This window comes from Nocardiopsis sp. NPDC006938 (assembly GCF_042869555.1).
In the GTDB taxonomy this organism is placed as follows: domain Bacteria; phylum Actinomycetota; class Actinomycetes; order Streptosporangiales; family Streptosporangiaceae; genus Nocardiopsis.
This window is the reverse complement of record NZ_JBIAGA010000015.1, coordinates 1-56,880: the sequence shown is the minus strand read 5'-3', so window position 1 is coordinate 56,880 and position 56,880 is coordinate 1. Positions and strand designations below refer to the sequence as shown.

Here is a 56,880-nt window from a genome sequence, read left to right as displayed (position 1 = left end):
GCTGGACGTACGACCGGTCGGAGCACCCGAACGGGGCCGGGGCACCGCCTGGCTGACCACGGACGTGGCGCTGGTCGAGGGCGAGCGGGCGGGACCGGTGGCGTCCTACCTCGCCCTGGTGGACACGGCCAACGGCGTCGCCGTGCGCCAGTCCCCCACCGAGTGGATGTTCCCGAACGTGGATCTCACGGTGCACCTGCACCGGCGTCCGCGGGGCCCGTGGGTGGGCCTGGACACCCGGGTGGTGTTCGGGCCCACGGGCCTGGGGCTGACCAGCACGGTGCTGCACGACCGGCTGGGCGAGGTCGGGACGGCCGAGCAGTGCCTCACGGTGCGGCCGTTGGGGTGAGTCCCCGGGTCGGGTGGCCTGACCTGGTCGGGAGCGCGGCTCAGGCGGGGGCGGGCAGGCGGCGCAGGCGCAGGGCGATCAGCCCCGCGAGCACGGTCAGGGTGAGGGCCAGGGCCACGGTGCCGTTCCACCCGACCGCGTCGTAGACGACGCCGCCGAGCCAGCCGAAGAGGCTGGCTCCCAGGTAGTAGGCGAGGGTGTAGACGGCGGCGGCCTGGGCCCGGCCGCCGACCGCGTGCGAGCCCACCCAGGCGGAGGCCGTGGCGTGGGCGCAGAAGAACGCGAAGGTCAGCAGGAGCAGCGCCACCAGCAGGAGCAGGACCGAGGTGGTGAACAGCCCGCCCAGGCCGACGAGGAGGAGCAGTGTGGCGGTGGTGAGGACCCCGTACCGCCCCCAGCGCTGGGTGGCCGACCCCGCCAGCGCCGATCCGACCATGCCCGCCGTGTAGGAGAGGAACAGCAGGGAGGCGACCGCCTGGGAGAGGCCGAAGGGCGGGTCGGTGAGGCGGAAGCCGAGGACGTTGTAGACGGCCATGAACGCGCCCATGAGCAGGAGGGCCTGGGCGTACATGGGCAGGAGCCCTCGAGTGGTCAGGGCGGCTCTGAGCCGCCCGCGGGGACGCTCGCCCCGCCCCGCGGGACGCGTGCGCCCGGTGGGCTTCTGGCGGGGCAGGACCAGGACGAACACCAGGAGGGCGGCCAACCCGAGGAGGGTGTTGGCTGCGACCCCCCACTGCCATCCGCCGTGTTCGGCGGCGAATCCGGCGAGGAGGCGTCCGCCCATGCCGCCGAGCGGGTTGCCGGCGATGTAGAGGCCGGTGGCCTTGGCGGCGTCGCGGGGGTGGATCTCCTCGGCGAGGTAGGCCACGGCGGCGGCGGAGACCCCGCCGAGGGCGGCGCCCTGGAGGGTGCGCAGGAGCAGGAGGGCCCACAGGTCGGTGGAGAAGGGGACGGCGGCGCCCAGGAGCGTGGCCAGCAGCAGGGACAGCGCGATGACGCGGGCGCGGCCGACGCGGTCGGAGACACCGCTCCAGACCAGGGTGAACCCGGCCAGGCCGCCGGTGGACAGGGAGACGGCCAGGGCCGCCTGGCCTGCGGAGGTGCCGAATCCGGTGGCGATGGCGGGCAGGATCGGCTGGACGGACCACAGTTGGGCGAAGGTGGCCACGGCTGCCGCCACCAGGGCGATGACCGTGCGCCGGTAGGCGGCCGTGCCCGCGCGGGGGCGCGGGTCCAGATGGGTGGGGGAACTACTGGTCACGGTCATGGCTCAACGCTAGGAAGCCCGCTTTCATACGTCCAATGCATGATTTCACGTTGTTGCATACTGATACGTATGAATGACCCGGATGTGGAGACGTTGACCCGGTCGTTGGCGCCCCGGCTGCGGATGATCCAGGCCGTCGCCCGGACCGAGCACGTCACCCAGGCGGCCGAGGCGTTGAACATGCCCCAACCCACGCTGAGCAGGGCTTTGGCCCGCTTGCAGGAGGAGCTGGGGATGGCGTTGGTGGAGCGCACCGGGCGGGGTGTGCGGCTGACCCGGGCCGGTCGGCTGCTGCTGCCCCACGTGGAGCGCGCGCTGGACGACCTGCGCCAGGGGGTGGCCGAACTCACGGGCGCGGAGGAGGGCCGGGTGGCGCTGACCTTCCTGCCCACGTTGGGGGTGGAGGTGGTGCCGGTGCTGCTGCGGGGGTTTCGGGCCGAGCACCCGGGGGTGCGGTTCGCCCTCACCCAGGAGGCGTGGGCGGAGTCGCTGCGCCGGGTGGCCTCGGGCGGGGCGGATCTGGCGCTGACCTCGCCGCTCCCCTCGGGGCCGGGGCTGGTCTCCGCGGTGCTGCACACCCAGTCGTTGCGGTTGGTGGTGCCGGAGAGCCACGGTCTGGCGGGCGCGGGGCCGGTGTCGCTGGCCGAGGTGCGCGACGAGTTCATCCTGCTCAAGCCGGGGCGGGGGGTGCGACACCTGACGGACCGTCTCGGCGACCGGGCGGGGTTCACACCCCGGGTGGCCTTCGAGGCCGACGACATCGCGACGGCGCGGGGGCTGGTGGCGGCGGGGCTGGGGGTGTCCGTGCTCCCCGCCCGCCCCAGGGGCGCCCTGGGCGGAACGGTGGAACTGGCGATCAGCGACGGCGCCGCCGAGCGGCCGGTGGGCGTGGTCTGGCCGGAGGAGGGGTCGGGAGGCGGTTACGTGCCCCCGGCGGTGGCGTTGTTCCGTGACTACGTGCGCCGGGTGGGGCCGAGGGTAATCCCGGACCTCACGGGGTGAGGGCTCGGCGTCCTCGGATCATGCCGTGGGCGGGTCCGGGCCGGGTCTTGGCCGCCCCGGGCCGAAGCGGGTCCCCCGGTGGGGAAAACCCGTTGTGGGGAGGGCGTGGCGGCACCAGTATGGGCGCCATGAACGCACACCGCGACACCTCGCCGAACCGTCCGGTCGCGCTGGTGACGGGGGTGGGCCGTACCGTGGGGATCGGGGCGGCCGTCGCACGGCGCCTGGCCGGCTCGGGCTGGGACGTGGCCCGCACCCAGTGGACGCCCTACGACGACCGGATGCCCTGGGGCGTGGAGGACGGTGCCGCGGACGCGGTGGGCGCCGAACTGACGGCTCGCGGCGCCGCCACGGTCGCGATCGAGGCCGACCTGGCCGACCCCGAGGCGCCCGCGCGGGTCCTCGACGAGGTCGAACGAAGGCTGGGACCGGTACGGGCCCTGGTCATGTGCCACTGCGAGTCGGTGGACTCGGGGCTGCTGGACACCACCGTGGAGAGCTTCGACCGCCACTTCGCCGTGAACGCCCGTGCCTCCTGGCTGCTGGTCCGCGAGTTCGGGCGGCGCTTCCGGGGTGAGCACGGAAGCGGTCGGATCATCGCCCTGACCAGCGACCACGTGGTGGGCAACCTGCCCTATGGGGCGAGCAAGGGCGCCCTGGACCGGATCGTGCTGGCCTCCGCGCGCGAGCTCGCCGACAGGGGCGTGACCGCGAACGTCGTCAACCCGGGTCCGGTGGACACCGGATGGATGCCCGACCAGGTGCGCGAGGAGTGCGCCGCGCACACGCCGCTGGGGAGGCTGGGCACCCCGGGCGACACCGCGCACCTGGTCGACTTCCTGTGTTCGGCGCAGGGCGGCTGGGTGAACGGCCAGCTCCTGCGCAGCGACGGCGGGATCTCCTCCTAGAAGGGGTAGCGGGCGGGGTCGGCCTGCATGGTGATCCACTGGGTCTCGGTGAAGGCCTCCAGGTTGGCGCGGGTGCCGCCGAAGCGCGAGCCGGTCCCGGAGGACCCGACCCCGCCGAAGGGCGCCACGGCCTCGTCGTCCACGGTCTGGTCGTTGATGTGCACGATCCCGCTGGGGATGCGGTCGGCGATCTCCATGCCGCGCATCGGGTTGGTGGTGACCACTCCCAGGGACAGCCCGTACTCGGTGGAGTTGGCCAGGTCCACCAGTTCGTCGACGGTGGAGAAGCGCACCACCGGGGCGACCGGGCCGAACACCTCGTCGGCGTAGGCGGGGGTGTCCGGGCGTACCCGGTCCAGGACGGTGGGACGGTAGAACAGGTCCTCGTAGGTGCCGCCCGCCCGCAGCCTGGCTCCGGCCTCGACGCTGCTGGTGACCAGGTGGTGGATCTTGTCGCGCTGGGCGGCGTCGATGATCGGCCCCAGGGCGGCGCCGTCCTCCTCCGTGCTGCCCACCGCCAGGGCGTCCGCCTTGGCGGCGAGGCGCTCCACGTAGGCGTCGGCGATCGACTCGTGCACCAGGTGGCGGCCGGTGGTCATGCAGATCTGGCCCTGGTGCAGGAAGGAGCCCCAGGCGCCGATGGAGGCGGCGTGCTCCACGTCGGCGTCCTCCAGGACGACCAGCGGCGAGTTGCCGCCCAGCTCCAGGTGGGCGCGCTTGAGGTGGCGGGCGGCGGCCTCCCCCACCCGCCGTCCGGCGGGGGTGGAGCCGGTGAAGGAGATGACGCGCACGTGCGGGTCGGCCACCAGCGCCTCGCCCGCCTCGACGCCGCCGGGCAACACCTGGAACACGCCCTCGGGGACGCCCGCCTGGCGGAAGACCTCGGCCAGGACGGCTCCACCGCACACGGCGGTGCGGGGGTCGGGCTTGAGGATGACGGCGTTGCCCAGCGCCAGTGCGGGGGCGACCGAGCGGATGCCCAGGATGAGGGGGACGTTGAAGGGGGCGATGACGCCGACCACGCCCGCCGGGACCTGTCGGGAGAAGCTGAGGCGGGGCTTGCCGGTGCGCAGGATCTCCCCGTGGGGCTGGGAGGCCAGTGCGGCCGCCTCGAAGCACTCCCCGGAGGCGACGTGCACCTGGAACCCTGCCATCCCGGCGGCCGCGCCGCCCTCGCGGCGCAGCCAGCCGATGATCTCCTCCTCGTGGGCCTCCAGGAGGTCCCCGGCACGGCGCAGCACGGCGGCCCGCCGCTCGTAGGAGGTGGCGGCCCAGGCGCGCTGGGCCGCGGCCGCGCGCGCGGCGGCCTCCCGCACGTCCTCGGCGTCGGCGATGCCGGTGCGGCCGAGGACGGTGCCGCTGGAGGGCGAGACGACCTCGGCGTCTCCGCCCCGGGCCGGGGTCCACGCCCCGGTGAAGACGGCGGAGGTGTACTCCTCGGCGGTGAGCAGGCTCATGGTGGGCTCCCTACGGGTGACGGTCGGTGGTCGGGGCGGTGCCGCGTTTGGCGTGCTGGATCTGGGCGTAGACGCGGGCGCGCAGGTCGGTGAAGCGTTCGTCCTGGCGGGTGGTGAGCTGGTCGCGTTCCACGGGCAGGTCCACGGTGATGTCGTCCTGGACCACGGTGGGTGAGTTGGACAGCACCAGGACGCGTTCGCCGAGGTAGACGGCCTCGTCGATGTCGTGGGTGACGAACAGGACGGTGACGCCCAGGCGCTGCCAGATCTGGCGGACCAGGTCCTCCAGGTCGGCGCGGGTCTGGGCGTCCACGGCCGCGAAGGGTTCGTCCATGAGCAGCACCTGGGGTTCGTAGGCGATGGCGCGGGCGATGGCCACGCGCTGCTGCATGCCGCCGGAGAGCTGCCAGGGGTAGGAGTCGGCGAAGGCGGTGAGGCCGACCGCCTCCAGGGACTCCTCGACGAGCGCGGTGCGCCGCGCCTTGGGCAGTTTCTTCTCCTTGAGCGGGAGTTCGACGTTGTCGCGCACGCTCATCCACGCGAACAGGCTGCGGCCGTACTCCTGGAAGACGACGGCCATGCCGGGCGGCGGGGCCAGCACGGGCTGGTCGGCCAGCTCCACGGTGCCGCTGGTGGGGGCCATGAGCCCGGCGATGCACTTGAGGAGTGTGGTCTTGCCGCAGCCGGAGGGGCCCACGAGGCAGACCAGTTCCCCCTCGGCGAGTTCGAAGGTGAGGTCGCGGACGGCCTCCACGGCCGACGCTCCCCCGTTGTAGATCTTCTGTAGGCCGGTGACCTTCAGCATGGCGGGGCGTTCTCCCTGGTGGTCGCGGTGGTGCATGGTGGCTCACTCCCCCCGGTTGGCCGCGCGCAGGCCGCGGTACCAGCCCAGGACGCGCCCTTCGACGAACTCGAACACGGACGAGAGCAGGAATCCGATGACGCCGAGCAGGACCATCCCGGCCCACATCTCGGGGATGGCGAAGGTGCGCTGGAACTGCACGATGGCGAAGCCCAGGCCGCTGGAACTGGCGAACATCTCGCTGATCACCATGAGGATGATGGCCAGGGCGAGGGCCAGGCGCAGTCCCGCCATGATCTGCGGGCTCGCCGAGCGCAGCACCAGGACCCGCAGCCGGGTCGGGCCGGAGAGGCCGTAGCAGCGCGCGGTGTCGGCGAGCACGGGGTCCACGGCGCGCACGCCCTCCACGGTGTTGAGCAGGACCGGCCACACGCAGCCGAAGACGATGACCATGATCTTCATGGAGTCGTCGATACCGGCGAGCATGATCATGAGCGGGACGAGCACGGGCGGCGGGATGGCGCGCAGGAACTCCAGGGCGGGTTCGACGGTGGCGCGCACGCGCGCGTCGAGGCCGAGGACGATTCCCAGCCCGACGCCGATCACGGCGGCGAGCGCGAACCCGACGAGGAGTCGGCCCAGGCTGGGCAGCACGTCCACGAAGAAGCGTTCGGAGAACCACAGTTCGGCGAAGGCCGAGGCGATGGCGGCGGGGGTGGGCGTGTAGAAGCTCGCGCCGGGCTGGGCGGTGACGGCCCAGTACACGCCGACGATGACGGTGGGCAGCGCGAGCACGTGCAGCAGGCGCAGTGCGTAGCCGGGGGTCGCGGGCCTGCGGCGGGCGGGCGCGGGTACGGGCTGACTCATGCTGCGGCCTCCCCGCGGACGGACGTGTGCCAGCGCAGGACGCGGCGTTCCAGGGCGCGCACACCGGTGTTGATGACCACGCCGAGGAGGCCGGTGGCGACGATCCAGGCGTAGACGAGGGCGACGGCGCCGCCCTGTTGGGCGTTGGTGATCTGGTCCCCGATGCCGGGGGAGCCGATGATCAGCTGGGCGGTGATGGACAGGATGAGCCCGACGGCCGCGGCCAGGCGGAGGCCGGTCATGAGGTAGGGCAGGGTGGTGGGCCACACGACGTGGCGGATGCGGGCCAGGCGCCCCAGACCGTAGGAGCGCGCGGTCTGTTCGGCGACCGGGTCCACGTCGGCGACTCCGTAGAGCACCTGGATGTAGATCAGCCAGAAGCAGGCGTAGACGACCAGGAGCAGGGTGGAGCGGATGTCGGTGCCGTACATGAGGACGGCGAGCGGGATGAGCGCCACCGAGGGGATGGGGCGTAGGAAGTCCACCGTGGAGGTCGTGAAGGCGCGCAGCCGCGGTGTGGAACCGAGGGCGAAGCCGAGCAGGACGGCGGCGGCCAGGGCGATGGCCAGGCCCAGGGCCCATCCGTACAGGGTGTGGCCGACCGCCTCCCAGAAGGGGGCGGTGGTGGCGCGCCCGGCCAGGGTGGCCAGGACCTCGGAGACGGGTGGGAAGTAGCGTTCGGGCACCGCGCCGAGGCGGGGGGCCAGTTCCCACAGGGTCAGCAGGCCGGCGATGCCCAGGGCGCCCAGGAGGGGGCGGCGGGGCGCGGCGCGTCGGGCCGCGCCCCGGGGCGGGGCGGTCCGTGTGGTGGTCATCGGATCAGTGAGTCCAGGTCGGGGTCGGCGTCGACGATGCCGTCGGTGACCATCAGGTCGGCGAGGGTCTCCAGGGCGTCGCGGTCGATCTCGGCGCGAAAGCGCGGCCAGCGCAGCTGGTCGAACAGGGCCGGGTCGATCTCGGTGTAGGCGGTGAGGGTCTGGGCGGTCTCCTCGGGGTGGTCGGACGCGAACGCCAGGGACTCGTTCATGGCCTCGGTGAAGGCGTCCACGGTGTCGGGGTCGCTCCCGATGAGGTCGTCGGAGGTGAAGTAGGTGGCGATGGACAGTTCGGGGTGCAGGTCGACGAAGTTGCCGGCGATCTCGGTGGCGCCCTGTTCGAGGGCGATGGTGAGGAAGGGTTCGACGACCCAGGCGGCGTCGACCTGGCCGTTGTCCAGGGCGCCGGGCATGTCGGGGAAGGCGAGTTCGATGAAGTCGAGGTCGGCGGGGTCGCCGCCCGCCACGCGCACGGAGTTGCGGACCGAGGTGTCGCCGATGTTGTTGAGGTTGTCGATGGCCACGGTGGCGCCGTCCAGGTCGGCCGCGCTGGTGACGTCGCTGTCGGCTCCGACGACCAGGGCGCTGTAGTCCGTGGCGGCGTCACCGGTGGTGGTCATGCCGTTGGCGACCACGGTCAGCGGGAGTCCCTGTTCGCGGGCGATGATCAGGGAGGCGACGTTGCCGAAGGCGAAGTCGAGTTCGCCGCTGACGACGCGGGGGACGGTGGTGGCGCCGCCCCCGCCGGTCTCGATGGTCACGTCCAGGCCGCGCTCCTCGAAGAAGCCCTGTTCGACGCCGAGGTAGAGCGGGGCGACCGCGGTGATCGGCAGGACGCCCACGGTGACGGGGGTGAGGCCGTCCTCGGTGGTGTCGGTTCCGGTGGAACCGCAGGCGGTGGCGGTCAGGGTCAGCGCGGCCACGGCGGCGAGGACGCCCGGTCCGGTCTTCTTGGCGGTCATGTGGTCACTCCTGGGGACGGGCGGGGTCAGGGTGGGAGGCGGGAGGTGGGGCGGGGATGGCGGGAGCGGGGGCGCGGGCGCGGGGGCGGGGGCGGTCAGCGCAGGAGGCCGTCGAGGTCGGGGGCCTCGTCCACGAGTCCGTCGGTGACCATGAGGTCGGCGAGGGTGCGCACGGACTCCTCGTGGATCTCCTCGGGGAAGCGGGGCAGGGCCATGCGCTCGATGAGGGAGGGGTCGATCTCGGTGTAGTCGGCCAGGATGCGGCGGACCTCGTCGGGGTTGGCGTCGGCGTAGGCCAGGGACTCGTGGAGGGCCGCGGTGACGTCCTCGAAGAGGTCGGGGTCCTCGGCGATCCGGGTTTCGGAGGTGAAGTAGGCGGCGACGGACAGGTCGGGGTGGGTGTCGACGAAGTTGGAGGCGATCTCGCGGTGGCCCGCCTCGCGGATGGTGGAGGCGAAGGGTTCCACCGCCCAGACGGCGTCGATCTGGCCGGTCTCCAGCGCGGCGGGCATGTCCGGGAAGGGCAGTTCGACGAAGTCGACCTCGGCGGGGTCGCCTCCGGCCGCGCGCACGGACTGGCGGACGGTGGTGTCGCCGATGTTGTTGAGGTTGTTGGCGGCCACGGTCAGGCCCTCCAGGTCGGCCGCGCCGGTGACGTCGCTGTCGGAGAGGACGAACACGCCGCCGAAGTCGGCCCCCTGTTCACCGGCGCTGGTGACGCCGTTGCTGAGCGCGGTCAGGGGGAGGCCCTGTTCACGGGCGATGACGAGCGAGACGATGTTGCTGAAGGCGAAGTCGAACTCGCCGCTGATCACGCCGGGGACGATCGCGGCCCCGCCGGAGCCGGACTCCAGCCGCAGGTCGATGCCGCGGTCCTCGAAGAAGCCCTGTTCGACGCCCAGGTACACGGGGGCGACGTCGACGATCGGGATCACCCCGGCGGTGACGGTGGTCAGACCGTCGGCGTCGTCGGCGGTCGGGGTGCCGCCGCAGGCCGTGGCGGCCAGCAGGGCGGCCGTCGCGGCGAGGGCGGCCGGGGTGGGACGACGCATCGCAACTCCAACTGTGAGGGGTGGGGGCGCGGCCACCCACGTTTGTACGCCTAGCGAACATGTGTTCTGAAAGTGAACATAGGTGATCCGCATCACCGGGTCAAGGTGTGACCGGGGCACATTTGGGACACGTGAACAGCGAAGGGTCGGATGACCACGCCTGGTCAGGACCTCTTCCCGGGGAAATCCCGGGGCGCATGGGGGCCGCCGCCGACCCGACCCGCACGGACCGAACGGGGTAGGGTAGCCTAACCAAACCGCCACACGGCCGAGGGTGACGCCCCTGCCGGCCCTTCGTGTGCGCGCGGCAGTGAGCCCCATCCGATTGGACGGACCCGTGCGTCTTCCCACCACCCCCGACGGCCGACGCGGCTGTTCGGCCCTGGCCCGCCACACCGACGAACAGATCGCGGGCACCGCGGGCCGCACCGGCGGATGGCTGCTGATCGAGCACGACGGCCCCTGGCGCAACCCGGCCTTCGCCAGCGAGGGCCTCGACCGCGCGGTCGTCTCCGAACTGTCCCGGCGCATCGCCGGACGCGACGTACGGCCCCAGCTCATCAAGCGGCCCGGGACCCGCGAACGGCGCACCCGCGCCGACCGCCCGCTGCGCGCCTACCTCGTCCACACCAGCCGGGCCCGGCCCTGGGTGCGCCGGATCGACTTCCACGACCTCGCCGAGCTGCTGGACGTCGACGTCACCGCGGCCGAACGCCCCGAGCCGCCCGCCTTCGGCAGTCCCGTGGACCACACCCTCTACCTGGTGTGCACCCACGCCAAGAAGGACCCCTGCTGCGCCATGCTGGGCCGTCCCGTCGCCGCCGCGCTGGCCGGAGGCGAGGCCGAGGTCTGGGAGACCACCCACGTGGGCGGCGACCGCTTCGCCGCCAACCTCGTGGCCCTGCCCCAGGGCGTCTACTTCGGCCGCCTCACACCCGAGTCGGCCCAGGACACCGTGGCCGCCCTCGAGCGCGGACTGGTGCTCCCGGAGAACTACCGGGGCCGCTGCACCGACTCCTCCCCCGCCCAGGCCGCCGAGGCCGCGCTGCGTTCCCGGTTGGGCGTCCCCGTGGGCGTCGACGCACTCGCCCACCTGGCCGAGGAGGAGACCGAGCGCGGGGCCCGGGTGCTCCTGGGCCACGACGGAGGCCTGTACTCGGTGTCGGTGGAGACCGAGGAGGGCACCGAGTGCCCCAGCACGTGTTCGGCGCTCTCCCCCACCCGGCCGGTCTTCCACCGGGTGCGCCACATCAGCGGGGTCCTGGGCACCGCACCGGCCTGACCCCGGTAACGCGAAGGGGGGTGGGGACCAGACGGTCCCCACCCCCCTTCGCGTCGCCCGCCGGTTCCGGGTCAGCCCCAGAAACCGAAGCCGTACAACAGGAAGTTGGTGGCCGCCATCGCGGCCAGCGCCAGCACCGCGCCCACCACGAACGAGGTCCGCAGCGAGCGCACCAGGTACTCCAGCGACACCATGTTGTTCAGCAGGAAGTAGCCCAGCATCATCGCGTGCAGGAAACCGTCCACGCTCCACGGCTCGAAGGAGGAGACCGCCCCGGTCCACATGTCGGCCTCGGCCGTGAACCACGCCCACGCCAGCGCGGCCCCGTAGCCCAGGGGGATCTGGATCAGCGGGATGATCATCAGCGGCAGCAGCTTGACGAAGCCCCACAACCCCGGCTGGTCCGCGCGGCGCGCCTCGGCCTGGGCCCGGCGGGCGGCGTCCTGTTCGGCGCGCATCCGGTCCCGGTGCGCCCGCTCGGCCTCCTGGCGTCGCCGCTGCTCCTCCTGCTGCTCCTGGGACCGGCGCTGCTGATCACGCTGGCGCCGACGCTGTTCCTCGGCCCTGCGGTGCTGGTCCTCCTGCTGGCGGCGCGGGTCCTCGCGCTGGTCGCGGCGCCCGCCGTAGAGGTCCGCGTAGGGGTCGTCGCCGCCCGGGGCGCCCTGGGTCCCCTGAGGACTCTGGCCGTACTGCTGGGTCTGCTGGTAGGGCTGCTGCTGCGTGGGCTGGAACGGTGACGTGGGAGGCACGCCCGGCTGTGCGCCCAGCACCGAGGTGGCCCCCGCCGAGGGGTCCTGCGTCCCGTACCCGCCGGGCGGCGCCACCCGGGTGGACTGGTCATCCCCGAAGGCTCCGGCCGCGGGCGCGGCCGCGCCCGCCGCCGCGCCCGCGGCACCGCCCAGCGCCGCCGCGCCCCCCGCCCCGAGGACCTCCGTCCGCTGGTGGCCCCCGGTCGCGCCGGGGTCACCCGCCGAGGTCACCAGGGCCTTGTTGACCTTGGCCACCTGCTCCTGCACGCCCGTCATGACCGCCGGGGGCAGCCAGGACGACCCCGCGGGCACGTCGCCCAGGTAGTCGAGGATCTCGCCCGGCCCCGGCCGCCCGCGCACGTCCTTGGACAGGCAGGCGGCGATCAGGTGCCGCAACGACTCCGGCACCGCGGACAGGTCCGGCTCACGGCTGATGATGCGCATGACCATCGTGGGCATGTTGCCCTCACCGAACGGCCCGGTACCCGCCGCCGCGAAGGCCAGCACCGCGCCGTAGGCGAACAGGTCGCTGGCCGGGGTGAGCTCGGAACCCTGCACCTGCTCGGGGCTCATGAACCCCGGCGTGCCGATCACCGACTGCGTGGCGGCGGTACCGTCGGTGGCCCGCGCGATCCCGAAGTCGATCACCCGGGGGCCGTCCTCGGCCAGAAGCACGTTGCCCGGCTTGAGGTCGCGGTGGATCAACCCGACCCGGTGGATCTCGGCCAGCGCCTCGGCCAGGCCCGCCGCCAGCACCCGCACGCTCGCCTCGGGCAGCGGCCCGTGGGCCTGCACCGCCTCGTCCAGGGGCAGTGAGGGCACGTACGAGGTCACCAGCCAGGGCACCTCGTCGTCGGGCCCGGCGTCGATGACCGGTGCGGTGAACGCGCCGCTGACCTGACGCGCCGCCGTGACCTCGCGGGCGAACCGCTGCCGGAAGGAGGGGTCGGTGGCCAGGTGCGGGTGGATGCGTTTGATCGCGACCGCCCGGCCGCCGGCCGAGCGCCCGAAGAACACCTGACCCATGCCTCCGGCGCCCAGGCGCCCGATCAGCCGGTACCGACCGACCCGCTCCGGATCAGAGTTCTCTAGCGGCCCCAACGTCCTCAACCTCCGGCTCTGCGGCGTCTTCCTACCGAACGGGGCCCCAGTCTAGGCCTTGGCCACCCCGCCCGGACCACCGTCACGACGTGTGATCCGCCCCGGTGCCCCGGGGTTCGCGCGAACCCGAGGGAAGGTGCCGGTCAGCGCCTGGGTGGACACGCGGGAGGCCGCTCGGGGGCCGCTCGGTGCCCCTGCGGGGGCGGCCCACGCGGCGAACGCGGCGGCCCCCGGCGTGGTTCCCCTCTGGCCACTGACGGCCAACTCCGGCGTTCGCCCCGGACGGCGGCCCTCCGACGCCTACGCTCGAGGGGTCACCGAGAGGAGTCACCAGCATGCGGACACTCGACACCCTCCGTATCGACGCGCGGCTGCGTCTGGCCCACGGAGTGTCGTGGCTCACCGCCCAGAGCGGCGACCACCCCAGCCGCCTCCTGCACTGGCCCTGGCGGCAGAACCCCTACCCGACCTACGCGAGGATGCGCGCCCGGGGCCCGGTGGTCACGAGCCGGCTGCCCCTCCTGACCGCGACCACACGCGCCGCCGTCGACGAGGTGCTGCGCTCACGCGACTTCGGGGTCGAGCCGCCCGGCGGCGCCGAGGTCCCCGAACAGTTCCGTGTCGTCGACCTCTCCTTCCTCCAGTTGGACCCGCCCGACCACACCCGGCTGCGCGCCCTGGCCCGCCCCGCGTTCAGTCCGCGACTGATGGCGGGCTACCGCGCCGAGATCGAGAAGATCACCGCCGAACTCCTGGACTCGGCCCTGAGCCGCGACGGGTTCGACCTCATGCGCGACTTCGCCCAGCCGCTGCCCATCGCGGTGATCAGCCGTTTGCTGGGCGTGCCCGAGCGTGACGACGCCGACTTCGTACGGATCGGGCACGTGATCGGCGGGGCGCTGGACGGCGCGGGATCGGCCCGCCACCTGGAACGCATCCGGGAGGCGACCACCGAGCTGGACCGCATCTTCGCGCGCCTGATGGTCGAACGCCGGGCCGACCCCCGCGAGGACGTCGTGTCCGCCCTGGTCGCCCGGCACGACGACGGCGAGCTGACCGCCTCCGAGCTGAGCTCGATGTGCCGGCTCCTGTTGGTCGCCGGGTTCGAGACGACGGTGAACCTCATCGGCAACGGGGCGATGGCGCTGCTGCGCCACCGCGACCAGTGGGATCGGCTGGTCGCCGACCCGGGGCTGGCCGCCGGGGCGGTGGAGGAGGTCCTGCGCTTCGACTCGCCGGTCCAGCTCACCGGGCGCTGGGCCCGCGCCGACACCGAGGTCCAGGGGGTGCCCGTGCGGGCCGGGCAGCAGATCATGTGCCTGATCGGCTCCGCCAACCGGGACCCGGAGCACTTCACCGACCCCGACCAGTTCGACGTGACCCGGCCCGACGCCGGTGAGCACCTGTCCTTCTCGGGCGGGGCCCACTACTGCCTGGGGGCACCGCTGGCCCGCCTGGAGGGCGAGGTCGCGCTGCGCGCCCTGGCCGAGCGGGCGCCCGGGCTGCGCCCCACCGCCGCTCCCACGCGGCGCGGCACCCTGACCGTGCGGGCCCTCTCCTCGTTCCCGGTCACCGCCGGGGGCCGGTAGCGGGTGGGGGCCGACGGGTCGGACGGGACCTCCCGGAGCCGGGGGCCTTCCACGGCGCGGGCGCGCACGCTCCTCTCCCTGGGGGCGGTGGGCGCGGTGGTCGTGCTGGTGGCGGCGGTGCTGGCGTGGGCGCTGCCCGAGCCCGACGGGGCACCACGCGGCGAGCGCCCGGGGCTGGCCCGGGCGCACGGGATCGCACTGGGTACCGCCGTGGCGGTGGACCCGCTGGGCGGGGACACCGCCTACCGGGAGCTGGTGAGCGGCCACTACACGTCGGTGACGGCGGAGAACACCATGAAGTGGCAGTACGTGCAGCCCGAGCGCGGCACGTTCGACTGGAGCGGGCCGGACGCCGTGGTCGGCTTCGCCGAGGAGCGGGGGCTGTCGGTGCGGGGCCACACCCTGCTGTGGCACAACCAGCTCCCGGACTGGCTGGCGGAGGGGTCCCTGGACGCCGGGGAGCTGCGCGCGGTCACGCGTGAGCACGTCGACGCGCTGGTCGGCCGCTACGCGGGCCGGGTGACCTCCTGGGACGTGGTCAACGAACCCTTCGAGGACGACTCACCGCGGCTGCGCGACAACCTCTGGTACCGGGCCCTGGGCGAGGACTACGTCGCCGAGGCGCTGTGGATGGCGCACGAGGCGGACCCCGAGGCCAAGCTCTACGTCAACGAGTACGGGGTGGAGGGCGGCGGCGCGAAGGCCGACGCCCTGTACGAGCTCGCGGCCGACCTGCTCGACCGGGGGGTACCACTGCACGGGATCGGGTTCCAGGGGCACTTCGTGCACGGGAACGTGCCCGAGGACCTGGCCGAGAACATGCGGCGCTTCGTCGAACTGGGGTTGGACGTGGAGGTGAGCGAACTGGACGTGCGCATTCCCGAGCCGGTCGAGGAGGAGGACCTCGCGGCCCAGGCCGAGGAGTACCGGTACGTCCTGGAGTCCTGTCTGGCGGTCTCGCGCTGCGTGGGGGTGACCGTGTGGGGTGTGACCGACGCGCACTCGTGGATTCCCGAGTGGTTCCCCGGCTACACGGCCGCCCTGCCCTTCGACGGCGACTACACCCCCAAACCCGCGCTGGCCGGTATGGTCGAGGCGCTCCGCCGGGACCGACGGCCCCGCGGCGCTCGGGGCCGGGGCGTCCGGTAGGTACAGAGCCCGCGCCGCTTCCGGCACGCCCGGCCACGAGGACGAGGGAGGCGGCAGCACATGGTCGACGACGCCAGGCCGATCCCCGTCCCGTCCGCGCTCGCCGAGACCCTGCACCGGTACGTCGGGCCCGCGTGGGTGCGCGGTCTGCCCGGACTGGCCGCCCGCGGGTGCGAACAGTGGGCGCTACGGCCGACCGGAACACCGATGCACGGCGCCGTGGCGCTGGTGGTGCCGGTGGAGCGCGCCGACGGTTCCCCGGCCGTGCTCAAGGTCCAGCCGGTGGACGAGGAGACCGCGGGAGAGCCCGCCGCGCTCGCGGCCTGGAACGGTGACGGGGCGGTGCGCCTGCTGGAGCACGACCCGGGCACGGGGTCGATGCTGTTGGAGGCGCTGGACCCGGCCCGGAGGCTGGACACCGTCTCCCTGGACGAGGCGCTGGAGGTGGTCGGCGCGCTGTTGGCGCGGCTCGGTGCGCACCCCGCCCCGCCCGGACTGCGCCGGTTGGACGCCATGGCGCGGCGCATGGCCGACACCGCCGACGCGGTGGTCGCCGCGCACCGGGTGGACCCCGAGACGCGTGTGCTCCTGGCCCGGTGGGCGGGTCTGGCCCGCGACCTGTCGGCGGAGGCGGGCGATCGGCTGCTGCACTGGGACCTGCACTACGAGAACGTGCTGGCGGCGCCGCCCGGTGCGGCGCGGGGCCCGTGGCTGGCCATCGACCCCAAACCCCTGGTGGGGGACGGCGGCTTCGAACTGTTGCCCGCGCTGCGCGACCGGTGGGAGGAGGCCGAGGCCACCGGCGACGCCCTGAGGGAGGTCCGGCGCCGCTTCGACCTGCTCACCGAGGCGGCGGGGCTGGACCGGGAGCGGGCCCGCGCCTGGACCCTGGTGCGGGTCCTGGAGAACACCCTCTGGGAGATCGAGGACGGGGAGCGCCCCGCCGCCGGGGTCACGGGCGCCGTGGCGCGGGCTCTGGAGGGCTGACCACCGGGGACCGGGCGACCGTCACGGCGGGGGCCGCCCCTGCGCGCGTCGCCGGGGAGGGGCGGGGTGCGGTGCGTCAGCCGACCGGCCCGGTAGAGGCCCCCACCAGGTCCGCCGCGTCTGCGGCTGTCGACCGGGACGCGGTCGGGGTCCCCCCGCCCCTGCGGTGTTCGGTGGGCGTGGTTCCGCGCAGGCGCTTGAAGGCCGCGCTGAGGGCGAAGGCGTTGGAGTAGCCGACGCGGCGCGCGATCGCCTCCACGGTGGTGTCGGTCCCACGGAGCAGGTCGGCGGCGCGGCCCACCCTCCAGTCGGCGAGGTAGGTCATGGGCGGCACGCCGACCAGCGAGCGGAAGTCACGGGCCAGGGTCGCGCGGGACACCCCGCACCGCTCGGCCAGCAGGGCCACCGTCCAGGGGTGGGCGGGGAGGTTGTGCATCAGGCGCAGCGCCCGCCCCACCACCGGGTCGTCCATGGCGGTGTACCAGGCGGGCGGACGGGCGCCGGGGCGGTCGAACCAGGCGCGCAGCATGGTGATCAGGGCCAGGTCCAGCAGGCGGTCCAGGACCAGTTGCTGGCCGGGGGCGGGACAGTCGATCTCGGCGGTGATGAGGTCCCGCAGCCAGTCGTGGCACTCGTCTCCCGGGACCACCAGGACCGGGGGCAGCGCGGAGACCAGGCGTTGGCTGAGGTCGCCGGAGACCTCGTAGTGACCGCTCAGCAGGAGGTCGGCGGAGTCCGGGGAGTCGCCGTAGGTGCGCAGTCCGAGGTCGGCCTCCTCGGTGAGGGGGACGCCGTCCGGGCCCAGGCAGCTGTTGCCCGCCAGGACGGTGCAGGTGACGGGGGCGTCGGCGGGGTGGGCGACGGCGTGGGACCCGGGGCCGCGCAAGATGGCGGTGTCCCCCTCGGCGAGCGCGACGGGCTCCCCCCGGTCCGGGACGATCCAGGCTCCTCCCCGCACCATGGTGACCAGGGTCAGGGGTGAGCCGTGGTCGAACCGTACCGACCACGGCGGGTTCATGACCGACCTGCTGAAGAGCGCCCCGCGGGCGCGGACCCCGTCGAGGAGGTCCGAGAGTGCGTCCATGCGTGCAGCGTAGACGATGGGATATCCGTGTGAGCTTCTGGGCCATGGATCGTCTCAGACTTTCCCGGTTGAATCGTGGCCATGACAGAGAACACGGAGTACACGACGCGGCCGGTCCTGGTGACCGGCGCGACCGGGATGACCGGCCGCCGGGTCCTGGCCCGGCTGAGGGAGCGGGGCGTGCCCGCGCGGGCGGCCTCCCGCTCCTCGGAGTGGGCGTTCGACTGGAGCGACCCGGCCACCTGGGACCAGGTGTTGGAGGGCGCCGGGGCGGTCTACCTGGTGCAGAACGACGTCGATCCGCGGACCCCCGCGTTCGTGGCGCGGGCGGTGGCCCACGGGGTGGGGCGGATCGTGCAGCTGTCGGCGCGCGGGGTCGACGTGCCGGGTTACTACGGCGACCGGGAGGACGCCATCGCACACCTGGTGGGAGAGGAGGCGGTGAAGGCCAGCGGGCTGGAGTGGACGGTCCTGAGGCCGGGATGGTTCGCGCACAACTTCAGTGAGGGCCTCCTGGCGGACCAGGTGCGCGCCGGGGTGCTGCGCCTGCCCGCCGGGGACGGAGCCGCCAGTTGGATCGACGCGCGGGACATCGCCGACGTGGCGGTGGCCGCGCTCACCGAGCCCGGCCACCACGGGCGCACCTACGTGCTGTCCGGGGCCCGCCTGCTGACCCTCGCCGAGGTGGCGGCGCGGATCTCCGCCGCTGCGGGGCGCGCGGTCCGCTACGAGCCGGTGTCGGTGGAGGAGTACGTCGCGGATCGGAGGGGGCAGGGGTGGACCGAGGAGGAGTCCCGGGAGATGGCCATGGTGATCTCCCCCATCGAGCGGGGCAACGAGGCCGAGCTCACCACCGGGGTCCAGGAGGCGCTGGGGCGTGAGCCGCGCGACTTCTCCGACTACGTCGCCGAGGCCTTCGAGCGAGAGGCGGAGCACGCGTGAGCGGGCACGGGGGTGACCGGAGGCCGGTCCTGGTGACCGGAGCGACGGGGATGACCGCCCGCCGGGTGCTGGCCCGGCTGAGGGAGCGGGGCGTGCCCGCGCGGGCGGCCTCCCGCTCCTCGGAGTGGGCGTTCGACTGGAGCGACCCGGCCACCTGGGACCGGGTGCTGGACGGGGCCGGGGCGGTCTACCTGGTGCAGAACGACGTCGACCCCCGCATCCCGGAGTTCGTGGGGCGCGCGGCGGCGCTCGGGGTGGGGCGGCTGGTCCAGCTCTCGGCGCGCGGTGTCGACGGCCACGAGTACTTCGAGAACGGGGGGCCGCACCCCTCGCACCTCCAGGCGGAGCGCGCGGTGAAGGCCAGCGGGCTGGAGTGGACGGTCCTACGGCCGGGATGGTTCGCGCAGAACTTCAGTGAGGGGCTGCTGGTGGACGGGGTGCGCGCCGGGGTGCTGCGGCTGCCCACCGCCGACGGCGCGGCGACCTGGATCGACACCGAGGACATCGGTGCCGTGGCGGCGGCCGCCCTGACCGAACCGGGCCACCACGGGCGCACCTACGAGTTGGGCGGGCCCCGGGCCCTGAGCCTGGAGGAGGCCTGCGCCGAGATCTCCCACGCGCTGGGGCGCGCCGTCCGTTACGAGCCGGTGTCAGAGGAGGAGTACGCGCGCGACCTCGTGGAACGGGGCTGGCCGGAGGCGGGGGTCGGGGAGATGATCGTGGCGCTCTCGGCCATCCGGCGCGGGCTGGAGTCCGTGGACTCCCCCGGGGTCCGGGAGGCGCTGGGGCGCGAGCCGCGCGACTTCTCCGACTACGTCGCCCGCACCTTCCACGAGGGGTGGACACGCGCGTGAGCGGCCCGGTCCGGACCGCCACGTGACGCCGTGAGACTCCTCCGGCGACCCTGGTCGCGTCCGGTCCGGCCCCGATAGGGCCTGACCGGACCGGACGCGACCGTTCCTACTCGGCGACGGTGATCCCCAGCGACCCCAGGATCATCCCGGCCTGCGCGGGGCCCAGGGTGGCTCCGCGCAGGAAACCGGCCTGGTGGAGCTCCAGCTCGCCCAGGTCCGCCCCGCGCAGGTCGGCGCCGGTGAACTTCGCGTTCACCAGGTTGGCACCGCGCAGCCGCGACTCCTTCCACACCGTCTCCCGCAGGTCGGCCGAGGCCAGGTCCGCCTCGTCGAGCCGCAGCCCCTCCAGGGTCTGGCCGCGCAGGACCAACCCCTTGCAGCGGGCCAACATGAGGTTGCACTGCGAGAAGGAGTAGCCGATCCCCCGCAGCGAGGTGAGACCGGCTCCGGTGAGCCTGCATCCGGTGAAGACCGTGTCGGTGAGCAGTGCGCCCTGCCAGCGGGTGTTGGCCAGGTCCGTGCGCTCGAAACGGGTGTCCGTGCACTCGGTGTGCGCGAAGGAGGCCCCCGCCGCCGCTCCTCCGGAGAACACCGCGCCCTCCAGGACCGCGCGGTCCAGGCGGGCCCCGTCCAGACGGCAGTCGACGAACCGCGCGTCCACCAGGTGGGCGTCGCGCAGGTCGGCCCCGCTGAGGTCGCAGCGGGTCAGCACGCGGGGCGTGCCGGGATCGCGGGACAGCGCCTCGCGCAGGTCGTGATCGGACAGGTCGGCGTCGGTGGTCTCGGGCTGGGCGAGAAGATCGGTGCTCACGCTCGCAGACCCTAGCGCCCGCCACCGACGGAAGACCGCCGGAACCGGGGTGTCAGTCCCGCAGTTTGAGCGCCAGGAAGAGGTCGACCCGGTGCTCCAGGCTGCTCAGGTCGCGGCCGGTGAGCTCCTCCACGCGGCCGATCCGGTAGCGCAGGGTGTTGACGTGCACGTGCATGGCGGCCGCGCAGCGCTGCCAGGACCCCGAGTGGGCCAGGAACCGCTCCAGGGTGTCCACCAGCTCCGAGCGGTGGTCCCGGTCGTACTCCAGCAGTGGGCCGAGCAGCCGCTCCCGGTAGGAGGTCTGCACCTCCTCGGGGACCGAGGCCAGCAGGAGCTCGTGCGAGTCGATCTCCGCCCCGGCGATGACCCTCGACCGCCCGCCGCGCAGCTCGGCCAGGCGCCGGGCGTGGCGGGCCTCCACGGCGGCTCCCCGCAGCTCGGCCACGCCCCGCGCCGCCGAGCTCAGCCCCACGGCCAGCCGGTAGTCGAGCAGCCCGCCGTCCAGGACGCGGGCGCGGTGGACCAGCTCGGCGCGGATCTCCTCGGCCCGGGAGCGGGCCCGGTCCTCGGGACCGTCCACGGGGATCACGGCCAGGGCGTCGTTGTCGCCGGTGACCACGGCCCCGGGGTGGTCGGCCACGAGTTCGGCGACCACACGGCGCGCCAGATCGGGCACGCGCGGCTCGGGCAGCATCATGGCACTGACCACGACGTGCACGCGGTCGTCGGGTTCGGGGGCCCGGCCCTGGCCGGTGCCGCGCATGAGGGCGGTGACCTCGTCGAAGCGCTGGGCCGCCAGGAGCCGCGGAAGCCCCTCCAGGTGGCGGGCCGTGGTCAGGGAGCGCTCCTCGTCGCGACTGCGGGCCAGGACGCTGACGGAGACCAGTTCGGCCACCGCCTCGTGCTCCTCCTCGGTCCAGGTCTCGTGGTCGCCGACACACACGAGCAGCCAGGTGGAGAGCGGGTGCGACTCCTTGGTCCGGACGGGGACGACGGTCAGGGAACGCCCCTGCCCTCCCGCGGTGCCCCGGGTGGTGTGGGGGAACGCCGACCAGGTCAGGGCGCGGGCCGCGAGGTCCTCCCGCTCCTCGTTCGCGAGGGGCGGGCCGGACGAGGCGATGGGGCGCCCGCTGGCGGAGACCACCCAGGCGGTGATACCCGCCTGGCGGGCGGCGGAGGCGAAGGCGTCGGGGAAGTCCGCCCCCGCGGCGACCTCGGCCATGAGCCGGCGCTGGCGGTCCCTGGTCTCGGCGATGGTGGTGAAGCGTCGCTGGGTGAGCGAGCGCAGCACCTCCTCGGTGACCACGCCGAAGGAGGTCTCCGGGGGGATCTCGACGAGGGGGATGTCATGGGCCGTGCAGGCGGCGACCAGGTCCTCGGGGACCTCGCCCAGGGCGGTGCCCGCCCCCACCGCCAGGGCCCCCGCGCCGACCACCGAGGCCACGAAGGTCTCGGAGTCCTCGGGGCGGGTCCGCCACATCATGCCGGTGAGGACGAGTTCCCCGCCGCGCAGGTAGCGGGCGGGTTCGAGCAGGTCAGTGGTGTAGGCCCACCGGATGTCGCGGTGGGCGTGCTCCGCACCCGCCAGGAACCGCAGGTGCAGTCGCCTGACGGCGAGCAGCTCACTGATCTGCATGGACTTCCCTCTGTCGGTCGGGTCGGGCGGCATCCCCCGATGGTGGCTCCGTACCAGGACAGTGTGCCCCCGAACCGGGGCGGCCGACGACAACCCGGGCGGTTCCGGGGCACTGTACGGGTACCGCTTGTAGGAAACGCCCAACGTCGGCGGTTCGTTCCGCCGCGTCTTCATGTCATCGACGGCTGGCCGGGCCTCCGGGCGGGGTGTTCTACTTCACAGCATCGCCCACCGACCAGGGGTCGCGACAGAATCGACCCGACCGGACCGCACTGCGCAGGACGAGGACGAGCATGGAATTCCTGAGGCCATCCACGCTGGTGGAGGCCCTAGAGGCCAGGAGCGCCCACCCCGACGGCGTGCCCATCATGGGCGGCACCGACGTGATGGTGGAGCTGAACTTCGACAAGCGCCGCCCCCCGGCGCTGATCGACCTGACCCGGGTCCCCGAGCTGACCGAGTGGGGGGTGGACGGCGGCAGCACGCGACTGGGCGCCGGGGTTCCCTACACCAGGATCATCGAACACCTGTCGGACCGGGCGCCCGCGCTGGCCCGCGCCTCGCGGTCGGTGGCCTCCCCCCAGATCCGCAACCGGGGCACGGTCGGCGGCAACCTGGGCGGTGCCTCCCCCGCGGGCGAGGCGCACCCCCCTCTGCTGGCCACCGACGCCGAGATCGAACTGGCCTCGGTGCGCGGCACGCGACGGGTCCGGGCCCGTGACTTCTACCTGTCGTTTCGCACCACCGCCCTCCAGCCGGACGAGCTGATCACGGCGGTCCTGCTGCCCGAGGCGGCCGGACCGCAGCAGTTCGCCAAGATCGGCACCCGCAACGCCATGGTCATCGCGGTGACCTCGTTCAGCCTGGCCCTGGACGCCGAGCGGCGGACCGTGGGCACCGGGATCGGGTCGGCCGGGCCGACCCCGCTGCGCTCGGAGGCGGCCGAGGAGTTCCTGGAGTCCGAGTTCGACTGGGAGGACGGCCGTCCCCTCACGGAGGCCGTGGTGCGCCGCTTCGGCGAGCTCGTGGCCGCCGCCTCCCGCCCCATCGACGACCAGCGCGGCACCGCCGAGTACCGCAGGCACGCCCTCTCCGTCATGGCGCGCCGCGCACTGAGCTGGTCCGTCACCGACTACCGGAAGGAGTCCGCGCGATGCGCGTGAATCTGAACGTCAACGGTGAGGACGTCACCGCCGACGACGTGTGGCCGGGTGAGAGCCTGCTGTACGTCCTGCGTGAGCGCCTGGGCCTGCCGGGCAGCAAGAACGCCTGCGAACAGGGCGAGTGCGGTTCGTGCACCGTCTACTTCGACGGTGTGACCGCCTGTTCGTGCATGATCGCCGCCGGGCAGGCCGAGGGGCGCGAGGTGCGCACCGTCGAGGGCCTGGCCCCAGAGCGGGGCAAGGGCGGCGACCGCGCCCTGGGCGTGGTCCAGGAGGCGTTCGTGGAGGCGGGCGCCGTGCAGTGCGGGTTCTGCACGCCGGGTCTGCTCGTGCAGACCGACGACCTGTTGGAGCGCACGGTGGGCGCGGGCCTGGGCGCCCCCGGGGACGCCGAGATCCGCGAGGCGCTGGCGGGCAACCTGTGCCGCTGCACCGGCTACGAGAAGATCATCGACGCCGTGCACCTGGCCGCCGAGCGCCGCGCCGACGCCGCCGACGGAGCCCGGTCATGAGCCGCACCGTGGTCGTCGAGGGCGCGCACGTGGTGACGGTGGACGGCGCCGAGCACGCCGACGGGCACGTGGTGGCCCGGGACGGCGTGATCACCGCCGTGGGGGCGGGACCGGCCCCACGGGTGGAGGACGGGGCCGAGCGGATCGACGGGCGCGGCTGCGTGGCCACTCCGGGTCTGGTCAACACCCACCACCACCTGTACCAGTGGGCCACCCAGGGGCTGTTCACGGACGGCACGCTCTTCGAGTGGCTGGTGGGCTCCTACGAGATCTGGCACCGGCTGGACGCCGACGTGGTCGCGGGGACCACCTCGGCCGGACTGGCCCACCTCGCGCTGTCGGGGTGCACCACCGCCTCCGACCACCACTACATCTACCCCGCCGGGCGCGGTGACATCGTCGCCGCCGAGGTGGAGGCCGCGCGCGAGGTCGGTGTCCGTCTGGACCTGGCGCGCGGTTCCATGGACCGCGGGCACAGCCAGGGCGGCCTGCCGCCGGACAGCGTGGTGGAGACCCTGGAGGGCGCGCTGGCGGGTACGGCCGCGGCGATCGACGCCTTCCACGACGCCTCGGCGTCGTCCATGACCCGGGTCGCGGTGGCGCCCTGCTCGCCGTTCTCGGTCTCCCGGGAGCTGATGACCGGCGCCGCCGAGCTGGCCCGGGACCGGGGTGTTCGCCTGCACACCCACCTCGCCGAGACCCTCGACGAGGAGGAGCAGTGCCTGGCCGAGTTCGGGTGCACCCCGGTGGAGTACGCGGAGAGTCTGGGCTGGCTGGGCGAGGACGTGTGGTTCGCGCACGCCGTGCACCTGTCGGACGCGGCGATCGGCCGGATGGCGGCCACGGGCACCGGTGTGGCGCACTGTCCGACCTCCAACGCCCGTCTGGGCGCCGGGATCTGCCGCGTGCCCGAGCTGCTGGAGGCCGGGGTACCGGTCGGCCTGGGTGTGGACGGACCGGCGTCGAGCGAGCTGACGGGGCTGGCCGGGGAGATGCACCAGGCGTTGCTGATGGCCCGCGCCCGCAGGGGTCCGCAGGCGCTGTCGGCGCGGCGATCCCTGGAGATGGCCACCCTGGGCGGCGCCCGGGTGCTGGGCCGTGACGCGGAGCTGGGTTCGCTGACCGTCGGCAAACAGGCCGACCTCGCCCTGTGGCGGGTGGACGGGTTCGGCCACGACGTGATCGACGACCCGGTGGTGGCCCTGACCTTCGGCCCCGTGCCCGCGCTGGAACGGCTCCTGGTCGGCGGGAACACCGTCGTCGACCGGGGCGAGCTGCGGACCCTGTCCGCCGAGACCGCCGCCGCGCGGGGCCGTGCGGCGCACCGATCCCTCACCCAGGAGGCGAACCTTCGATGACGGCCACGACCACGACCGTGACCACGGACCTGTCCAGCACCACCAAGGACGGTGTGGGCGCCAGCCCGCGCCGCCCCGACGGCACGCTGAAGGTCACCGGTGAGTTCGCCTACTCCTCTGACCTGTGGATGGAGGGCATGCTGTGGGGCGCGACCCTGCGCAGCCCGCACCCGCACGCCCGCATCCTGGGGATCGACGTCACCGAGGCGCTGCGGGTACCGGGTGTGGAGGCGGTCCTCACCCACGAGGACGTGCCCGGGGCCAAGCGGTACGGCCTTGAGTACCAGGACCAGCCGGTGCTCGCCTTCGACAAGGTGCGTTACAAGGGGGAGGCGGTGGCCGTGGTGGCCGCCGACCACCCGGAGACCGCGCGCCGGGCGATGGAGCGGATCAGGGTGGACTACGAGGTGCTGCCCCCGGTGAGCGACCCGGTGCGGGCCGCTCACGACCCCGGGTACCCGCTCGTGCACGAGGAGGGCGACCTGCCGGTGCACGAGGAGTACCGGCAGAGCGGCAACAGGGTGCGCCACCAGCCCATCCGCACCGGCGCCTTCGTGGCGGCCGCCGAGTCGGAGGAGGGTGCCCGCGAGGCGTTGGAGCGGCTGCGCGCCGAGGCGGACGCGGTGGTGGCGACCGAGTACGAGGTCGGTATGCAGGACCAGGCCTTCCTCGGCCCGGAGTCGGGGATGGCGGTGCCCGCCGAGGACGGCGGCGTGGACCTGTACGTGGCCACGCAGTGGCTGCACGTGGACCAGAAGCAGATCGCCCCGGCCCTGGGCCTGCCCCAGGACAAGGTGCGCCTGACCCTGGCGGGCGTGGGCGGCGCGTTCGGCGCCCGCGAGGACCTGTCGATGCAGATCCACGCGGCCATGCTGGCGCTGCGCACCGGCAAGCCGGTGAAGTTCGTGTACAACCGCGAGGAGTCCTTCTACGGCCACGTGCACCGGCACCCGGCCCGGATGCGCTTCGAACACGGCGCGAGGGCGGACGGCACGCTGGTGTACGCCACGCTGGAGATCATCGTGGACGGCGGCGCCTACGCGTCGGCGACCCCGGCGGTGGTGGGCGTGGCCTCCTCGCTGGGGATCGGCCCCTACGAGGTCCCGAACGTGATGGTGGACGCCTACGGCGTGTACACCACCAACCCGCCGTGCGGCGCCATGCGCGGCTTCGGCGCGGTGCAGGCCTGTTTCGGCTACGAGTCGCAGATGGACAAGCTCGCCGCGGAGCTGGGCATGCACCCGGTGGCGCTGCGGGTCAAGAACGCCATGGCGCAGGGCTCCCGGATCATCACCGGCCAGGAGATCGACATGCCGCTGCCGATGGTGGAGATGTTGGAGCGCGCCCGCGACCTCCCGATGCCGGTGGAGCGCACCGCCCTGGAGGACCCGGGCGACCAGCGCACGCTGCCCGGGGGCGTGGCCGGGACCACGCGCGGCGAGGGCGTCGTGCGGGGTGTCGGTTACGGGGTGGGTCTGAAGAACCTGTGCTTCTCGGAGGGCTTCGACGACTACTCCACGGCGCGGGTGCGCCTGGAGATCGCGGGCGGGGAGCCGGTGGTGCTGGTGCACACGGCCGCCGCCGAGGTGGGTCAGGGGCTGGTGACGGTCAAGGGGCAGATCGCCCGGACCGAGCTGGGGGTGGAGCGGGTGGCCATCGCGCCGTCCGACACCCGGGTGGGTTCGGCCGGCTCGTCCTCGGCCTCTCGGCAGTCGTACATGACCGGCGGGGCCGTGAAGCTGGCCTGCGAGGCGGTGCGCGCCTCGGTGTTCGCTCTGGCGCGTGAGCGCGGGATCGTCCCGGAGGAGGTGCCCGACGCGGAGCTGTCGTTGTCCGGGGGCAAGGTCGTCGCCGAGAGCGCGGGGGCCCTGGTGTCGCTGGCCGACCTGCTGGGCGAGTCGGCGAGCGGCGGCACGGTCGTGGAGGAGACCCGCGAGCACCACCACCGCCCCACCGAGATGCTTGACCCGACCCTGGGACAGGGGTCCTCGCACACCCAGTTCGGTATGTGCGTGCACCGGGCCGTGGTGGATGTGGACGTGGAGTTGGGCCTGGTGAAGGTGGTCGCCCTGGACGCGGTCCAGGACGTGGGCCGGGTGCTGCACCCACAGCAGCTCGCGGGCCAGATCCAGGGCGGTTCGGCCCAGGGACTGGGGCTCGCGCTGATGGAGGAGATCCAGGTCAGGGACAGCGAGATCCGCAACCCGTCCTTCACCGACTACCTGATCCCGACGATCCTGGACATGCCGCCGATGCGCATCGACGTGCTGGAGCACCCGGACCCGCACGCCCCGTACGGGCTACGCGGCGCGGGCGAGCCGCCGACGCTGTCGTCGACTCCGGCGATCGTGGCCGCGGTGCGCGACGCCACCGGGCGCGCGCTGACGCACGCGCCGGTGCGCCCGGAGGACATCGTGGGCATCCCGCTGTGACCGGGAGCCCGCGCGGGTGAACCGGGAGGGGCGGCGCGGTGGCGCCCGCCGCCCCTCCCCCTCAGTCGCCCGCCCCGGAGGTCCGACGCCCTCGGCGCCGGGGCGGGTCGTCGGGCCTGACGGGCCCGACCCCTACCCATGTTTGACTACGCCAAGTAGCAAACCCCCCACGCGCGGCGACACGCCGTGCTCATATCCCTCCAGGAGGGGACGTGACCGAATCCCATGGCACCGGCGCGCGGCCGAACCCGCGCCCCGGCGCGGATCGATCCTGGCTCGACCGGTTCTTCTTCGTCTCCGCACGGAACTCCTCCTTCACTCAGGAGGTCCGCGGCGGACTCACCACCTTCATGGCGATGGCCTACATCATCGTCCTGAACCCCATCGTCCTCAGCCAGGTGGCCGACGTGAACGGCGACCACCTCTCGGCCGGGCAGCTCACCACGATGACCGCTCTGGCCGCCGGGCTGGTCACCATCATGATGGGCGTGGTGGGCCGCGCCCCCATCGCCTGCGCGGCCGCCCTGGGCGTGATGGCCGTCGTCGCCTACCAGGCGGCGCCCGTGATGGCCTGGCCCGAGGTCATGGGCCTGGTCGTGTGGCAGGGCGTGGCCATCATCCTCATGGTCGTCACGGGCGTGCGCACCGCCGTGATGAACGCGCTCCCGCACGACCTCAAGCTGGCCATCGGGGTCGGCATCGGCCTCTTCGTCTCGCTCATCGGCCTGACCAACGCCGGGTTCGTCAGCGCGGGCGAGGGCGGTGGCCTGCTGCAACTCGGCTCTGAGGGCGGCGGGGGCCACCTCGACGGCTGGCCGATCCTGGTCTTCGTGGTCGGGCTCGTACTGGCCAGCGTGCTGCTGGCCCGCAACGTCCCCGGGGCGATCTTCTACGGGATCGTCGGCGCGACCGTGCTCGCCGTGGTCCTGCACGCGGCGCTGCGCCTGGACCCGGACTCCTGGGGAGGCGGCGTGCCCGCGCTGCCCTCCAGCCCCGTGTCCACCCCCGACTTCGGCCTGCTGTTCCAGGTGGACCTGTTCGGCGCGTGGACCACGGCCGGACCCACCACCGCCGGGATCATCCTGTTCACCCTGGTCCTCGCCGGGTTCTTCGACGCCCTGGGCACGATCCTGGCGATCGGCACCAAGGCCAACATCGCCGACCGGGACGGGCAGATGCCCCGGGTCAACCAGATCCTGGTGACCGACGGCGCCGGGGCGATGACCGGCGGCCTGACCAGCTCGTCGGCGACCCTGGTGTTCGTGGAGTCCACGGCGGGGGTGAGCGAGGGGGCGCGCACCGGCCTGGCCAGCGTGGTCACGGGTCTGCTGTTCCTCAGCGCCGTCTTCTTCGCACCGGTGTTCGGCATGGTTCCGGCGGAGGCGGCATCGGTGGCGATGGTGCTGGTCGGTGCCATGATGATGATGCACGTGGGTCAGATCGCGTGGTCGGACGTCTCGGTGGCCGTCCCCGCGTTCCTCACCATCGCGATCATGCCGTTCGCGTACGACATCGCGAGCGGGATCGGTGTGGGGATCATCGCGTACACCGTCGTCCGGTCGGCGCAGGGCCGTTTCCGCGAGGTCGGCTGGCTCATGTGGATCATGAGCGCGGTGTTCGCCTTCCACTTCGCGATGCACGCCCTGGGTCTGTAGCCACCGCGGGGCGGGGTGGGTTCGGCGTCCAGGTGGGGCGGCCCCGCCCCGCGGAGGGGTTCACGGGGTCCTCGTGGAGGGGCGGGGCGACCGGGTGGTGTCCCCGGCGCGGTCCGGCGGCGGTAGAACGCGACCGGCGCCGTGTGCGTCTCACCGGTCGGGCCGAGACCGGCCCCGCCCGACCCGAAGCGAAAGAGGCGCCCGTGTCCCCCACCCCCGTGCCCACCGAGATCGGCGGCTACCGCCTGCTCAAGGAGGTGGGCCGGGGCGGTTTCGGCTCGGTCCACCTCGGCGAGGACGCGCGGGGGACCCGGGTGGCGGTCAAGCTGCTGCACGTGGGCCCCGGAACCGACCCCCGCTTCCGTGAGCTCTTCGCCCGCGAGGTGGAGGCGGCCCGGAGGGTCAGCCCGTTCTGCGTCGCCCGGGTCCTGGACGCCGATCCGCACGCCGCTCGGCCCTGGATCGTCAGCGAGTTCGTGGACGGCCCGACCCTGTCCCAGGACGTCCGCCGCAACGGTCCGCGGACCGGGACCGACCTGGACCGGCTGGCGGTACCGACGGCCACCGCGCTGTCGGCGATCCACGCCGCCGGGGTGGTGCACCGCGACCTCAAGCCGAGCAACATCATGCTGGCCCCGGACGGACCCCGGGTGATCGACTTCGGGATCGCGCGTCCCTTCGGCGAGGCCACCTCCCTGACCGCCAGCGCGGTGATCGGCACCCTCCAGTACATGGCGCCCGAGCAGTTGGAGGACGGAGCCAGGCTCACCCCCGCCCTGGACGTGTACGCCTGGGGCGCGGTGATGGTCTTCGCGGCCACCGGCCGGCCGGTCTTCAACGCCGGGAGCCAGCGCGCGCTGGTCAAGAGCGTGCTCGTGGACCACCCGGACTGTTCGGCCCTGCCGGAGCCCCTGCGGGGGATCGTCGAGCGGTGTCTGAGCAAGGAGCCCGGGCAACGGCCCGGGGCGCGTGAGCTGGTCGACCAGCTCACCGGGGTGACCGGGACGACCGGGGCCCCCGCGGACCACGCCCCCGCCCGGACCCCGCCACCGGTGGCGGGGTCCGGGGCGGAACCGGCTCCGGACCGGCGTGAACGGCCGAAGGGCGGCCCGCCGCTGTGGTTCGCGGGGGTGGGCCACACCCGTGGCGACGACCTGGCCGAGGCCATGCGGAAACGGTGGGCCGACGCGGTGGACTTCCTGCGCGACCCCCGGCAGTGCCGGGTGCTGGGATCGTGGCTGCGCGACCTGCACGGCCGGGAACGGGAGGGCACCCGGGTGGTGGAGGACGCCGCCCGGGACCCCGAGCTGGCCCTGGTGCGTCTACTGGCCGGGCTGCGCCCGGACCTGCCTCCGGTGCTGCGCGGTCGGGACATGACCCTGACCTCCCTGACCAACCGCGTGCGCACCGCGCACGGCCTGTTCCTGGAGACGGGGGTCACCGTGGAGGCGGGAGTGACCGTGGAGACGGTCGAGGCGCTGTCGGGGCACCACTGCGCGGAGCCCGACCACGAGTGCGGGCCGTTCCCCTGCCAGGCCTACCGGGGGTTCGCCGCCGACCTGCGCGCGGCCTCCGAGGCCGCCGCGCGTACGGTCCGTGTCCACAACCCCTGGCTGTCCCGGCAGGGCTGGGCCGGACACGGTCCGGTGGACGTGGCCTCGCCCGGGTTCCTCGGGCTGTTGCTGACGGCGCTCCTGAACCCTCGCCAGTGGCGCGCCCGCACCCGGACCGCGTCCCGGGTGGGCGGTCGCTGGGCGGCCCTGGTTCCCGCGGCGAAGGTGTCGGGGGACCCGGCCGAGGCCGCCGGGGTCGAGGCCGTGCACCTACGGGTCTGCGAGGCCCTGGTGGAACTCAGCGGGCGGGAGGCGGGGACCGCGCCCAGGCTCGCGGAACTGCGCGGGTACCAGCGGGCCGTGGCACGTGAGGGCGGGGCCGTCCTCGTCTGCCTGGTGCTCGGGCTGGCGCTGGTGGCCTGGCTGAACCTGGGCGAGGTCGAGGTGTCCGGGCCGGTGGTGTGGACCCTGGCCGTGGGACCCCTGATCGTCCAACAGCTGGTGTTCGGCGTGCTGCGGGGCTGGCGTCGCCGCACGCCCCCCGCATGGGTGGTGGTGGAACAGGACGGCCCACAGGCCACCGTGCAGCGCCTGGTGGAGCGCCTCGAAGGGGAACAGGGGCGGCTGGACGCCTCCTTCCGGGACGCGCGGTCCAAGTTCGCGTGAGCGGGCCGGGGACGCGGCGGCCCCGGCCCGCGGGTGTCAGTGGTCCGTTCGCGGGGCCGCGGAGGCCGGGGCGGACTCCTCCGCGGCCGGGTTGTGCCGCACAGCGGTCTTCGCGGCCTCCTCCGTCGCGGCGGGCGGCTCCCGTCCGTCGAGGACCGCGCGCATCCGCTCCACGTCCAGCTGTCCCTCCCATCGTGCGATGACGAAGGTGGCCACGCAGTTGCCGAGCAGGTTGATGGACACGCGCATGGTGTCCATCAGACGGTCCGCGCCCAGCAGCAGGGCCACGCCCGCGGCGGGGAAGGCGCCCAGTGCGGTGGCGGTCGCCGACAGGGCGAGGAAGGCCGAACCGGGGACCCCGGCCATGCCCTTGGAGGTCAGCAGGAGGATGAGGACCATCATCAGCTGGTCGGCCAGGGTCAGGTCAGCGCCGAAGGCCTGGGCGAGGAAGAGCGCGGCGATCGGCAGGTAGATCGCGGCGCCGTCGAGGTTGAAGGAGTAGCCGGTGGGCACGACCAGGCCGGTGGTGGCCTTGGAACAGCCCGCGTTGGTCAGCTTCTGCATGATGCGCGGCATGACGGCCTCGGAGGAGGCCGCACCGATGGCCAGGGCGAACTCCTCCTTGGTGTAGCGCAGGAACTTCCAGAGGTTGACCCCGGCCAGGACCCGCGCGATGACCGCCAGCGCGAGCAGGAAGACGGCGGCGGCGGAGTAGCAGGCGATGATGAGCATCCCGAAGCTGCTGAGGGAGGACAGCCCGTAGGCACCGATGACGAAGGCCATCGCGCCCAGGGCCCCCAGCGGAGCGGCGCGCATGATCCACCCGATGCAGGTGAAGATGACGTCGGTGAAGCGTTCGACGAGGTCCAGGACCGGTTTGCCGCGCTCTCCCATCTTGGAGAGCGCGAGCGCGACGAACACGGCGAAGAACAGAACCTGGAGCAGGGCGTTCTCGGCGAACGCGCCGACAACGCTCTCGGGGATCACGTCGAGCAGGAACTGGGCGAAGCCGGGGATCTCGCCGCCCTGGGTCACCTCCTCCAGCGCGCCGGTGTCGAGGTCGGCGGGGTCCACCTCGAAGCCCACACCGGGCTTGAGGAGGTTGGCCACGACCATGCCGTAGAGCAGGGCGAAGGCGGTGACGACCTGGAAGTAGACCAGCGCCTTGACTCCGATCCGGCCCACGGCGCCCAGGTCCCCGACCTTGGCGATGCCGGTGACGATCACGCAGAAGATCAGCGGCGCGATGAGCATCTTGATGAGGCGGATGAAGCCGTCGCCCAAGGGGCGCAGGCTCTCCCCGAACGAGGGCCACAGGTGCCCGATCAGCACGCCCGCCACGACGGCGACGATCACCTGGAAGAAGAGCGAGCGGTAGAAGCGGGGGCGGGGACGGTCGGGCGCTTCGGTCTCCGTGGCTGCTGCCATGCGGGCCCTCCACAGGGGGTTTCAGAGAATTTCGGAATCCATATTCCGCCATGAGGAATAGAGATTCCGACAGAGTAATGCTCGTCACATCCGCCACGCAAGGAACATCCGTACAAACCGGCTGGTAACAACCTCGCGAGCCCGGGACCCCTTTGACAGCCGACTTTCCCGCACCCTAAGTTGTCAATGCCTACTTTCGATTCCCCTTCGGGAGGCCGTTCATGGACACCAGCGTCAACGGAAGCCCCTCCCCCGCACCCGACGACCCCGGCCTGAGCGCCGCCGACCACCTGCGCGACCGGCTCGGCCTCACCGGCACCAAGATCGCCTGCGGCTCCGGCGTGTGCGGGGCCTGCACCGTGCTGGTCGACGGAGCGCCCGCCGCCTCCTGCCTGCTTCCCGCCGACCGACTCGCCGGACGCGCCGTCACCACCGTGGAGGGCCTGGCCGGTACCCACCCCGTCCAACGCGCGCTGGCCGCGCACAACGGACTCCAGTGCGGCTACTGCACGCCCGGTTTCGCCGTGGCGGCCTCCGTGTTCGTGGACGCCTGGCGCGCCGAGCACGGCGACACCCGACCCGCGCGCGACGACGTCGCCGAGGCGCTCTCCGGCCACCTGTGCCGGTGCGGCGCCTACGAGGGGATCTTCGCCGCCGTGGCCGCCGCCTGCTCGGGCGCGTTCGACACCGAACCCGACCGGCACCCGCCCCGCGCGGACGCGCCCGACAAGGTCACCGGACGCGCCCGCTTCAGCGCGGACCACGCCCCGTCCGGCACCTGGGAGGGCGCGATCGTGCGTTCCCGGGTGCCGCACGCCCGAGTCCGCGAGGTGAGCGCCGCCCCGGGCCCGGACGGCGCGACCACACCCCTGGTCGACCTGCTGGGCGAGGACCGCGTGGTGCGCTACGCGGGCCAACCGATCGCGGCGGTGGCCGCACCCACCAGGGCCGCGGCGCGGGCGCTCGCCGAAGCGGTGCGGGTGGACCTGGAGCCCCTGCCCTCGGTGACCGACCCCCGTGCCGCCACCGCCCCCGGCGCCCCCGTGCTGTACGCCACGAGGGCCGAGCGCGAGGCCGCGCCCACCTACGGCGAGGTTCCCACTCCCCCGGCTCCCTGGAACGGTAACGTGCGCGGGCCCGGTGTGCTGAGCTGGCGCGGCCCCACGGCCGTGGCCCGGCTGCGGGCCGCCGCGCGGCGCGCTGACCCCCTGCTGGTGGCCGAGGAGTACACCACCGCCACCCAGGTGCACAGCCCGCTGGAGCCGCACGTGAGCGTGGCCTCCTGGGTCGACGGCGACCTGCACCTGCACGTGTCGACGCAGTCGGTGGGCAAGATCGCCGACCGGGCGGCCCGGCGCTGGAACCTGCCCCGGGAGCGGGTACACCTGGTGGCCGAGTACGTCGGCGGCGGGTTCGGGGCCAAGAACTCGCTCTCGGCGGACGTGGTGGCCGCGGTGGAGCTGTCCCGGCGCGTCGGCCGGCCGGTCCGGGTGGTCCTGGACCGGTCCGAGGAACTGACCGACGCGGGTCACCGGCCGGGGACCCGCACCCGGGTGGCCCTTCTGGCCGGGGACGACGGTGCGCTGCGGGCCCTGAGCGTGGACTCCCACGGCGACGGGGGCGTGTCGGTCGGTTCCAACGTCGCCCTCCTGGCCGCGCTGATGTACGGCCGATCTCCCCGACGGGTGCGTGACTACGACGTGGTGACCAACCGGCCGCCGGGCGAACCCATGCGGGGGCCGGGTGGACCACCGATGGCCTGGGCCCTGGAACAGACCGTGGACACCATGGCCCTGCGGATGGGCGAGGACCCGCTGTCCCTACGGCGGCGCTGGGACGGCAACCCCAAGCGGCGGGCCCTGTACACGCGCGTGGCCGAGCTGCCGCTGTGGCGGGACCGCGCGCGCGGGCGGCGCACCGGCCGGTTCCGGCGCGGAGTGGGGCTGGCCGCGGCGGGGTGGCCGTACCTGCTCGCCCCCGACGCCCGGGTGGAGTTGGTGGTGGAGGGCGGCGCCCTGGTGGTGAGGTCGGCCACCCAGGACATCGGTACCGGCATCCGCTCCGTGCTCGGCGGCGCGGTCGCCGCCCGCCTCGGTGTGGACGCGTCGGCCCTGCGCGTGGAGATCGGGCACAGCGGGGCGGTCCACGGCACCGGTTCGTTCGGCAGCCGCACCACCACCTCCATGGGCCCGGCGGCCGAGGACGCCGCCGACCGGATGCGCGCGGCCCTGCGTGAGCGCTCCCCCGGCGTCCCCGCCCGCGGCCCTGTCCCCGAACACGCGTTCAAGGAGGCGCTGGCCGCCGCCGAAGGGGTCTCGGTGGTCGGAGAACGGCGCCGGGACCGCTGGGGCGCGCTCACCCCGAACTCGGGCGACCTGGCGGTCGGGCGCGGTATGAGCGGCGCCGTGCACGTGATGGAGGTGGAGGTGGACACCCTGCTCGGCCGGGTGCGGCCCACCCGCTGCTGGGCGGGGATCGCCGCCGGGCGGATCTACGACGAGCGGCTGGCCCGCAACCAGTGCGAGGGAGCCGTGGTGCAGGGCGTGGGCTACGCGCTGTTCGAGGAACGGCGTGACGATCCCGAGACGGGGGTGGTGCTCTCCGACGACCTGGAGGACTACCGCCTGCCCGGAATGGGGGACGTGCCCGAGACCGAGGTGTACTTCCACGAGGAGGGGTTCGAGCACGTGACGGGCGGCGGGGTCGGCCTGGGCGAGGTCTCGGTGGTGGGGGTGGCGGCGGCGCTGGGCAACGCCGTGCACGACGCCACCGGCTGGCGTCCGCGCGACCTCCCGCTGCGTCCGGACCGACTGATCGGAGGACTGCGTTGAGCACCGTACGAGGACCGTTGACCGCTCCCACCCGGCCCACGAGCGCGGCCGAGGCGGCCCTGGAGCTGGCCCGGGGCGGGGCCCGTCCCCGCGCCGGGGGCACCGATCTCGCCGCCTGTGTGGAGTCGGGGGTGGTGGCGCCCGGACCGCTGGTGGACCTCGCCCGCGCCGAGGATCTGAGGGAAACGCGCTGGACGGAGGACGGCGGAGTGCGGATCGGCGCGATGACCACCGTCGCGGCGCTGGGCACGCGACCGCGCCTGGCCGAAGCCTACCCGGGCCTGGCCGCCGCGGCGCGGGCGCTGGCCACCCCGCAGGTCCGGTCCGTGGCGACGGTGGGCGGCAACCTGCTCCAGCGCAACCGCTGCCCCTACCTGCGCAACCCGGCCTTCGACTGCTTCCAGACCGGGGGCGAGGGGTGTCCGGCCCGCACCGGCGACCACCTGCGGGGCGTGGTCGTGGACCTGGGGCCGTGCGCGGCGCCGCACCCGTCGTCGCTGGCGGTGGCACTGCTGGCCCACGAGGCGACCGTGGTCGTGGTGACCGGCGGCGGCTCGTCCCAAGAGGGGGGCCAGGCGGAGCGGGACCTGGCCGCGTTGTACGACGGGACCGACCCGACCCGTGACCACCGGCTCGCCCCCGACGAACTGCTGACGGCGGTGGTGCTGCCCGCCCCCGTGCCGGGCGAGCGCGCGGCGCACCTGCGCGCGGCGGGCCGGGCGCGCGCCGAGTGGCCGCTGGTCGAGGCGGTGGTGCGCTTGGAGTGCGCCAAGGAGGGCGCGGGACCGGTGGCGCGCGCGTGGGTGGCGGTGGGCGGGGTGGCCCGCACTCCGTTGCGCCTGTCCGGTGTGGAGCGCGCCCTGGTGGGAGCGGTTCCCGGACGCGAACCGGGCCCGGGTTTCGACCGGGCGCTGGAGGGGGTGGCGGACCTGTGTTCGCCGCTGCCCTCCACCGGGTACAAGGTCGACCTGCTCCGGGCGTCCGTGCGGGACGCCGTCGAGCGGGCCCTCGGGGCTCCGGCTCGGTGAGCCGGGTTCCGGGGGCGTGGTCCGGTGCCCGGCCACGGGCGGCCCGCCCGGGCCCCGGGTCAGTCGGTGTGGTCGGCGGCGGCGAGGATCAGGTCGTCCATGCGCGCGAGCGCCGCGTCCAGTGCGTCGATCCGTTCGACGATGCGGGCCCGCTCGCGCACCAGCATGGCCCGCTGCTCGGCGCTGGTGGCGCCGGTCTCGACACACGGGAGAAGCTCCGCGATCCGGCGGCTGGACAGACCCGCCGCGTAGAACTGCTGGAACAGGCGGACCCGGTCGACGGCCCCCTCGTCGAACTCGCGCTGTCCCCCCGGGCCGCGCTCGGAGCTGAGAATGCCCTGTTCCTCGTAGTAGCGCAGCGCCCGCACGCTCACACCGGAACGCCTGGCGACCTCACCGATGCGCACGGGTCCTCCTCGACTTGAACCTCACGTTGACGTCAGGTCCTAGTGTCCCGGACATGGACACTTCGTCAACCCGCACCAAGCACGCCTTCGCCGTCGAAGGCTCCGTCGCCCTCGTCACCGGGGCCAACCGCGGCCTCGGCCGCCTCTTCGCCCAACAGCTCACCGAACGCGGCGCGGCGCGTGTGTACGCCGCGGCCCGCCGCCCGGAGGAGATCGACCTTCCCGGGGTCGTGCCCCTGGGGCTCGACATCACCAACGACCGCTCCGTGAGGTCGGCTCTCGCCCGGGCGGGCGACGTCACCCTGCTGGTCAACAACGCGGGGATCAGCAACTGGACCCACCTGGTGACGAGCGACCTCGCCGCGCTCCGGCAGGAGATGGACACCAACTTCTGGGGCACGCTCGCCATGGTCCGCGCCTTCGCCCCGGTGCTCGGCGCGAACGGCGGCGGAGCGATCCTGAACGTCCTGTCGGCGCAGTCCTGGTTCGCCTTCCCGGGAACAAACGGATACCACGCGGCCAAGGCCGCCCAGTGGGCCCTGACCAACGGCGTCCGGATGGAACTCGCCGACCAGGGCACCCTGGTGACGGGGCTGCACCTCGGCGCGGTCGACACCGATTTCAGCGCCGCCTACGACGGCCCCAAGGGCGACCCCGCCGTGTCCGTCCGTGCGGGGCTCGACGGCCTGGCACGCGGTGCCGTCGAGGTGCTCGCCGACGAGTGGAGCGCCCACGTGAAGCGGGCGCTGGCCGACGACCCGACGCGCCTGGCCCGGGAGATCGGCTCCGGAGTCGTGTGAACCCGTTCACGGACCGCGTGGACGCCGGGCCCGCCCCGGCGGACCGGCCCGACACGACCCGAGGGCCCGCCATGGTGGCGGGCCCTCGGGTCGTCGTCCGACGCGTGCGGCGCGGTCAGCCGCGCAGGAGCGCCTGGTGGGCGAGTTCGCGGCAGACCACCGCGAAGTCCAGCCCGGCGGCGGCGGACGCCATCGGGAACGTGGAGGTCTCGGTCAGGCCGGGGGCGACGTTGGTCTCCAGGAAGATGGCCTCGCCCCGGGCGTCCACGATGAGGTCGGTCCGGGAGAAGTCGCGCAGCCCCAGGGTGCGGTGGGCGGTCAGGGCCACCTCGGTGGCGGCCGCGACCACGTCCTCGTCCAGCCGGGCCGGGCAGAAGAACTCGGTGCGACCGGCGGTGTAGCGCGCCGCGTAGTCGTAGACCCCGCCGTCCGGGACGATCTCCACCGGGGGCAGGGCCACGGGGCCGTCACCGGTGTCGAGGACGCCGACGGCCAGCTCGGTGCCCTGGACCTGCTCCTCCACGAGCGCGGAGTCGCTGTAGGCGAAGCACGACACCAGGGCGGTGGACAGCTCGGGCACCGAGGTGACCGGCGTGGCGCCGAAGGCGGAGCCGCCGCGGTCGGGCTTGACGAACAGCGGCAGGCCGAGGCGGTCGGCGAGGCGGTCGAGCAGCGCCGGGGCGCCCAGGTCGTGGAAGGCCGACTTGGGCAGGGTCGCGCCGCGTGGCACCCGCACGCCCTTCTCGGCGAGCAGGGCCTTGGCCGCGGGCTTGGTGTAGGCCAGTCGGCAGGCGTCCGGCCGGGCGCCCACGTAGGGCACGCCGACCAGTTCCAGGACCTCGCGGATCGCGCCGTCCTCCCCGGCGGCCCCGTGCAGGACGGGGAAGACCACCTGGGGCGGGTCGGCGGCGAGTCGGCCCAGCAGTCCGGAGTCGACGTCGGCGACCTGGACCTCGACGTCGAGTCGGCGCAGGGCCTCGGCGACGCTGCGGCCGGAGTGGACGCTCACCTCGTGTTCGGGGGACAGGCCTCCGGCGAGGACGAGAACCCGGTCAAGGTCGGCCACGGCGGGGACCTCCTTCTGTGCTGCGGTCATGGTGCTGGGCCCTTACGAGAGGATGTCAGGGCAGGTCAGGGGTGGGTGCCTGGCTGCCTTCGGTAGGCGTTGAGAGCGCGGGACCGAAGGTGTCGCGCAGGTCGATCTCGCCCTCGATCGCGGCCACGAGGCGGCGGACACCCTCGCGGATCTGTTCGGGGGTGGGGTAACAGAAGCTCAGGCGCATGCTGTCCCGGCCGCGCTCGTCGGCGTAGAAGCCGGTGCCGGGAACGTAGGCCACGCGCTCGTTGAGGGCGCGCGGCAGCATGGCCTTGGCGTCGATGCCCTCGGGCAGGGTCGCCCACACGAAGAACCCGCCCTCGGGCCGGGTCCACGTGCACCCGGCGGGCATCATCGCCTCCAGGGAACCGAGCATCGCGTCGCGGCGCTCGCTGTACATGGAGTTGAACGCCTTGATCTGTTCCTTCCAAGGGAAGGTGTTCAGGTAGCGGCGCACCACGAGCTGGTTGAACGTGGAGTGGCTGAGCATCGCGGACTCGGCGGCCAGGACCAGTTTGGCGCGCACGGGGGCGGGTGCCAGCGCCCAGCCGATGCGCAGGCCCGGGGAGAGGGTCTTGGACAGCGAGCCGAGGTAGATGACGTTGCCGTTGCCCTGGGAGTACAGGGTGGGCTCGGGCTCGCCGTCGTAGCGGAGCAATCCGTAGGGGTTGTCCTCGACCACGAGCACGTCGTGGCGCTCGCAGGCCTCCATGACCCGGGCGCGGCGCTCGGCGCTCATGGTGATCCCGGCGGGGTTCTGGAAGTTCGGGATCGTGTAGAAGAACTTGACCGGTCGGCCGTCGAGTTTGGCGCGGACCAGCGCCTCCTCCAGCTCCTCGGGGATGACGCCCTGGTCGTCCATGCCCACGTGGCGGATGTCGGCCTGGAAGGCGGCGAAGGTGTTGATCGCGGTGACGTAGGTCGGCGCCTCGGTGAGGACGACGTCGCCCGGGTCGACGAAGACACGGGTGACCAGGTCCAGGGCCTGCTGGGAGCCGACGGTGACGATGAGGTCGTCGGGGCTGGCCCGCACGCCCTCCAGCGTCATGTACTCGCAGATCTGTTCGCGCAGGACGGGGTCGCCCTGGGCGGAGCCGTACTGGAGGGCGGTGGCGCCCTCCTCGGAGACGACGTCCTTGACCAGGTCGCCGATCTGTTCGAGGGGCAGGGCGGCGACGTTGGGCATCCCGCCCGCCAGGGAGACGATCTCCGGCCGTGAGGCGACCGCGAAGAGTGCCCTGACCTCCGATGCCACCATGCCCTGTGCTCGGTGTGCGTAACGGCCGACGTGCGGGTCGATACGCGAACCCTGTTGGCCGGGCTGCTGCTCTCGGTGGTCAGCGGACACGATCCACCTCCGAAGGAAGGACGGTCTGTGGGGCCGTCGTGGCGGGACGACCGGGGTCGTCGTTGATCCCTGGTTCGACGCCGCGCGCGGCCCGTTGGTTCACCGTGCGTCTCCCGTGGCCACGGGGGCACGGGGCGGTGACGGTGGCTGGTTCGACTGGTGCGGACCGTGGTGGAACACGGTTCGGGAAATGTCCCGAGTCTAGCCCAGCCGCTGGTCCCGGTGTGCGCGTCCCCCTCACCCGCCCGCGTTCGCGTCTGACGGACACCGGCGTCGCCGGTCGTCGTCCCGGGCAGGGTATCCCCGGTCGCGTTCCGACTCACATCGGGATGACACGAACATGACACACTTTTCACCCTTGCCACCCGAGTCGGACATACACCATCAATCCGTCATCAGCGACATTGGTGCGGTGGACCAGAGCGCCGCACACGGCGCCGCCGACCCAGGGGGAAGTCATGGGAGTCCGCTCGACCGCCGCCACCGCGTCACTGGCCCTGCTGCTGTGCGCGCCACTCGCCTCCTGCACCGCCGACGAGGCGCCCGAGCAGAGCGCCGACGCCGCGCTGCTGGAGCTGGAACGAGCCGCCGACGCCCTGTCCGTGTCGATCCTGCGCCCCGGGGCCGAGCGTGCCTTCGCCCGCAAGGGCCACCCCGTGGCCGCACCGCTGGAGTGCGCCGCCGTACCGGAGTCCGCGCCCTCGTCCGCCCCCTCCGAGGACCTCGCCGAGGACCTCGCCGAGGGCGAGGACGCCGTCACCGCCGGCGGTGACGAGGAGGCCTCCCCGGCTCCGGACGGGCCGGAATCGCGGGGACGGGAGCGCGGCGGCCGCCTGGAGGTGCTCTGCACCGGTCAGAGCCGCGACGGAGCACAGGTCCGTTTCGAGGGCCGCCTGCTCCGCGAGGCCCTGGCCGAACGCGCGATCGGCGACGACAGTCTGCGCGGGGCCTTCACCGGGAAGGTCGGTGAGGAGGAGGTCTTCACGATGGACTGCTTCCAGTGCTCACCGGCGAACGCGCCGACGCCGGGGGCCGGGGAGGACGCGTCGGCGCCCGAACCAGCCGCCGACGCCGAATAGGCCTCACGGCACGATCGCGCGAGGGTGCGGCCCGGTGACGCACACGTCCCCGGGCCGCACCGTCAAGTGCGCGACGGCCCCGGAGTCTCCCCCGATACTCACGGGGCACCAGCCCGTCGACGCGTCCGCAGTCGAACCCCCGTCACCCCCCTCAAGGCGCGAAGGACGCGGACGCGTCCCGCACCGGTGAACAGCCCGCCGTGCCCTCTCTTGCCCGGTGGCCGCCCACCGGTGTGCGGGCCGCGCGGAACCATTGGACCCCACCGGCCGCGACGCCCGCAACGGTTGCAACAGGTTGCGACGTCATCGCCCAGAGCGATCGGGCGCTTCCCTGGACCGCGCGCGCAGGTCGCGTACGCCCGGCGCCGAGGAGCCCGGCAGGAGGTCCAGCGGCGACTCCGGCGTGAGCACCCGGACCCGGAGGTCCTCGGCGAAGCGGTAGGGACGGCTCTCGATCAGACCGCCCAGGTTGCGCCGCATCCGGGAGAGTTCGGCCCGCACGGTCACCACGTGCTGGTCGGAGCCGAACACGTCCTGGGAGAGCTGTACCCCGGACCGCCCCTCACGATGCGCCGCGAGCAGCAGCAGGAACTCGGAGTGACGCGGTGAGAGGCGGTGGGCCCACTCGCCGCTGTCCCCCGCCACCGTCACGGTGGCCGCGCCGGGCCGGGTCAGGTCCAGGGTGACGGAGCCGGGTACGGCCCGCTCCCCGGAACCCGGCCGTACCAGCCACCCCCCGGGCAACGGCTCCAGGACGCACTCCCCCAGTGTCGGCAGCCAGACGGTTCCACCGTCGCAACGCTTGGGCAGCTGCACTCTGCGGACCGGCTCCGTGTGGACGGCGGCCGCGGTCCACCCGTTCTCGTCCACGACCAGCGCGGGGCGGCTCAGCCCGGCGATCAGGGGGGCCGCCACCGACCGCAGCCGTTCCAGGTGGCTGTGGTGCAGTCCCTGGAGGTGCGCCTCGGCCAGTCGCGCGACCGCGTTGACCAGGGCCAGGGTGGTGGGGTGGACGGTGGACACGGGCCCGGTGACGTCGATGGCGCCCAGCAGCCGCCCGTCCCGGGGGTCGTGCACCGGGGCGCACGCGCAGGTGAGCGCGTGCAGGCTGCGCACGTAGTGCTCGGCCGAGTAGACCTGGAGGGGACGCCCCACCACGAGCGCGGTCCCGATGGCGTTGGTGCCCGCGCTCCCCTCGTTCCAGTAGGCGCCCTCCACCAGCCCGACCCGGTCGCCGACCGCCCGCATCCGGTGGGAGCCCTCCCGCCACAGCACCCGGCCCGCCGCGTCCGTCACCAGCATGATGTGCTCGGCCTCGTCGGCGACCGACACCAGGGAACGGCGGATCAGCGGAAGGACCTCGGAGATCGGCGACGCCTCCCGGTGGCGCTGGAGTTCGTCCATCCTGGCCATCTTGGGCGGCGACGCGCCGAAGGGATCGATGCCGGACTGGCGCATCCGCTCCCAGGAGTCCTCGATCACCGGGCGCAGCGGCGCGGGCGTGGGCCGACCGGTGAGCAGCGCGTCGTGGACCCTGCCGAGCAGGACCGCGTGCTCGCGCGCGTTGGCGCCGGAGGGCAGCGCCGTGTCCAGGGAGGGGTAGCGTGCGCCCGGCCCCTGCCGCAGTGACCGCCCCGGCCCGCTCACCACGGGCTCCGGCGGACGGCGGACGCCCCGCCCGGCAGGACTCCGGAGACCGGACGCCACCGGTCTGGTGGAGCCCCGTTGACGACCGTCACGACCCCGCCGACGACCCGGAACCCGTTCCTCCGGACACGCGCGTTCATGTGGCCCCCACAGGTCCTCGGTTGGGCAAGGAGTTCCCCAGTTTCCTGGTTCGAGTGTGGCGGGGCCAACAGAACCGGGAGAAGCGTTCTATTCGGCGGCACTGACGGACCGTCTCTTCCGAATCCTGTGGAGTCCTCCCCCGGGCGAGCCTCGCTGTTCACCGTGGTCGACACACGGGAGGTGAGCGGCCTCCCCGACGACCGCTCCCGAAGCGGCCGCGGGGCCATGGCCGGAAGCGGCCATACGGACCCTCGAAGTTCGGGTTCGTGGTAAAAGCGGCGGCCCATGGCCACGCTCGGAGGTGTACCGTGGCCGATCCCGGCCCTCGACCCGCCCGGGGCCGCCCTCCTCCCGCCGTCGAACGCACTCCTTGGCCGAACCGTCCAAAAGGACGCCGAGGGATCGTACGGTTCGGATACCGGAGGGCGGCCTCACTGCTGCCTACGCTGGCCGAAGCCGCACCCGTCGACAGGAACGGACCAGATGAACAGCCCGATCGGCCCCACCGACTCCAGTCTCGTCCCCCGCTTCGCCGGCCCGGCGACCTTCGCCCGGCTGCCCAGGATCGACCAGGTCCACCACGCCGACGTGGCGGTCGTGGGCGTCCCGTTCGACACGGGGGTGTCCTACCGGCCGGGGGCCCGCTTCGGGCCGTCCGCCATCCGGGAGGCCAGCCGTCTGCTGCGCCCCTACAACCCCGGACTGGACGTGGCCCCCTTCGAGAGCCTACAGGTGGTGGACGGCGGCGACATCGCCGTGAACCCGTTCTCCGTCGGGGACGCCGTGGAAACCCTGGACCAGGGCGCCTCGGCCTTCGTGACGGCCGGAACCACGCTGGTCACGCTGGGCGGCGACCACACCATCGCGCTGCCTCTGCTGCGCTCGCTGTACCGCGTCCACGGGCCGATCGCCCTGCTGCACTTCGACGCCCACCTGGACACCTGGGACACCTACTTCGGGGAGCCCTACACCCACGGCACGCCGTTCCGCCGGGCCGTGGAGGAGGGCCTCCTGGACACCGAGGCGATCGCGCACGTGGGCACCCGGGGGCCGCTCTACGGCAAGCGCGACCTGGAGGAGGACCGCCGTTTCGGATTCGGGATCGTGACCTCCGCCGACGTCATGCGCAAGGGAGTGGACGAGGTCGCCGACGCGCTGCGCCAGCGGATCGGCGACCGTCCGCTGTACGTGTCCGTGGACATCGACGTGCTGGACCCGGCGCACGCGCCCGGCACCGGAACCCCCGAGGCCGGGGGGCTGACCAGCCGCGAGTTGCTGGAGATCCTGCGCGGCCTGGCCGACCTGAACCTGGTCGGCGCGGATGTGGTCGAGGTGGCTCCGGCCTACGACCACGCGCAGATCACGTCGACCGCCGCCGCTCACGTGGCCTACGACCTGGTCAGCCTGCTGGCCCTGCGCCACCAGCGCCGGGCCAGGCCCTAGGCACCCCGGGCGCGCCCCGCTCACGCCTCGACGGGGCGGCGTTCGCGCAGGTGCGCCCAGGTGAGCGCGGTGACGTGCCCGGCCATCGTGTCCGGAGTCTCGTCGGGGTGGTCCAGCAGCCAGTCGGCGAAGGCGTCGGCCGTGCTCACCGCGACGCGCGCGAGGAGCTGGGCGTCGCGGGGTTCGAGTACGCCGTGTCCGTCCCGGGTACAGGAGGCGATGAGATCGGCCACCTCGGCGGTGACGCGGTCGCGCATCCGGGTGGTCTGGCCCGCGAACGGCTCGCCCTGGGCGGCGGCGCGCCGGTAGAGGACGGTCCAGCTCTCGCGGTTGTCCACGACGAAGGCGAAGAAGGCCTGCATGCCCCGGCGCAGGGGGTCCTCCTCCCGGGGCGCCAGCGGGTCCTGGACGGCGGCCCGGACCGCCTCGACCAGCCGCTCCGTCTCGCGTCGCACACAGGCGACGAAGATCCGCTCCTTCGAGCCGAGATAGTGGTAGACGGTCGGTTTGGAGGTCCCGGCCGCCGCCGCGATCGCGTCCACGCTGACCGTGCGGTAGTCGCCCCGGGAGAACACGGAGACGGCGGCGTCGATCAGCTGCCGTTCCCGGTCCGCGCGCCCGAGCCCGCGTCGTTTGGTCGTCACGTGAACCGAGCCTACGGGCGCGTGGTGCCCGAGGGCGCGGGCCGTTGGTCCACCCGTCCCGGCCGGTTCCCGGGGCCCGCGACCGGGAGGGCGTGACCTGTGCGGCCGCCACCGGCCCCGGGGCGGCGCGTGGCGCATCCCACAGAGGGCCTCGGTGGCTTCGGAGTCTCACGCCAGGGGGTGGTCCCGGAGCTCCAGGGTGCAGCACTTGGCGCCGCCGCCCGCCTTGCGCAGCTCGTCGAGTTCCACCGGGTGGACGGTGAATCCCAGCGTCCGCAGCCGGTCGGCGAGCCGGGTGGCCTCCGCGGCGACGACCACGTCGTGCCCGTCGCTGACCGCGTTGAGCCCGAGGACCCGGGCGTCCTCCTCCGTGGCGATCAGGGCGTCGGGGAAGAGGGCCTCCAGAACCCGACGGCTGCCCTTGGAGAAGGCACCGGGGTAGTAGGCGATCCGGTCGCCGGACAGGGCGAACAGCGCCGTGTCCAGGTGGTAGAAGCGCGGGTCGACCAGTTGCAGGGTGACCACCGGGCGCCCCAGGAGGCGCTCGGCCTCCTGGTGGGCTGCGGCCTCGGTCCGAAAGCCCGTCGCGGCCAGGACGACCTCGTCGAGGGTGATGAAGTCGCCCTCGCCCTCGTTGACGTACTTGGCCTCCGAGGTCTCGGTGTACCCCTCCTGGCGGAACCAGTCCAGGTAGGCGGGGCCCTCGGGGGTGCGCTCGGCGCTGGCGAACCGGGCTCCGTAGACGCGGCCGTCCACGACCAGCGCGCCGTTGGCCGCGAAGACCATGTCGGGCAGCCCCTCGATCGGCGCGATCTCGCTCACCCGGTGGCCGAGGGAGAGGTAGAGGTCCCGCAGCTCCTCCCACTGGCGGATGGCGCGCGGCCGGTCCACCACCACGTCGGGGTCCATCCAGGGGTTGATGGCGTACTCCACCGTGAAGTAGGTGGGTCGGCACATGAGGTAGTGCCGCCGCGTGGGCGCGGTCGAAGGGCCGTCGGGTCGAGCCATGGAACCTCCCCGTCGAGGCGTACCGGAGACCGGTGGACACGTACCGGTCCGGGCAGCGGGCCGGGCCGCGTCTCCGGCGGACAAAGAGGAGATACCCACCCAGAAGCCCCGCCAACACAGGCTTTCCTCAAGGGTGACGCGTTCGGGAGGAAGGGGGCGACACGTCGGGGAGCGGTCACCCCCATGCGAAAGACCGACCGGCCGGTATTGCTAGGGTCGCGGGACTTCCGCGATTGGAGAGCCATGAGTACGACCGTCAGGGCCGCCGTCTTCTCCGCCACCGGCGCCTCCCCCGAGATCCGCGACGTCGTCCTGCCCGACCCGGGCCCCGGCCAGGCCCTGGTCCGCATGTCGGCGGCGGGGGTGTGCCACTCCGACCTCTCGCTGTCCGACGGCACGCTGCCGCAGACCTGGCCCGCCGTGCTCGGCCACGAGGGGGCGGGCACCGTGGAGGCGGTCGGCCCCGGGGTGACCGAGGTGGCGCCGGGCCAGCGGGTGATCCTGAACTGGGCTCCGCCCTGCCGGTCCTGCTGGTTCTGCGCCCAGGACGAACCCCACCTGTGCGAGCACGCCCTGGACGGCACGCTCTCCCCCTACGCGGAACTCGGCGACGGCACCCCCGTCTACCCGGGGCTGAACACGGGAGCCTTCGCCGAGGCCACGGTGGTACCGGTCGGCGCCCTCGTTCCGTTGCCGGAGGGGGTCGACCCGGCGGTCGCGGCGGTGCTCGGGTGCGCGGTGCTCACCGGCTGGGGCGCGGTGAACAACGTCGCCCGGCTGCGACCGGGACGGTCCGCGCTGGTGCTGGGGCTGGGCGGGGTCGGCCTGTCGCTGCTCCAGGCGGCCCGGATCGCCGGGGCCGACCCCCTGGTGGCGGTCGACGCCTCCCCCGAGAAGGAGGAACTGGCCCGGTCGCTGGGCGCCACCGACTTCCTGGTCGCCGACGACGACACCCACCGGGCCGTGCGGCGGCTCACCGGCGGACGGGGGGTCGACCACGCTTTCGAGGTGGTCGGCCGGGCCTCGGTGGTACGCACCGCGTGGAACGCGGCCCGCCGGGGCGGAACCGTGACGGTGGTGGGCGTGGGCTCGCACCGGGACGAGGTGTCCTTCAGCGCCCTGGAGCTGTTCCACCAGGCCCGCACGCTCCAGGGTTGCGTGTACGGGTCCTCGGACCCGGTCCGGGACATCCCGCTGCTGGCCGAGGCGGTCCGCTCCGGAGAGCTGCGGCTGGCCGAGATGATCACCGACGAGATCCCCTTGGAGGGCGTGCCCGAGGCCTTCGAGCGGATGCGCCGGGGGCGGGGCGGCCGATCCCTGGTCCGCTTCGGAGTCTGACCCGGCGAGGCGGCGCCGTCGGTCGGCGCCGGGGGTCGCGGAGAGGAACACCGAGCGCCTTCCCGAAGGCCTTTGTCACCGGGTGACAAAGGATGTGGCGGAGGGCACACACCAGCCTTGCCCGCGACCCCGCTCCGGTGCACAGTCGGCACCATCACGCACGCCGCGCCCGCCGGGCGCGGACGACCCCCGAGGAGAACCGCATGGGCACCGGAGCCGACCAGGCCGACGTCGTCGTCGTGGGGGCGGGACTGGCCGGACTGGCCGCCGCCGCCGAACTCGCCGACGCCGGGAGGCGGGTGGTCCTGCTGGACCAGGAACCCGAACAGTCCCTCGGCGGGCAGGCGCACTGGTCCTTCGGCGGGTTGTTCTTCGTCGACTCCCCCGAACAGCGCCGCATGGGCATCCGGGACTCCCGTGAGCTGGCCCTCCAGGACTGGATGGGCACCGCCGCCTTCGACCGCCAGGAGGACGCGTGGCCGCGCCGGTGGGCCGAGGCGTACGTGGACTTCGCCGCCGGCGAGAAGTACTCCTGGCTGCGCCGGATGGGCCTGAGGATCTTCCCCGTCGTGGGATGGGCCGAGCGCGGCGGCTACCTCGCCGACGGCCACGGCAACTCGGTCCCCCGCTTCCACATCACCTGGGGCACCGGACCGGGCGTGGTCGCACCCTTCGCACGCCGGGTGCGCGACGCCGCCGAACGGGGCCTGATCTCGCTGCGCTTCCGCCACCGGGTGGACGAACTGGTGGTGACCGCGGGGGCGGTCACCGGGGTGCGCGGCACGGTACTGGCCCCCAGCGACGCCGAACGGGGCCGGGCCAGCAACCGGGACGCCACTGGAGACTTCGAGATCGGCGCCCAGGCCGTCATCGTGACCGCCGGGGGCATCGGCGGCAACCACGACCTGGTGCGCCGGAACTGGCCGGAGCGGTTGGGAGCCGCGCCCCGGCACATGCTCTCGGGGGTGCCCGCCCACGTGGACGGGAGGATGCTCGGCATCACGGAGCGGGCGGGCGGCGAGGTCATCAACCGCGACCGGATGTGGCACTACACCGAGGGCATCCAGAACTGGGACCCGGTCTGGGAGCGGCACGGCATCCGCATCCTGCCCGGCCCGTCGTCGCTGTGGCTGGACGCGACCGGCAAGCGCCTGCCCGCCCCGTACTTCCCCGGTTTCGACACACTGGGAACCCTGGACCACATCATGCGCACCGGCCACGAGTACACGTGGTTCGTGCTGTCGCAGAAGATCATCGAGAAGGAGTTCGGCCTCTCCGGTTCCGAACAGAACCCGGACCTCACCGGCAAGGACCTCAGGCTCGTCCTCCAACGGGTGCTCCCCGGCGCGCCGGGCCCCGTGGAGGCCTTCAAGCGCAACGGGGCCGACTTCGTGGTCGCCGACCGGCTGCCCGAGCTGATCCGGCGGATGAGGGAGGTCGCGGGTGACGACGTGCTGGACGCCGACACGGTGACCCGCGAGGTGGTGGCCCGCGATCGGGAGATGGCCAACACCTTCACCAAGGACCTCCAGGTGATGGCGATCCACGGCGCCCGCAACTACCGGGGCGACCGGCTCGCCCGCGTGGCCCGGCCGCACCAGATCCTGGACCCCAAGGCCGGTCCGCTCATCGCGGTGCGCCTGCACGTCCTCACCCGCAAGACCCTCGGCGGGCTGCACACCGACCTGGACGCCCGGGTGCTCCGTGCCGACGGCACGCCGCTGCCGGGGGTGTACGCGGCCGGTGAGGTGGCGGGGTTCGGCGGGGGCGGCGTGCACGGGTACCGCTCTCTGGAGGGCACCTTCCTCGGCGGCTGCCTCTTCTCGGGCCGCACCGCGGGCAGGGCCGCCGCCGCGGCGCTGGGCTAGCCGGAAGGAGCACGGGTCGGAGGACGAACTCCGGCCCGGACCGGTCGCGGGGGAGCCGGGCGCCCGGCGCGGGCGCCCGGCTCCGTCACGTCCGTCCCCCGGCCGGCTCCGGGTCTTCGGGAGCCTCGGAGGCCTTCTTGCGCGGACGGCCCCGGCGGGGGAGGTCTCCGGCCTCCTTGGGCATACGCCCCGCGTCGTCCAGGGCGCGGCGCAGGAGGAACTCGATCTGGGCGTTGGTGCTCCGGAGCTCGTTCCCGGCCCAGCGCGCGAGCGCGTCGTGGACGGCGGGGTCGAGCCGCAGCAGCACCTTCTTGCGCTCGGGCACGGCACCTCACCCGGATCTACTGGTAGAGGGTCCCGGTGTTGACGACGGGGCTGGCGGGGCGGTCGGAGCACAGGACCACGAGCAGGTTGCTGACCATGGCGGCCTTGCGCTCCTCGTCCAGATCCACCACGTTCTCGTCGGACAGGCGCTCCAGGGCGCGGTCGACCAGCGTGACGGCGCCCTCGACGATCTCGGCTCGGGCGGCGATCATGGCGCTGGCCTGCTGGCGCTGGAGCATGGCCTGGGCGATCTCGGGGGCGTAGGCCAGGTGGGTGAACCTCGACTCCACGATCTTCACGCCCGCCGCGTCGACGCGCTCGGCGACCTCCTTGGACAGCTGCTCGGTGATGGCGTCGGCGCTGTCGCGCAGGGACGGCACGGCGTCGTCACCGTAGGAGTCGTAGGGGTACTTGCCCGCGATGTGGCGGACGGCGGCCTCGGTCTGGGTGGAGACGAACTGGAGGAAGTCGTCGACCTCGAAGGAGGCGCGTGCGGTGTCCTCGACCTGCCAGACGACGACGGCGGCGATCTCGATCGGGCTGCCGGCGGCGTCGTTGACCTTCATGACGGAGGTCTCGTGGTTGCGGATGCGGGTGGAGATCGCGTTGCGCACGGTGAGCGGGTTGACCCAGCGCAATCCGTCCGTGCGGATGGTCCCGACGTAGCGGCCGAAGAACTGCACGACCTGGGCCTCGTTGGGGGCGACCATGGTCAGGCCGATGGCCAGGACGACGCCGACGACGGCGATCACCGCGCCCACCGCGACCAGGGCCACGTGCAGGCCGAGCAGGGGGAGCGCCGCCACGGCGGCTCCGCCGAGGAACAGGGCCAGGGACACGACGAACATGGGGATTCCACCGGACCCGAAGGCCTCGCGTTCGCGGTACTGGGGTGCTGGCCTGACGACGTTCGGTGTCGAGCTCATCCGTCGACCGTCCTTCCTGGGGATGCGTTTTCGAGTGCTGACTGGAGCATAGCATTGTGATATCACTTTTTATGGACGGCCTCCCCCGGGGCCCTGACTGAGAGGAGAGGTCGACTCCATGAGCACCGACGCTCTGCGCCTACGACCGCCCAACCACCGTGTGGACCGGCGCGCGGTCTGGTGGTGGACGACACGGTCCCTCGCGGTGACGCTCGTACTCACGGTCGTCCCCGTCGTTCCCGCCCTGATCTGGGAACCGGTCCGCCCCTGGTTCCTGATCGCCGCTGGTGTCCTCGGAGGGGTCGGACTCCTGGTCACGGTCGTCATGCCGCAGTGGCGGTTCAGGGTGCACCGCTGGGAAGTGACCGACACCGCCGTGTACACCTCCAGCGGGTGGATCTGGCAGGAGTGGCGGGTGGCCCCCATGTCCCGCGTCCAGACGGTGGACACCGAGCGGGGACCACTCCAGCGGGCCTTCGGGTTGTCGAGCGTGACCGTGACGACCGCCTCCGCCGCCGGACCGATCGAGATCAGCGGCCTCGACCACCGGTTGGCGACCGAGGTGGCCGACCAGCTCACCGACAGCACTCAGGCGGTTCCCGGAGACGCGACATGACCCCCCACGACAACCACGGAACCGAAGAGGGCCGACCGATGGGGGAACCGCTACCGGAGGGGCCACCGCCCGCGGAGGGCGCGGCGGGCGCCGAGGACGGTTGGGAGCGGCTGAGCCCGCTCAGCGTGTGGGCCTCCACCGCGCTCGCGGCCGCGTTCCTCGTGCCGTCAGCGCTCGTGGGCACCGTCGTCCTGTTCGTCGTCGGGCTCCCGTGGTGGGCGCTGCTCCCCCTCCCGGGCACCCTGGCCTTCCTCGCCCTGATGACGTGGCTGGAGATGGTGCGGCTGCGTGCGGCCCGCTACCGGGTCACCGACGAGCGCATGGAGATGCGTTCGGGCGTCGTCGCCCGGACCTACCGGTCGATCCCGCGTGAGCGCGTGCGCACCGTGGACGTGGCCGCCCCGATCTACACACGGATCTTCGGCCTGTGCGCGGTGACTGTGGGCACGGGGGAGTCCGCCGGGGCCGGCGGCGGGGACCAGCTCAAGCTGGAGTACGTGACCACGGGTCAGGGCGAACGGCTGCGCCGGGAGCTGCTGCGCCGCACCGCGCCCGCGAGCGCGTCCGACGGCGCCGCCGAGGGCTCCTCCGAAGAGGCCGGGCAGGAGACCGAGCTGGCCCGGCTGAACCCCCGCTGGTTCGCCTACGCCCCCGCCACCCCGGCGACCCTGGGGATCGGCCTCGGTGTGCTCGCCGCGCTCGTCGGGGCCAACGCCCAGAGCGGCGGTCACGCCTGGAGGTGGGTCTCGGACCAGGCCGGGCTGCCCAGTGCGCAGGAGTTGTCCGGCATCGTGATGGGGCAGCTGCTGCTGGTCGTCCCCACCGTCCTGCTGGTCCTGCTGGTCTCGGGCACCGCCGTGCTGCTCCTGGCCGCCGTGGAGACCTGGTGGGACTACCGGCTCGTCCGGGAGCCCGACGGTACCGTGCGGCTGCGCCGGGGGTTGCTGACCAGTGTCTCCCTGTCGGTGGAGGGCCGCCGACTCAACGGCGTGGTGCTCCACGAGCCCCTCGTCCTGCGGTCGGTGGGCGGTGCCTCCGTCCGCGCGGTGGCTACCGGCCTGTCGGCCGGCGACTCGCAGAAGACGGAGGCCAAGAGCCGCCTCTCCCCCGCCATGCCCCGGGGTCGGGCCCGGCGGTTGGGCGCCGCCCTGATGGGCGATCCCTCCTCGGCGCTGGACGCGCCGTTGGCGGTTCACCCGAAGGCGGCCCTGCGCCGCCGGTTCACCCGGGCGACGGTGTGCTCGCTCCTGGCGCTGGCCGTGGCCGGAGGGCTGGCCTGGCTGCACCGGGTGGCGACCGAGACCTGGTGGGCGGCGCTGCGCAGGGCCGAGGAGCAGTTCATGCCGTTCCCGCTGGCCACGCCGACCGTCGAGGCCACACCGGGTTGGGGGTGGTTCGCGGTGGCGCTGCTGTTCGCCGCGCTGGCGTTCTGGTACGCGGTGGGCTCCTACCGGGGCCTGGGGCACGGCCTGCATCCGCGGTATCTCGTGGTACGCGGGGGTATGGCCTCCCGGGAGACCGTCACCCTGGAGCGGGCGGCGGTGATCGGCTGGCGGATCACACGGTCGCCGTTCCAGCGCCGCCTGGGCCTGGCGGACGTGTCCGCGACCACGGCCTCCGGCGAGGGGATGTACACCGCCCGGGACGTGGGTGTGGGTCAGGGGCTGGCCTGGGCGGACGAGGCCGTGCCCGAGCTCCTGGCGCCGTTCCTGGAGCGCGCGGGCGACGAGGGAGCCCCCGGGCGGGCGCCCTCGGCCCTGCCCTAGGAAACCGGCCCCCACCGTGTGACACCGCGGAGCTCGCTCGGCGGAGCACGGTGGGGGCCGCCGGTCGTCGTCCCACGCGGCGCACCCGGCGCACCGGGCTTCGGCGGGGCGCCGGGAGACGCGTCGTCGACCGGGCACGGTCGCGCCCGGGTCGGAGTCAGGGCACGGGGTTGTCGAAGATGGGTTCGCCGTCCACCCGCAGGCCGCTGGTGTGGGTGAGCGCCATCTCCACCATGGGGTAGACCTCGAACAGCCGCCGCATGCCCAGCGCCTCCAGCACCCGTTCGGCGATCGGCGCGGGTTCGGCCAGGACCACGTGTCTGCCCTGCCCGGTCAGGACCTGGTAGACGGCCACCAGCGCGCGTACGCCGCTGGCGTCGAAGAATCCGAGGCCGGACATGTCCACGACCAGACAGTCGCACCGCGAGGCCTGGGCGGCCTGGAGCAGCCTCTCCCGGAGGCGGTCGGCGGTGGCCAGGTCCACCTCACCGTGGACGCGCACCACCGTCACTCCCGTGCAGGGAAATCGTTCCTGGGCCGAGAACGGGCCATCCTTCGCCACTCGGGCCACCTCTCACCGGACGTAACCTTCCCACTACGCAACCGCGTACGAGATCGTAACCTCTTCAGTGAGCTTCCGGGAGGGTTTCCTGAGAAAATCCGCCGGAATCTCGCCGATATGCCCCCTCCGCCACCCGGGTGTCACCATCGCCCGGGTTTGCCGGGGCGGCCAGGCGGGGTCGCCAACCACAGGACCCCCGTACCTTCCTCTCGGACACTCCCGATCCGACCCCCGCACCGTGCTTTCCGCGCGTTCGTGCGGTAAAAGCGGTACTTGGACACCCGTGTGTCGGCCGGTGACGCCGTTCCCCCTGGGGGCGCGGGTCGCCGACCGCCCTCGTGGACACGATGAGAGCGAAGGGAGGGAGCGGTACGCGGCTGCCCCGGGCAGTCCGCCGACCGCGACCCGATTGACCGAAACCGCTGACACCCAACCCGGCTGGTTCTCCTCCGAGGAGCTCGACAGCGTCCGCGCCAGCATGCCCGTCCTCTACGTCCAGGCGGTGCCCGTGCGGGTGGACGAGTCCGGGTCGGTGACGCACGTGGGTCTGCTGATGCGCGCCGACCCCGACGGCAGCTTCAACCGCTCGGTGGTCTCCGGACGGGTCCTGTACCACGAGCGGGTGCGGGACGCGCTCCTGCGCCACCTGGAGAAGGACCTGGGCCCGGTCGCCCTGCCCCGTATCCCCAGCTCCCCACAGCCGTTCACGGTCGCCGAGTACTTCCCCACCCCCGGGGTCACCCCGTTCCACGACCCCCGCCAGCACGCGGTGGCCATGGCCTACGTGGTGCCGGTGAGCGGCGACTGCCAACCGCGCCAGGACGCCCTGGACCTCGTGTGGTTCACACCGGAGGAGGCCACCAGCCCGCAGGTGCGGGCGGAGATGCCCGGCGGCCAGGGCGTGCTGGTACGCCAGGCCCTGGCCTACGTGGGGCACGCCCCGTGAGACCCGCGGGCGGGGCCGTCCTCGGGTGAGGGCCCCGCCCCGCGCTCGCCTGACCGGGGGGAGCACCGGGGCGGACGAGCGCGGGCGCCGGACCCCTCGGGCACCGCATCGACCGCCCCGAGTCCCGGCGACCCCCGAAGGGGTGGGGTTAGTCTGGAGGCCATGCTCGCATCCCTCGTCGCCGACGCCCTCGCACTGGTACCGCAGGACCCGCCCGGAGGCCGCGCCCGCGTGATCCTCGGCCTGACCGGCGCCCCCGCGGCCGGTAAGTCCACGCTGGCCCGGTACCTGGTGCACGCCGTCGACGAGCGGGCGGGCACGGGCACCGCCGGTTACCTGCCCATGGACGGCTTCCACCTGTCCAACGCCCAGCTGGACCGGTTGGGGCGCCGGAACCGCAAGGGGGCCCCGGACACCTTCGACGCCCACGGCTACCTCGCGATGGCGCGCAGGCTGCTGGCCGAGACCGACACCCCCGTCTACGTCCCGGACTACGACCGCAGGCTGCACGAGCCCATCGCCGCCCAGCACGTGATCGAGCCGGGCACCCGCCTGATCGTGACCGAGGGCAACTACCTCGCCAGCGACGAACCCCCGTGGGACGGCGTGCGGGGGTTGTTCGCGCAGCTCTGGTACGTGGAGACCGAGGACCGGGTCCGCGAACGCCGCCTGCGGCGGCGCCAGATGGCCGGGGGCGCGAACGCGGACGACGCCCGGGACTGGGTCGAGCGCAGCGACCGGCCCAACGGGGAACTCGTCAAGGGCATGCGGGAGCGCTGCACCCGGGTCGTGCGCGTGAGCGGAGTGCCCCGGCTGGGCTCCAGGGACCGCTTCTCCGCCCGTTGAAGCCCCCGACGGTGCGCCGTCCCACATGGCGGAGCGGGGGTCTCGCGGCGTGACATCGTGGCCGGTGAGGCGGATCACGGTAGGCCCCGGAACGCCTTCCCGGCGGTTGATCCCGCTTCGTCCGGTCCTGCGGTGACTCTCCCCGCCCCACCCCAAGCGTTCACATGTTGAGACAAAAGTTCCATATGGCGTCCACCGCGGCTAGCATCCCTCCATCGACCCGCACTGACCTGGAAAGAGACTCCTCATGAAGGACGTCGCCGAAGACAACACGGCGCCGGATCGGCCACAAGCCGAGACGGCACCGCCCCCGACCAACCCGAAGCGGAAGGTCCTCACGGCGAGCCTCGTGGGCACGTCCATCGAGTTCTACGACTTCTACATCTACGCGACCGCCGCGGTCCTGGTCTTCCCCTACCTGTTCTTCCCCGAGGGCGACATGATGGCCGCCCGCCTGCAGTCGCTGGCGACCTTCGCCATCGCCTTCGTGGCGCGCCCCATCGGCTCCTGGCTGTTCGGCCACTTCGGCGACCGGATCGGGCGCAAGGCCACCCTGGTGGCGTCCCTGTTGACCATGGGTATCGCGACCATCGCGATCGGCCTGCTGCCGACCTACGCGCAGATCGGCGTGGCCGCCCCGCTCCTGCTGGCACTGTGCCGGTTCGGGCAGGGGCTGGGCCTGGGCGGCGAGTGGGGCGGCGCGGCCCTGCTGGCCACCGAGAACGCTCCCCCCGGCAAGCGCGGCTTCTACGGAACGTTCCCGCAGCTCGGAGCCCCGATCGGCTTCTTCCTCGCCAACGGCGTCTTCCTGATCCTGAGCCAGGCCATGAGCGACGAGGCCTTCCTCGCCTACGGTTGGCGCATCCCGTTCCTGGTCTCCACCGTGCTGATCGTCGTCGGCCTGTGGGTGCGGCTCACCCTGCACGAGACGCCCGCCTTCGCCAAGGTCATCGCCTCCGGCGAGCGGGTCAAGACCCCCATCGTCGAGGTCTTCCGCCACAACTGGCCCGCCGTGCTCATCGGTACGCTCATCATGCTGGCGACCTACGTGCTCTTCTACCTCATGACCGTCTTCTCCCTGGGGTTCGGCACCGACCCGGAGAACGGCCTGGGCTACGAGCGCACCGACTTCCTCGTCTTCCTCCTGATCGGCGTGCTGTTCTTCGCGCTGTTCACCCCCCTCTCGGGCCTCCTGGCCGACCGGTTCGGACGCAGGCCCGTCCTGATCACCGTCACCTGCGCGATCATCGTGTTCGGCTTCGCCATGGGTCCGCTCATGGGCAGCGGCGGCACCGTCGGGGTGATGGCCTTCCTGATCATCGGCCTGTCCCTGATGGGCCTGACCTTCGGCCCGATGGCGGCGGTCCTGCCCGAGCTGTTTCCGACCAAGGTGCGCTACACGGGCGCCTCGGCCGCCTACAACCTGGCCAGCCTCCTGGGCGCCTCGTTCGCGCCCTACATCGCCACGTGGCTCGCGAGCACCTTCGGCCTGGCCTGGGTGGGCGGCTACCTGATCCTGGTCGGCACCATCACGCTGGGCGCGCTGGTCGTCAGCCGCGAGACCCGGCACGACGACCTCGACACCATCACCGCCCGGGTGACCAAGTGAGCGGTTGACCAAGTGAGCGGGTGAGCGAGCGCCCGGGTGACGGGGGACCCTGACTCCCCGACGGGGCCGGGGCGGGAGATGGCGAATTCTAGGAGTCGTCGCAACACGTAAGGTCAGTTGCTCGTTGTGAGCAGCTTGGCGAGGCGCTCGGCTGGGGTATCCCAGCCGAGCGTTT

48 protein-coding genes (1 of these 48 only partly in view) are annotated in these 56,880 nt (G+C 73.3%); 27 read left to right on the top strand and 21 right to left on the bottom strand.

The genetic code is table 11. From position 1 onward, the window contains the following. Positions 1-349: the 3' end of a thioesterase family protein gene (locus ACFYL4_RS21065; protein WP_387520167.1), read on the top strand. 428 nt of this gene lie to the left of the window's left edge; only the last 349 of its 777 coding nucleotides appear in the window; the start codon falls outside the window, past its left edge; its stop codon occupies positions 347-349. 40 nt (positions 350-389) lie between these two features. Here the strand turns inward: ACFYL4_RS21065 and ACFYL4_RS21060 are convergent, their stop codons facing one another. Beyond that, the gene (locus ACFYL4_RS21060; RefSeq protein ID WP_387520165.1) at positions 390-1,616 is read right to left on the bottom strand and encodes an MFS transporter; all 1,227 of its coding nucleotides are present in this window, start codon (positions 1,614-1,616) and stop codon (positions 390-392) included. 69 nt (positions 1,617-1,685) lie between these two features. Between ACFYL4_RS21060 and ACFYL4_RS21055 the strand changes: the two genes are divergently transcribed. Both ACFYL4_RS21055 and ACFYL4_RS21050 read left to right on the top strand, forming a co-directional pair. Then, positions 1,686-2,618 carry a LysR family transcriptional regulator gene (locus ACFYL4_RS21055; protein ID WP_387520163.1) on the top strand — a complete coding sequence of 311 codons (933 nt, stop codon included), beginning with the start codon at positions 1,686-1,688 and terminating at the stop codon, positions 2,616-2,618. A 128-nt stretch (positions 2,619-2,746) separates the two neighbouring features. After that, positions 2,747-3,526 carry an SDR family oxidoreductase gene (locus tag ACFYL4_RS21050; protein ID WP_387520161.1) on the top strand — a complete coding sequence of 260 codons (780 nt, stop codon included), beginning with the start codon at positions 2,747-2,749 and terminating at the stop codon, positions 3,524-3,526. Here ACFYL4_RS21050 and ACFYL4_RS21045 read toward each other — a convergent pair. The 6 genes from ACFYL4_RS21045 to ACFYL4_RS21020 all read right to left on the bottom strand — a co-directional run bounded on the left by ACFYL4_RS21045 (position 3,523) and on the right by ACFYL4_RS21020 (position 9,481). After that, a complete protein-coding gene (locus ACFYL4_RS21045) occupies positions 3,523-4,983 on the bottom strand; it encodes an aldehyde dehydrogenase family protein (protein ID WP_387520159.1) in 1,461 nt (486 codons plus the stop codon). The two genes, ACFYL4_RS21050 and ACFYL4_RS21045, sit on opposite strands and share 4 nt — an antisense overlap. Positions 4,984-4,993: 10 nt before the next feature. Beyond that, positions 4,994-5,824, bottom strand: a complete 831-nt coding sequence (locus tag ACFYL4_RS21040; protein ID WP_357767926.1) for an ABC transporter ATP-binding protein — start codon at positions 5,822-5,824, stop codon at positions 4,994-4,996. 6 nt (positions 5,825-5,830) lie between these two features. Beyond that, positions 5,831-6,652, bottom strand: a complete 822-nt coding sequence (locus ACFYL4_RS21035) for an ABC transporter permease (protein WP_387520156.1) — start codon at positions 6,650-6,652, stop codon at positions 5,831-5,833. After that, positions 6,649-7,467, bottom strand: a complete 819-nt coding sequence (locus ACFYL4_RS21030; RefSeq protein WP_357767920.1) for an ABC transporter permease — start codon at positions 7,465-7,467, stop codon at positions 6,649-6,651. Before ACFYL4_RS21030 ends, ACFYL4_RS21035 begins: the two co-directional genes overlap by 4 nt. Beyond that, positions 7,464-8,429 (bottom strand): ABC transporter substrate-binding protein, encoded by a 966-nt coding sequence (locus ACFYL4_RS21025; protein ID WP_387520153.1) that lies wholly within the window; start codon positions 8,427-8,429, stop codon positions 7,464-7,466. Before ACFYL4_RS21025 ends, ACFYL4_RS21030 begins: the two co-directional genes overlap by 4 nt. A 95-nt stretch (positions 8,430-8,524) precedes the next feature. Further along, positions 8,525-9,481, bottom strand: a complete 957-nt coding sequence (locus tag ACFYL4_RS21020) for an ABC transporter substrate-binding protein (protein WP_387520151.1) — start codon at positions 9,479-9,481, stop codon at positions 8,525-8,527. Positions 9,482-9,818: 337 nt separating this feature from the next. Between ACFYL4_RS21020 and ACFYL4_RS21015 the strand changes: the two genes are divergently transcribed. Continuing rightward, positions 9,819-10,763, top strand: a complete 945-nt coding sequence (locus tag ACFYL4_RS21015) for a sucrase ferredoxin (protein ID WP_387520149.1) — start codon at positions 9,819-9,821, stop codon at positions 10,761-10,763. A 71-nt stretch (positions 10,764-10,834) separates the two neighbouring features. Here ACFYL4_RS21015 and ACFYL4_RS21010 read toward each other — a convergent pair whose 3' ends face one another. Beyond that, on the bottom strand, positions 10,835-12,613 hold the full coding sequence (locus tag ACFYL4_RS21010; RefSeq protein ID WP_387520146.1) for a serine/threonine protein kinase: 1,779 nt from the start codon (positions 12,611-12,613) through the stop codon (positions 10,835-10,837). A 335-nt stretch (positions 12,614-12,948) separates the two neighbouring features. Here ACFYL4_RS21010 and ACFYL4_RS21005 point away from each other — a divergent pair, with 335 nt between their 5' ends. The 3 genes from ACFYL4_RS21005 (at position 12,949) to ACFYL4_RS20995 (ending at position 16,338) form a co-directional block, all read left to right on the top strand. Beyond that, complete coding sequence (locus ACFYL4_RS21005; RefSeq protein WP_387520144.1) at positions 12,949-14,202, top strand: cytochrome P450; 1,254 nt, start codon at positions 12,949-12,951, stop codon at positions 14,200-14,202. A gap of 87 nt (positions 14,203-14,289) precedes the next feature. Further along, positions 14,290-15,351, top strand: a complete 1,062-nt coding sequence (locus ACFYL4_RS21000) for an endo-1,4-beta-xylanase (RefSeq protein WP_387520141.1) — start codon at positions 14,290-14,292, stop codon at positions 15,349-15,351. Positions 15,352-15,411: 60 nt separating this feature from the next. Continuing rightward, positions 15,412-16,338: an aminoglycoside phosphotransferase family protein gene (locus tag ACFYL4_RS20995; RefSeq protein ID WP_387520139.1), complete on the top strand. Its 927-nt coding sequence runs from the start codon at positions 15,412-15,414 to the stop codon at positions 16,336-16,338. Between the two features lie 76 nt (positions 16,339-16,414). Here the strand turns inward: ACFYL4_RS20995 and ACFYL4_RS20990 are convergent, their stop codons facing one another. Then, positions 16,415-17,422, bottom strand: a complete 1,008-nt coding sequence (locus ACFYL4_RS20990) for an AraC family transcriptional regulator (RefSeq protein WP_387520136.1) — start codon at positions 17,420-17,422, stop codon at positions 16,415-16,417. 81 nt (positions 17,423-17,503) lie between these two features. On the opposite strand from ACFYL4_RS20990, the gene ACFYL4_RS20985 reads away from it, so the two are divergent. Then, positions 17,504-18,364 carry an NAD(P)H-binding protein gene (locus ACFYL4_RS20985; RefSeq protein ID WP_387520134.1) on the top strand — a complete coding sequence of 287 codons (861 nt, stop codon included), beginning with the start codon at positions 17,504-17,506 and terminating at the stop codon, positions 18,362-18,364. A gap of 50 nt (positions 18,365-18,414) precedes the next feature. Continuing rightward, positions 18,415-19,218 (top strand): NAD(P)H-binding protein, encoded by an 804-nt coding sequence (locus ACFYL4_RS20980; RefSeq protein ID WP_387520352.1) that lies wholly within the window; start codon positions 18,415-18,417, stop codon positions 19,216-19,218. 106 nt (positions 19,219-19,324) lie between these two features. On the opposite strand, the gene ACFYL4_RS20975 is transcribed toward ACFYL4_RS20980, so the two are convergent. After that, positions 19,325-20,029: a pentapeptide repeat-containing protein gene (locus ACFYL4_RS20975; protein ID WP_387520132.1), complete on the bottom strand. Its 705-nt coding sequence runs from the start codon at positions 20,027-20,029 to the stop codon at positions 19,325-19,327. A 52-nt stretch (positions 20,030-20,081) separates the two neighbouring features. Then, a complete protein-coding gene (locus ACFYL4_RS20970; RefSeq protein WP_387520130.1) occupies positions 20,082-21,665 on the bottom strand; it encodes a PucR family transcriptional regulator in 1,584 nt (527 codons plus the stop codon). 293 nt (positions 21,666-21,958) lie between these two features. Here ACFYL4_RS20970 and ACFYL4_RS20965 point away from each other — a divergent pair, with 293 nt between their 5' ends. The 6 genes from ACFYL4_RS20965 (at position 21,959) to ACFYL4_RS20940 (ending at position 31,004) form a co-directional block, all read left to right on the top strand. Continuing rightward, on the top strand, positions 21,959-22,828 hold the full coding sequence (locus tag ACFYL4_RS20965) for an FAD binding domain-containing protein (protein WP_387520128.1): 870 nt from the start codon (positions 21,959-21,961) through the stop codon (positions 22,826-22,828). After that, positions 22,819-23,340: a (2Fe-2S)-binding protein gene (locus ACFYL4_RS20960; RefSeq protein WP_387520126.1), complete on the top strand. Its 522-nt coding sequence runs from the start codon at positions 22,819-22,821 to the stop codon at positions 23,338-23,340. The genes ACFYL4_RS20965 and ACFYL4_RS20960 overlap by 10 nt, the downstream gene beginning before the upstream one ends. Further along, positions 23,337-24,698 (top strand): 8-oxoguanine deaminase, encoded by a 1,362-nt coding sequence (locus ACFYL4_RS20955; RefSeq protein WP_357769538.1) that lies wholly within the window; start codon positions 23,337-23,339, stop codon positions 24,696-24,698. The genes ACFYL4_RS20960 and ACFYL4_RS20955 overlap by 4 nt, the downstream gene beginning before the upstream one ends. Further along, on the top strand, positions 24,695-27,130 hold the full coding sequence (locus ACFYL4_RS20950) for a molybdopterin cofactor-binding domain-containing protein (RefSeq protein ID WP_357769540.1): 2,436 nt from the start codon (positions 24,695-24,697) through the stop codon (positions 27,128-27,130). The genes ACFYL4_RS20955 and ACFYL4_RS20950 overlap by 4 nt, the downstream gene beginning before the upstream one ends. Before the next feature lie 212 nt (positions 27,131-27,342). Continuing rightward, positions 27,343-28,785 (top strand): NCS2 family permease, encoded by a 1,443-nt coding sequence (locus ACFYL4_RS20945; protein WP_387520123.1) that lies wholly within the window; start codon positions 27,343-27,345, stop codon positions 28,783-28,785. Positions 28,786-28,988: 203 nt separating this feature from the next. Beyond that, positions 28,989-31,004, top strand: a complete 2,016-nt coding sequence (locus ACFYL4_RS20940; protein WP_387520121.1) for a serine/threonine-protein kinase — start codon at positions 28,989-28,991, stop codon at positions 31,002-31,004. A 36-nt stretch (positions 31,005-31,040) separates the two neighbouring features. On the opposite strand, the gene dctA is transcribed toward ACFYL4_RS20940, so the two are convergent. Further along, on the bottom strand, positions 31,041-32,432 hold the full coding sequence (dctA, locus tag ACFYL4_RS20935) for a C4-dicarboxylate transporter DctA (RefSeq protein ID WP_387520119.1): 1,392 nt from the start codon (positions 32,430-32,432) through the stop codon (positions 31,041-31,043). A 221-nt stretch (positions 32,433-32,653) separates the two neighbouring features. Here dctA and ACFYL4_RS20930 point away from each other — a divergent pair, with 221 nt between their 5' ends. Continuing rightward, positions 32,654-35,263, top strand: a complete 2,610-nt coding sequence (locus ACFYL4_RS20930) for a molybdopterin-dependent oxidoreductase (RefSeq protein ID WP_387520117.1) — start codon at positions 32,654-32,656, stop codon at positions 35,261-35,263. Beyond that, positions 35,260-36,291, top strand: coding sequence for an FAD binding domain-containing protein (locus ACFYL4_RS20925; protein WP_387520115.1), 1,032 nt, complete (start codon positions 35,260-35,262; stop codon positions 36,289-36,291). The genes ACFYL4_RS20930 and ACFYL4_RS20925 overlap by 4 nt, the downstream gene beginning before the upstream one ends. A 59-nt stretch (positions 36,292-36,350) precedes the next feature. Here the strand turns inward: ACFYL4_RS20925 and ACFYL4_RS20920 are convergent, their stop codons facing one another. Then, complete coding sequence (locus tag ACFYL4_RS20920; protein ID WP_387520113.1) at positions 36,351-36,698, bottom strand: MerR family transcriptional regulator; 348 nt, start codon at positions 36,696-36,698, stop codon at positions 36,351-36,353. 53 nt (positions 36,699-36,751) lie between these two features. Between ACFYL4_RS20920 and ACFYL4_RS20915 the strand changes: the two genes are divergently transcribed. Further along, on the top strand, positions 36,752-37,498 hold the full coding sequence (locus ACFYL4_RS20915) for an SDR family oxidoreductase (RefSeq protein WP_387520111.1): 747 nt from the start codon (positions 36,752-36,754) through the stop codon (positions 37,496-37,498). 115 nt (positions 37,499-37,613) lie between these two features. Here the strand turns inward: ACFYL4_RS20915 and ACFYL4_RS20910 are convergent, their stop codons facing one another. Both ACFYL4_RS20910 and ACFYL4_RS20905 read right to left on the bottom strand, forming a co-directional pair. Next, entirely contained in the window at positions 37,614-38,564 is a 951-nt protein-coding gene (locus ACFYL4_RS20910; RefSeq protein WP_387520349.1) for a D-alanine--D-alanine ligase, read from the bottom strand. 55 nt (positions 38,565-38,619) lie between these two features. Further along, positions 38,620-39,852 (bottom strand): PLP-dependent aminotransferase family protein, encoded by a 1,233-nt coding sequence (locus ACFYL4_RS20905; protein WP_387520347.1) that lies wholly within the window; start codon positions 39,850-39,852, stop codon positions 38,620-38,622. Between the two features lie 548 nt (positions 39,853-40,400). Here ACFYL4_RS20905 and ACFYL4_RS20900 point away from each other — a divergent pair. Then, positions 40,401-41,021 carry a hypothetical protein gene (locus tag ACFYL4_RS20900; RefSeq protein WP_387520110.1) on the top strand — a complete coding sequence of 207 codons (621 nt, stop codon included), beginning with the start codon at positions 40,401-40,403 and terminating at the stop codon, positions 41,019-41,021. 303 nt (positions 41,022-41,324) lie between these two features. On the opposite strand, the gene ACFYL4_RS20895 is transcribed toward ACFYL4_RS20900, so the two are convergent. Beyond that, entirely contained in the window at positions 41,325-42,668 is a 1,344-nt protein-coding gene (locus ACFYL4_RS20895; RefSeq protein ID WP_387520108.1) for a GAF domain-containing protein, read from the bottom strand. Between the two features lie 624 nt (positions 42,669-43,292). On the opposite strand from ACFYL4_RS20895, the gene speB reads away from it, so the two are divergent. Further along, positions 43,293-44,252, top strand: coding sequence for an agmatinase (speB, locus tag ACFYL4_RS20890; RefSeq protein WP_387520106.1), 960 nt, complete (start codon positions 43,293-43,295; stop codon positions 44,250-44,252). Between the two features lie 20 nt (positions 44,253-44,272). Here the strand turns inward: speB and ACFYL4_RS20885 are convergent, their stop codons facing one another. Both ACFYL4_RS20885 and ddaH read right to left on the bottom strand, forming a co-directional pair. After that, the gene (locus tag ACFYL4_RS20885) at positions 44,273-44,896 is read right to left on the bottom strand and encodes a TetR/AcrR family transcriptional regulator (protein ID WP_387520104.1); all 624 of its coding nucleotides are present in this window, start codon (positions 44,894-44,896) and stop codon (positions 44,273-44,275) included. Between the two features lie 168 nt (positions 44,897-45,064). Further along, positions 45,065-45,904, bottom strand: a complete 840-nt coding sequence (ddaH, locus tag ACFYL4_RS20880) for a dimethylargininase (RefSeq protein WP_387520102.1) — start codon at positions 45,902-45,904, stop codon at positions 45,065-45,067. A 243-nt stretch (positions 45,905-46,147) separates the two neighbouring features. Between ddaH and ACFYL4_RS20875 the strand changes: the two genes are divergently transcribed. Then, the gene (locus ACFYL4_RS20875; protein WP_387520100.1) at positions 46,148-47,242 is read left to right on the top strand and encodes an alcohol dehydrogenase catalytic domain-containing protein; all 1,095 of its coding nucleotides are present in this window, start codon (positions 46,148-46,150) and stop codon (positions 47,240-47,242) included. A 203-nt stretch (positions 47,243-47,445) separates the two neighbouring features. Beyond that, complete coding sequence (locus ACFYL4_RS20870; RefSeq protein WP_387520098.1) at positions 47,446-49,110, top strand: FAD-binding dehydrogenase; 1,665 nt, start codon at positions 47,446-47,448, stop codon at positions 49,108-49,110. A gap of 85 nt (positions 49,111-49,195) precedes the next feature. Here the strand turns inward: ACFYL4_RS20870 and ACFYL4_RS20865 are convergent, their stop codons facing one another. Next, the gene (locus ACFYL4_RS20865) at positions 49,196-49,435 is read right to left on the bottom strand and encodes a hypothetical protein (protein WP_387520096.1); all 240 of its coding nucleotides are present in this window, start codon (positions 49,433-49,435) and stop codon (positions 49,196-49,198) included. A gap of 16 nt (positions 49,436-49,451) precedes the next feature. After that, positions 49,452-50,360 carry an SPFH domain-containing protein gene (locus tag ACFYL4_RS20860; RefSeq protein WP_387520094.1) on the bottom strand — a complete coding sequence of 303 codons (909 nt, stop codon included), beginning with the start codon at positions 50,358-50,360 and terminating at the stop codon, positions 49,452-49,454. A gap of 118 nt (positions 50,361-50,478) precedes the next feature. Between ACFYL4_RS20860 and ACFYL4_RS20855 the strand changes: the two genes are divergently transcribed. Then, positions 50,479-50,976: a PH domain-containing protein gene (locus ACFYL4_RS20855; protein ID WP_387520092.1), complete on the top strand. Its 498-nt coding sequence runs from the start codon at positions 50,479-50,481 to the stop codon at positions 50,974-50,976. Then, positions 50,973-52,742, top strand: coding sequence for a PH domain-containing protein (locus ACFYL4_RS20850; RefSeq protein WP_387520090.1), 1,770 nt, complete (start codon positions 50,973-50,975; stop codon positions 52,740-52,742). Before ACFYL4_RS20855 ends, ACFYL4_RS20850 begins: the two co-directional genes overlap by 4 nt. A 157-nt stretch (positions 52,743-52,899) precedes the next feature. Here the strand turns inward: ACFYL4_RS20850 and ACFYL4_RS20845 are convergent, their stop codons facing one another. Next, entirely contained in the window at positions 52,900-53,253 is a 354-nt protein-coding gene (locus tag ACFYL4_RS20845) for an STAS domain-containing protein (protein WP_387520345.1), read from the bottom strand. A 460-nt stretch (positions 53,254-53,713) separates the two neighbouring features. Between ACFYL4_RS20845 and ACFYL4_RS20840 the strand changes: the two genes are divergently transcribed. The 3 genes from ACFYL4_RS20840 (at position 53,714) to ACFYL4_RS20830 (ending at position 56,705) form a co-directional block, all read left to right on the top strand. Continuing rightward, entirely contained in the window at positions 53,714-54,250 is a 537-nt protein-coding gene (locus ACFYL4_RS20840; protein ID WP_387520088.1) for an NUDIX hydrolase family protein, read from the top strand. Between the two features lie 162 nt (positions 54,251-54,412). Next, positions 54,413-55,096: a nucleoside/nucleotide kinase family protein gene (locus ACFYL4_RS20835; protein ID WP_387520086.1), complete on the top strand. Its 684-nt coding sequence runs from the start codon at positions 54,413-54,415 to the stop codon at positions 55,094-55,096. 247 nt (positions 55,097-55,343) lie between these two features. Continuing rightward, positions 55,344-56,705 carry an MFS transporter gene (locus ACFYL4_RS20830; protein WP_357769135.1) on the top strand — a complete coding sequence of 454 codons (1,362 nt, stop codon included), beginning with the start codon at positions 55,344-55,346 and terminating at the stop codon, positions 56,703-56,705. Positions 56,706-56,880 lie beyond the last annotated feature (175 nt).

Coding starts and splice junctions, on each gene's coding strand:
- ACFYL4_RS21060 (WP_387520165.1), bottom strand. CDS start 1,616: ATGACCGTGACCAGTAGTTCCCCCACCCATCTGGACCCGCGCCCCCGC.
- ACFYL4_RS21055 (WP_387520163.1), top strand. CDS start 1,686: ATGAATGACCCGGATGTGGAGACGTTGACCCGGTCGTTGGCGCCCCGG.
- ACFYL4_RS21050 (WP_387520161.1), top strand. CDS start 2,747: ATGAACGCACACCGCGACACCTCGCCGAACCGTCCGGTCGCGCTGGTG.
- ACFYL4_RS21045 (WP_387520159.1), bottom strand. CDS start 4,983: ATGAGCCTGCTCACCGCCGAGGAGTACACCTCCGCCGTCTTCACCGGG.
- ACFYL4_RS21040 (WP_357767926.1), bottom strand. CDS start 5,824: ATGCACCACCGCGACCACCAGGGAGAACGCCCCGCCATGCTGAAGGTC.
- ACFYL4_RS21035 (WP_387520156.1), bottom strand. CDS start 6,652: ATGAGTCAGCCCGTACCCGCGCCCGCCCGCCGCAGGCCCGCGACCCCC.
- ACFYL4_RS21030 (WP_357767920.1), bottom strand. CDS start 7,467: ATGACCACCACACGGACCGCCCCGCCCCGGGGCGCGGCCCGACGCGCC.
- ACFYL4_RS21025 (WP_387520153.1), bottom strand. CDS start 8,429: ATGACCGCCAAGAAGACCGGACCGGGCGTCCTCGCCGCCGTGGCCGCG.
- ACFYL4_RS21020 (WP_387520151.1), bottom strand. CDS start 9,481: ATGCGTCGTCCCACCCCGGCCGCCCTCGCCGCGACGGCCGCCCTGCTG.
- ACFYL4_RS21005 (WP_387520144.1), top strand. CDS start 12,949: ATGCGGACACTCGACACCCTCCGTATCGACGCGCGGCTGCGTCTGGCC.
- ACFYL4_RS20995 (WP_387520139.1), top strand. CDS start 15,412: ATGGTCGACGACGCCAGGCCGATCCCCGTCCCGTCCGCGCTCGCCGAG.
- ACFYL4_RS20990 (WP_387520136.1), bottom strand. CDS start 17,422: ATGGACGCACTCTCGGACCTCCTCGACGGGGTCCGCGCCCGCGGGGCG.
- ACFYL4_RS20985 (WP_387520134.1), top strand. CDS start 17,504: ATGACAGAGAACACGGAGTACACGACGCGGCCGGTCCTGGTGACCGGC.
- ACFYL4_RS20980 (WP_387520352.1), top strand. CDS start 18,415: ATGACCGCCCGCCGGGTGCTGGCCCGGCTGAGGGAGCGGGGCGTGCCC.
- ACFYL4_RS20970 (WP_387520130.1), bottom strand. CDS start 21,665: ATGCAGATCAGTGAGCTGCTCGCCGTCAGGCGACTGCACCTGCGGTTC.
- ACFYL4_RS20965 (WP_387520128.1), top strand. CDS start 21,959: ATGGAATTCCTGAGGCCATCCACGCTGGTGGAGGCCCTAGAGGCCAGG.
- ACFYL4_RS20960 (WP_387520126.1), top strand. CDS start 22,819: ATGCGCGTGAATCTGAACGTCAACGGTGAGGACGTCACCGCCGACGAC.
- ACFYL4_RS20955 (WP_357769538.1), top strand. CDS start 23,337: ATGAGCCGCACCGTGGTCGTCGAGGGCGCGCACGTGGTGACGGTGGAC.
- ACFYL4_RS20950 (WP_357769540.1), top strand. CDS start 24,695: ATGACGGCCACGACCACGACCGTGACCACGGACCTGTCCAGCACCACC.
- dctA (WP_387520119.1), bottom strand. CDS start 32,432: ATGGCAGCAGCCACGGAGACCGAAGCGCCCGACCGTCCCCGCCCCCGC.
- ACFYL4_RS20930 (WP_387520117.1), top strand. CDS start 32,654: ATGGACACCAGCGTCAACGGAAGCCCCTCCCCCGCACCCGACGACCCC.
- ACFYL4_RS20915 (WP_387520111.1), top strand. CDS start 36,752: ATGGACACTTCGTCAACCCGCACCAAGCACGCCTTCGCCGTCGAAGGC.
- ACFYL4_RS20905 (WP_387520347.1), bottom strand. CDS start 39,852: ATGGTGGCATCGGAGGTCAGGGCACTCTTCGCGGTCGCCTCACGGCCG.
- ACFYL4_RS20900 (WP_387520110.1), top strand. CDS start 40,401: ATGGGAGTCCGCTCGACCGCCGCCACCGCGTCACTGGCCCTGCTGCTG.
- speB (WP_387520106.1), top strand. CDS start 43,293: ATGAACAGCCCGATCGGCCCCACCGACTCCAGTCTCGTCCCCCGCTTC.
- ddaH (WP_387520102.1), bottom strand. CDS start 45,904: ATGGCTCGACCCGACGGCCCTTCGACCGCGCCCACGCGGCGGCACTAC.
- ACFYL4_RS20875 (WP_387520100.1), top strand. CDS start 46,148: ATGAGTACGACCGTCAGGGCCGCCGTCTTCTCCGCCACCGGCGCCTCC.
- ACFYL4_RS20870 (WP_387520098.1), top strand. CDS start 47,446: ATGGGCACCGGAGCCGACCAGGCCGACGTCGTCGTCGTGGGGGCGGGA.
- ACFYL4_RS20860 (WP_387520094.1), bottom strand. CDS start 50,360: ATGAGCTCGACACCGAACGTCGTCAGGCCAGCACCCCAGTACCGCGAA.
- ACFYL4_RS20855 (WP_387520092.1), top strand. CDS start 50,479: ATGAGCACCGACGCTCTGCGCCTACGACCGCCCAACCACCGTGTGGAC.
- ACFYL4_RS20850 (WP_387520090.1), top strand. CDS start 50,973: ATGACCCCCCACGACAACCACGGAACCGAAGAGGGCCGACCGATGGGG.
- ACFYL4_RS20835 (WP_387520086.1), top strand. CDS start 54,413: ATGCTCGCATCCCTCGTCGCCGACGCCCTCGCACTGGTACCGCAGGAC.
- ACFYL4_RS20830 (WP_357769135.1), top strand. CDS start 55,344: ATGAAGGACGTCGCCGAAGACAACACGGCGCCGGATCGGCCACAAGCC.